Source organism: Bacillus sp. NPDC094064 (genome assembly GCF_050279585.1).
Classification (GTDB): Bacteria; Bacillota; Bacilli; order Bacillales; family Bacillaceae_G; genus Bacillus_A.
Genome location: NZ_JBNNUI010000003.1, coordinates 460303 through 515263, shown reverse-complemented (window position 1 = coordinate 515263; position 54961 = coordinate 460303). Strand labels below are relative to the sequence as shown.

At 35.5% G+C, this 54961-nt stretch carries 68 protein-coding genes, 2 pseudogenes and 2 riboswitches (2 of these 72 running past the window's edge); of the genes and pseudogenes, 47 read left to right on the top strand and 23 right to left on the bottom strand.

Features of this window, described 5'->3' with window-relative positions; all coding sequences use genetic code 11:
- On the top strand, positions 1-147 hold the 3' portion of the coding sequence (locus ACQKNI_RS10465; RefSeq protein ID WP_140417383.1) for a MarR family winged helix-turn-helix transcriptional regulator. It extends 273 nt beyond the left edge of the window; only the last 147 of its 420 coding nucleotides appear in the window; its start codon lies beyond the left edge, outside the window; its stop codon occupies positions 145-147.
- 102 nt (positions 148-249) lie between these two features.
- Positions 250-795 (top strand): hypothetical protein, encoded by a 546-nt coding sequence (locus ACQKNI_RS10460; RefSeq protein ID WP_088231069.1) that lies wholly within the window; start codon positions 250-252, stop codon positions 793-795.
- 24 nt (positions 796-819) lie between these two features.
- Here ACQKNI_RS10460 and ACQKNI_RS10455 read toward each other — a convergent pair whose 3' ends face one another.
- Genes ACQKNI_RS10455 through ACQKNI_RS10440 form a run of 4 tightly spaced genes read right to left on the bottom strand, consistent with a single transcriptional unit; the run spans position 820 to position 4217 of the window.
- Positions 820-1884: an ABC transporter permease subunit gene (locus ACQKNI_RS10455; protein WP_427282357.1), complete on the bottom strand. Its 1065-nt coding sequence runs from the start codon at positions 1882-1884 to the stop codon at positions 820-822.
- A gap of 12 nt (positions 1885-1896) precedes the next feature.
- A complete protein-coding gene (locus ACQKNI_RS10450; RefSeq protein ID WP_088231071.1) occupies positions 1897-2961 on the bottom strand; it encodes an ABC transporter permease in 1065 nt (354 codons plus the stop codon).
- On the bottom strand, positions 2951-3832 hold the full coding sequence (locus tag ACQKNI_RS10445) for an ABC transporter ATP-binding protein (RefSeq protein ID WP_088231072.1): 882 nt from the start codon (positions 3830-3832) through the stop codon (positions 2951-2953). The genes ACQKNI_RS10450 and ACQKNI_RS10445 overlap by 11 nt, the downstream gene beginning before the upstream one ends.
- Complete coding sequence (locus ACQKNI_RS10440) at positions 3798-4217, bottom strand: GntR family transcriptional regulator (RefSeq protein WP_088231073.1); 420 nt, start codon at positions 4215-4217, stop codon at positions 3798-3800. Before ACQKNI_RS10440 ends, ACQKNI_RS10445 begins: the two co-directional genes overlap by 35 nt.
- 165 nt (positions 4218-4382) lie before the next feature.
- Here ACQKNI_RS10440 and dacF point away from each other — a divergent pair, with 165 nt between their 5' ends.
- The 14 genes from dacF (at position 4383) to ACQKNI_RS10370 (ending at position 15004) form a co-directional block, all read left to right on the top strand.
- A complete protein-coding gene (dacF, locus tag ACQKNI_RS10435; RefSeq protein WP_088231074.1) occupies positions 4383-5573 on the top strand; it encodes a serine-type D-Ala-D-Ala carboxypeptidase DacF in 1191 nt (396 codons plus the stop codon).
- Positions 5574-5742: 169 nt separating this feature from the next.
- Positions 5743-6093, top strand: coding sequence for an anti-sigma F factor antagonist (gene spoIIAA / locus ACQKNI_RS10430; RefSeq protein WP_000059135.1), 351 nt, complete (start codon positions 5743-5745; stop codon positions 6091-6093).
- Positions 6094-6534 (top strand): anti-sigma F factor, encoded by a 441-nt coding sequence (gene spoIIAB, locus ACQKNI_RS10425; RefSeq protein ID WP_001243400.1) that lies wholly within the window; start codon positions 6094-6096, stop codon positions 6532-6534.
- A gap of 12 nt (positions 6535-6546) precedes the next feature.
- On the top strand, positions 6547-7305 hold the full coding sequence (gene sigF / locus ACQKNI_RS10420) for an RNA polymerase sporulation sigma factor SigF (protein ID WP_088231075.1): 759 nt from the start codon (positions 6547-6549) through the stop codon (positions 7303-7305).
- 136 nt (positions 7306-7441) lie between these two features.
- Positions 7442-8968, top strand: coding sequence for a sodium-dependent transporter (locus ACQKNI_RS10415; protein ID WP_088231076.1), 1527 nt, complete (start codon positions 7442-7444; stop codon positions 8966-8968).
- On the top strand, positions 8968-9066 hold the full coding sequence (locus tag ACQKNI_RS10410) for a methionine/alanine import family NSS transporter small subunit (protein WP_000016829.1): 99 nt from the start codon (positions 8968-8970) through the stop codon (positions 9064-9066). The genes ACQKNI_RS10415 and ACQKNI_RS10410 overlap by 1 nt, the downstream gene beginning before the upstream one ends.
- A gap of 116 nt (positions 9067-9182) precedes the next feature.
- Positions 9183-9803 carry a stage V sporulation protein AA gene (locus ACQKNI_RS10405; protein WP_088231077.1) on the top strand — a complete coding sequence of 207 codons (621 nt, stop codon included), beginning with the start codon at positions 9183-9185 and terminating at the stop codon, positions 9801-9803.
- Complete coding sequence (gene spoVAB / locus ACQKNI_RS10400; protein WP_070144741.1) at positions 9796-10212, top strand: stage V sporulation protein SpoVAB; 417 nt, start codon at positions 9796-9798, stop codon at positions 10210-10212. The genes ACQKNI_RS10405 and spoVAB overlap by 8 nt, the downstream gene beginning before the upstream one ends.
- Before the next feature lie 14 nt (positions 10213-10226).
- Entirely contained in the window at positions 10227-10685 is a 459-nt protein-coding gene (gene spoVAC / locus ACQKNI_RS10395) for a stage V sporulation protein AC (RefSeq protein ID WP_088231078.1), read from the top strand.
- Between the two features lie 13 nt (positions 10686-10698).
- The gene (gene spoVAD, locus ACQKNI_RS10390) at positions 10699-11715 is read left to right on the top strand and encodes a stage V sporulation protein AD (RefSeq protein WP_088231079.1); all 1017 of its coding nucleotides are present in this window, start codon (positions 10699-10701) and stop codon (positions 11713-11715) included.
- Positions 11716-11718: 3 nt separating this feature from the next.
- Positions 11719-12069 carry a stage V sporulation protein AE gene (spoVAE, locus tag ACQKNI_RS10385; protein WP_088231080.1) on the top strand — a complete coding sequence of 117 codons (351 nt, stop codon included), beginning with the start codon at positions 11719-11721 and terminating at the stop codon, positions 12067-12069.
- A gap of 5 nt (positions 12070-12074) precedes the next feature.
- Positions 12075-12644, top strand: coding sequence for a stage V sporulation protein AE (locus ACQKNI_RS10380; protein ID WP_088231081.1), 570 nt, complete (start codon positions 12075-12077; stop codon positions 12642-12644).
- Positions 12631-14103 (top strand): spore germination protein SpoVAF, encoded by a 1473-nt coding sequence (spoVAF, locus tag ACQKNI_RS10375; protein WP_088231082.1) that lies wholly within the window; start codon positions 12631-12633, stop codon positions 14101-14103. Before ACQKNI_RS10380 ends, spoVAF begins: the two co-directional genes overlap by 14 nt.
- A gap of 97 nt (positions 14104-14200) precedes the next feature.
- Positions 14201-15004 carry an HAD family hydrolase gene (locus ACQKNI_RS10370; RefSeq protein ID WP_140417324.1) on the top strand — a complete coding sequence of 268 codons (804 nt, stop codon included), beginning with the start codon at positions 14201-14203 and terminating at the stop codon, positions 15002-15004.
- A 30-nt stretch (positions 15005-15034) separates the two neighbouring features.
- On the opposite strand, the gene ACQKNI_RS10365 is transcribed toward ACQKNI_RS10370, so the two are convergent.
- Positions 15035-15901 carry a DUF1002 domain-containing protein gene (locus ACQKNI_RS10365; RefSeq protein WP_088230291.1) on the bottom strand — a complete coding sequence of 289 codons (867 nt, stop codon included), beginning with the start codon at positions 15899-15901 and terminating at the stop codon, positions 15035-15037.
- A 187-nt stretch (positions 15902-16088) separates the two neighbouring features.
- On the opposite strand from ACQKNI_RS10365, the gene ACQKNI_RS10360 reads away from it, so the two are divergent.
- Both ACQKNI_RS10360 and ribT read left to right on the top strand, forming a co-directional pair.
- A complete protein-coding gene (locus tag ACQKNI_RS10360; RefSeq protein WP_088230290.1) occupies positions 16089-16526 on the top strand; it encodes a peptidylprolyl isomerase in 438 nt (145 codons plus the stop codon).
- 397 nt (positions 16527-16923) lie between these two features.
- Complete coding sequence (gene ribT / locus ACQKNI_RS10355; RefSeq protein WP_016718416.1) at positions 16924-17292, top strand: GNAT family N-acetyltransferase RibT; 369 nt, start codon at positions 16924-16926, stop codon at positions 17290-17292.
- A gap of 20 nt (positions 17293-17312) precedes the next feature.
- Here ribT and ACQKNI_RS10350 read toward each other — a convergent pair whose 3' ends face one another.
- Both ACQKNI_RS10350 and ACQKNI_RS10345 read right to left on the bottom strand, forming a co-directional pair.
- On the bottom strand, positions 17313-17831 hold the full coding sequence (locus tag ACQKNI_RS10350; RefSeq protein WP_088230289.1) for a DUF309 domain-containing protein: 519 nt from the start codon (positions 17829-17831) through the stop codon (positions 17313-17315).
- A 96-nt stretch (positions 17832-17927) separates the two neighbouring features.
- Positions 17928-18023 carry a YjcZ family sporulation protein gene (locus tag ACQKNI_RS10345; RefSeq protein WP_000510194.1) on the bottom strand — a complete coding sequence of 32 codons (96 nt, stop codon included), beginning with the start codon at positions 18021-18023 and terminating at the stop codon, positions 17928-17930.
- 169 nt (positions 18024-18192) lie between these two features.
- On the opposite strand from ACQKNI_RS10345, the gene scpA reads away from it, so the two are divergent.
- The 6 genes from scpA (at position 18193) to ACQKNI_RS10315 (ending at position 23453) form a co-directional block, all read left to right on the top strand.
- Positions 18193-18936 carry a segregation/condensation protein A gene (gene scpA, locus ACQKNI_RS10340; RefSeq protein WP_088230288.1) on the top strand — a complete coding sequence of 248 codons (744 nt, stop codon included), beginning with the start codon at positions 18193-18195 and terminating at the stop codon, positions 18934-18936.
- A 157-nt stretch (positions 18937-19093) separates the two neighbouring features.
- Positions 19094-19666, top strand: a complete 573-nt coding sequence (scpB, locus tag ACQKNI_RS10335) for an SMC-Scp complex subunit ScpB (protein ID WP_088230287.1) — start codon at positions 19094-19096, stop codon at positions 19664-19666.
- A 77-nt stretch (positions 19667-19743) separates the two neighbouring features.
- Positions 19744-20646 carry a ComEC/Rec2 family competence protein gene (locus tag ACQKNI_RS10330; RefSeq protein ID WP_088230286.1) on the top strand — a complete coding sequence of 301 codons (903 nt, stop codon included), beginning with the start codon at positions 19744-19746 and terminating at the stop codon, positions 20644-20646.
- Positions 20647-20856: 210 nt separating this feature from the next.
- Complete coding sequence (gene nagA / locus ACQKNI_RS10325) at positions 20857-21999, top strand: N-acetylglucosamine-6-phosphate deacetylase (protein ID WP_088230302.1); 1143 nt, start codon at positions 20857-20859, stop codon at positions 21997-21999.
- Between the two features lie 4 nt (positions 22000-22003).
- Complete coding sequence (nagB, locus tag ACQKNI_RS10320; protein WP_088230285.1) at positions 22004-22792, top strand: glucosamine-6-phosphate deaminase; 789 nt, start codon at positions 22004-22006, stop codon at positions 22790-22792.
- Complete coding sequence (locus ACQKNI_RS10315; protein WP_088230284.1) at positions 22722-23453, top strand: GntR family transcriptional regulator; 732 nt, start codon at positions 22722-22724, stop codon at positions 23451-23453. Before nagB ends, ACQKNI_RS10315 begins: the two co-directional genes overlap by 71 nt.
- Positions 23454-23526: 73 nt before the next feature.
- Here the strand turns inward: ACQKNI_RS10315 and ACQKNI_RS10310 are convergent, their stop codons facing one another.
- Positions 23527-24333, bottom strand: coding sequence for an HAD family hydrolase (locus ACQKNI_RS10310; RefSeq protein WP_098253395.1), 807 nt, complete (start codon positions 24331-24333; stop codon positions 23527-23529).
- Positions 24334-24498: 165 nt separating this feature from the next.
- Between ACQKNI_RS10310 and glcT the strand changes: the two genes are divergently transcribed.
- The 4 genes from glcT (at position 24499) to ptsP (ending at position 29861) form a co-directional block, all read left to right on the top strand.
- Entirely contained in the window at positions 24499-25347 is an 849-nt protein-coding gene (gene glcT, locus ACQKNI_RS10305; protein WP_088230282.1) for a glucose PTS transporter transcription antiterminator GlcT, read from the top strand.
- 339 nt (positions 25348-25686) lie between these two features.
- Positions 25687-27750, top strand: a complete 2064-nt coding sequence (gene ptsG / locus ACQKNI_RS10300; protein ID WP_098253396.1) for a PTS glucose transporter subunit IIABC — start codon at positions 25687-25689, stop codon at positions 27748-27750.
- 135 nt (positions 27751-27885) lie between these two features.
- On the top strand, positions 27886-28149 hold the full coding sequence (gene ptsH / locus ACQKNI_RS10295) for a phosphocarrier protein HPr (protein WP_000411079.1): 264 nt from the start codon (positions 27886-27888) through the stop codon (positions 28147-28149).
- The gene (gene ptsP, locus ACQKNI_RS10290) at positions 28149-29861 is read left to right on the top strand and encodes a phosphoenolpyruvate--protein phosphotransferase (RefSeq protein WP_088230280.1); all 1713 of its coding nucleotides are present in this window, start codon (positions 28149-28151) and stop codon (positions 29859-29861) included. The genes ptsH and ptsP overlap by 1 nt, the downstream gene beginning before the upstream one ends.
- A gap of 96 nt (positions 29862-29957) precedes the next feature.
- Here ptsP and ACQKNI_RS10285 read toward each other — a convergent pair whose 3' ends face one another.
- The 3 genes from ACQKNI_RS10285 to ACQKNI_RS10275 all read right to left on the bottom strand — a co-directional run bounded on the left by ACQKNI_RS10285 (position 29958) and on the right by ACQKNI_RS10275 (position 31668).
- Positions 29958-30311 carry a DUF3915 domain-containing protein gene (locus ACQKNI_RS10285; protein ID WP_088230279.1) on the bottom strand — a complete coding sequence of 118 codons (354 nt, stop codon included), beginning with the start codon at positions 30309-30311 and terminating at the stop codon, positions 29958-29960.
- Between the two features lie 192 nt (positions 30312-30503).
- Positions 30504-30722: a hypothetical protein gene (locus tag ACQKNI_RS10280; protein WP_088230278.1), complete on the bottom strand. Its 219-nt coding sequence runs from the start codon at positions 30720-30722 to the stop codon at positions 30504-30506.
- Between the two features lie 328 nt (positions 30723-31050).
- Positions 31051-31668, bottom strand: a complete 618-nt coding sequence (locus ACQKNI_RS10275; RefSeq protein WP_071713123.1) for a nitroreductase family protein — start codon at positions 31666-31668, stop codon at positions 31051-31053.
- A gap of 302 nt (positions 31669-31970) precedes the next feature.
- Here ACQKNI_RS10275 and ACQKNI_RS10270 point away from each other — a divergent pair, with 302 nt between their 5' ends.
- The 4 genes from ACQKNI_RS10270 to ACQKNI_RS10255 all read left to right on the top strand — a co-directional run bounded on the left by ACQKNI_RS10270 (position 31971) and on the right by ACQKNI_RS10255 (position 35711).
- Positions 31971-33263, top strand: a complete 1293-nt coding sequence (locus ACQKNI_RS10270) for a GGDEF domain-containing protein (RefSeq protein WP_140417323.1) — start codon at positions 31971-31973, stop codon at positions 33261-33263.
- 90 nt (positions 33264-33353) lie between these two features.
- Positions 33354-34490, top strand: a complete 1137-nt coding sequence (locus ACQKNI_RS10265; RefSeq protein ID WP_098356849.1) for a serine hydrolase domain-containing protein — start codon at positions 33354-33356, stop codon at positions 34488-34490.
- A 4-nt stretch (positions 34491-34494) separates the two neighbouring features.
- Positions 34495-35373, top strand: a complete 879-nt coding sequence (locus tag ACQKNI_RS10260; protein ID WP_088230276.1) for an NAD(P)-dependent oxidoreductase — start codon at positions 34495-34497, stop codon at positions 35371-35373.
- A 5-nt stretch (positions 35374-35378) separates the two neighbouring features.
- Positions 35379-35711: a DUF3909 family protein gene (locus ACQKNI_RS10255; RefSeq protein ID WP_088230275.1), complete on the top strand. Its 333-nt coding sequence runs from the start codon at positions 35379-35381 to the stop codon at positions 35709-35711.
- Between the two features lie 51 nt (positions 35712-35762).
- Here the strand turns inward: ACQKNI_RS10255 and ACQKNI_RS10250 are convergent, their stop codons facing one another.
- The 6 genes from ACQKNI_RS10250 to ACQKNI_RS10225 all read right to left on the bottom strand — a co-directional run bounded on the left by ACQKNI_RS10250 (position 35763) and on the right by ACQKNI_RS10225 (position 40772).
- A complete protein-coding gene (locus ACQKNI_RS10250) occupies positions 35763-36038 on the bottom strand; it encodes a hypothetical protein (protein WP_088230274.1) in 276 nt (91 codons plus the stop codon).
- Between the two features lie 295 nt (positions 36039-36333).
- Positions 36334-36846: a 1,2-dihydroxy-3-keto-5-methylthiopentene dioxygenase gene (locus tag ACQKNI_RS10245; protein ID WP_088230273.1), complete on the bottom strand. Its 513-nt coding sequence runs from the start codon at positions 36844-36846 to the stop codon at positions 36334-36336.
- A complete protein-coding gene (locus ACQKNI_RS10240) occupies positions 36824-37462 on the bottom strand; it encodes a methylthioribulose 1-phosphate dehydratase (RefSeq protein WP_088230272.1) in 639 nt (212 codons plus the stop codon). The genes ACQKNI_RS10245 and ACQKNI_RS10240 overlap by 23 nt, the downstream gene beginning before the upstream one ends.
- Positions 37459-38118 (bottom strand): 2-hydroxy-3-keto-5-methylthiopentenyl-1-phosphate phosphatase, encoded by a 660-nt coding sequence (gene mtnX, locus ACQKNI_RS10235; RefSeq protein ID WP_427282356.1) that lies wholly within the window; start codon positions 38116-38118, stop codon positions 37459-37461. The genes ACQKNI_RS10240 and mtnX overlap by 4 nt, the downstream gene beginning before the upstream one ends.
- Positions 38115-39359 carry a 2,3-diketo-5-methylthiopentyl-1-phosphate enolase gene (gene mtnW, locus ACQKNI_RS10230; protein ID WP_427282355.1) on the bottom strand — a complete coding sequence of 415 codons (1245 nt, stop codon included), beginning with the start codon at positions 39357-39359 and terminating at the stop codon, positions 38115-38117. Before mtnW ends, mtnX begins: the two co-directional genes overlap by 4 nt.
- Before the next feature lie 64 nt (positions 39360-39423).
- Positions 39424-39529: riboswitch (SAM riboswitch) on the bottom strand.
- 52 nt (positions 39530-39581) lie between these two features.
- Positions 39582-40772, bottom strand: a complete 1191-nt coding sequence (locus tag ACQKNI_RS10225; protein WP_098356852.1) for a pyridoxal phosphate-dependent aminotransferase — start codon at positions 40770-40772, stop codon at positions 39582-39584.
- A gap of 14 nt (positions 40773-40786) precedes the next feature.
- On the opposite strand from ACQKNI_RS10225, the gene ACQKNI_RS10220 reads away from it, so the two are divergent.
- The 4 genes from ACQKNI_RS10220 to ACQKNI_RS10205 all read left to right on the top strand — a co-directional run bounded on the left by ACQKNI_RS10220 (position 40787) and on the right by ACQKNI_RS10205 (position 44422).
- A complete protein-coding gene (locus ACQKNI_RS10220) occupies positions 40787-41650 on the top strand; it encodes a carbon-nitrogen family hydrolase (RefSeq protein WP_141552081.1) in 864 nt (287 codons plus the stop codon).
- Between the two features lie 71 nt (positions 41651-41721).
- A riboswitch (SAM riboswitch) is annotated at positions 41722-41862 on the top strand.
- Positions 41863-41953: 91 nt separating this feature from the next.
- Positions 41954-43135, top strand: coding sequence for an S-methyl-5-thioribose kinase (mtnK, locus tag ACQKNI_RS10215; protein WP_098945916.1), 1182 nt, complete (start codon positions 41954-41956; stop codon positions 43133-43135).
- A complete protein-coding gene (gene mtnA, locus ACQKNI_RS10210; RefSeq protein ID WP_098945917.1) occupies positions 43132-44193 on the top strand; it encodes an S-methyl-5-thioribose-1-phosphate isomerase in 1062 nt (353 codons plus the stop codon). Before mtnK ends, mtnA begins: the two co-directional genes overlap by 4 nt.
- A 67-nt stretch (positions 44194-44260) precedes the next feature.
- Positions 44261-44422, top strand: a complete 162-nt coding sequence (locus ACQKNI_RS10205) for a YvrJ family protein (RefSeq protein WP_000393325.1) — start codon at positions 44261-44263, stop codon at positions 44420-44422.
- Positions 44423-44501: 79 nt separating this feature from the next.
- On the opposite strand, the gene ACQKNI_RS10200 is transcribed toward ACQKNI_RS10205, so the two are convergent.
- Positions 44502-45278, bottom strand: a complete 777-nt coding sequence (locus ACQKNI_RS10200; protein ID WP_088230266.1) for a 3-hydroxybutyrate dehydrogenase — start codon at positions 45276-45278, stop codon at positions 44502-44504.
- 195 nt (positions 45279-45473) lie between these two features.
- Here ACQKNI_RS10200 and ACQKNI_RS10195 point away from each other — a divergent pair, with 195 nt between their 5' ends.
- From ACQKNI_RS10195 to ACQKNI_RS10185, 3 genes and pseudogenes are all read left to right on the top strand, one after another.
- The gene (locus ACQKNI_RS10195) at positions 45474-45806 is read left to right on the top strand and encodes a PadR family transcriptional regulator (protein ID WP_088230265.1); all 333 of its coding nucleotides are present in this window, start codon (positions 45474-45476) and stop codon (positions 45804-45806) included.
- A 69-nt stretch (positions 45807-45875) separates the two neighbouring features.
- Positions 45876-46046: pseudogene (locus ACQKNI_RS10190) on the top strand (DUF1129 domain-containing protein); the annotation flags it as partial.
- Positions 46047-46059: 13 nt separating this feature from the next.
- Positions 46060-46821 carry a DUF1129 domain-containing protein gene (locus tag ACQKNI_RS10185; protein ID WP_098945918.1) on the top strand — a complete coding sequence of 254 codons (762 nt, stop codon included), beginning with the start codon at positions 46060-46062 and terminating at the stop codon, positions 46819-46821.
- 165 nt (positions 46822-46986) lie between these two features.
- Here the strand turns inward: ACQKNI_RS10185 and ACQKNI_RS10180 are convergent, their stop codons facing one another.
- Positions 46987-47604, bottom strand: coding sequence for an ImmA/IrrE family metallo-endopeptidase (locus ACQKNI_RS10180; protein WP_088230263.1), 618 nt, complete (start codon positions 47602-47604; stop codon positions 46987-46989).
- A 177-nt stretch (positions 47605-47781) separates the two neighbouring features.
- Here ACQKNI_RS10180 and ACQKNI_RS10175 point away from each other — a divergent pair, with 177 nt between their 5' ends.
- The 3 genes from ACQKNI_RS10175 to ACQKNI_RS10165 all read left to right on the top strand — a co-directional run bounded on the left by ACQKNI_RS10175 (position 47782) and on the right by ACQKNI_RS10165 (position 49950).
- The gene (locus ACQKNI_RS10175; RefSeq protein ID WP_000288330.1) at positions 47782-48075 is read left to right on the top strand and encodes a DUF3928 family protein; all 294 of its coding nucleotides are present in this window, start codon (positions 47782-47784) and stop codon (positions 48073-48075) included.
- Positions 48076-48185: 110 nt separating this feature from the next.
- Positions 48186-48635 carry an NUDIX hydrolase gene (locus tag ACQKNI_RS10170; RefSeq protein WP_071713138.1) on the top strand — a complete coding sequence of 150 codons (450 nt, stop codon included), beginning with the start codon at positions 48186-48188 and terminating at the stop codon, positions 48633-48635.
- 139 nt (positions 48636-48774) lie between these two features.
- A complete protein-coding gene (locus tag ACQKNI_RS10165) occupies positions 48775-49950 on the top strand; it encodes an acetyl-CoA C-acetyltransferase (protein WP_088230260.1) in 1176 nt (391 codons plus the stop codon).
- Positions 49951-49979: 29 nt separating this feature from the next.
- On the opposite strand, the gene ACQKNI_RS10160 is transcribed toward ACQKNI_RS10165, so the two are convergent.
- The gene (locus tag ACQKNI_RS10160) at positions 49980-50732 is read right to left on the bottom strand and encodes an AAA family ATPase (protein WP_000567975.1); all 753 of its coding nucleotides are present in this window, start codon (positions 50730-50732) and stop codon (positions 49980-49982) included.
- A gap of 10 nt (positions 50733-50742) precedes the next feature.
- Positions 50743-51012 (bottom strand): hypothetical protein, encoded by a 270-nt coding sequence (locus ACQKNI_RS10155; protein ID WP_088230259.1) that lies wholly within the window; start codon positions 51010-51012, stop codon positions 50743-50745.
- 148 nt (positions 51013-51160) lie between these two features.
- Here ACQKNI_RS10155 and ACQKNI_RS10150 point away from each other — a divergent pair, with 148 nt between their 5' ends.
- Positions 51161-51889 carry a DUF4184 family protein gene (locus ACQKNI_RS10150; RefSeq protein WP_098356854.1) on the top strand — a complete coding sequence of 243 codons (729 nt, stop codon included), beginning with the start codon at positions 51161-51163 and terminating at the stop codon, positions 51887-51889.
- 36 nt (positions 51890-51925) lie between these two features.
- Positions 51926-52690: a hypothetical protein gene (locus ACQKNI_RS10145; protein ID WP_088230257.1), complete on the top strand. Its 765-nt coding sequence runs from the start codon at positions 51926-51928 to the stop codon at positions 52688-52690.
- 45 nt (positions 52691-52735) lie between these two features.
- Here ACQKNI_RS10145 and ACQKNI_RS10140 read toward each other — a convergent pair whose 3' ends face one another.
- Positions 52736-53167: a DUF3997 domain-containing protein gene (locus tag ACQKNI_RS10140; protein WP_088230256.1), complete on the bottom strand. Its 432-nt coding sequence runs from the start codon at positions 53165-53167 to the stop codon at positions 52736-52738.
- A gap of 131 nt (positions 53168-53298) precedes the next feature.
- Here ACQKNI_RS10140 and ACQKNI_RS10135 point away from each other — a divergent pair, with 131 nt between their 5' ends.
- From ACQKNI_RS10135 to ACQKNI_RS10125, 3 genes and pseudogenes are all read left to right on the top strand, one after another.
- Entirely contained in the window at positions 53299-53754 is a 456-nt protein-coding gene (locus tag ACQKNI_RS10135) for an RDD family protein (RefSeq protein WP_088230255.1), read from the top strand.
- A gap of 208 nt (positions 53755-53962) precedes the next feature.
- On the top strand, positions 53963-54061 hold the full coding sequence (locus tag ACQKNI_RS10130) for a flagellar motor protein (RefSeq protein ID WP_088230254.1): 99 nt from the start codon (positions 53963-53965) through the stop codon (positions 54059-54061).
- A gap of 2 nt (positions 54062-54063) precedes the next feature.
- Positions 54064-54225: pseudogene (locus ACQKNI_RS10125) on the top strand (SDR family NAD(P)-dependent oxidoreductase); the annotation flags it as partial.
- A gap of 68 nt (positions 54226-54293) precedes the next feature.
- On the opposite strand, the gene ACQKNI_RS10120 reads toward ACQKNI_RS10125, so the two are convergent.
- Positions 54294-54961: the 3' portion of an ABC transporter ATP-binding protein gene (locus tag ACQKNI_RS10120; RefSeq protein WP_088230253.1), read on the bottom strand. Its footprint extends 433 nt past the window's final position; 668 of the gene's 1101 nt are visible here — the last part of the coding sequence; its start codon lies off the right edge, out of view — the gene reads right to left on this strand; it ends in the stop codon at positions 54294-54296.

Sequence of the window (54961 nt, the reverse complement as noted above, 5' to 3'; positions counted from 1 at the left end):
ATCGTGTACTTAGAAATTACAGAACACGGAAGAGAAGTAACTGAAAAACTAGAAGCTGTGCGTAAAGAATATTATAAAGAGAGATTTAAAGATTGGAGCGATCAAGAAGTAGAAATGGTGTTAGAGCTATTTGGTCGCGTATTATAATAAATGAGGATAGGAAGCGAAAGCTTTCCTATCCTTTTTCTTTTGAATAAAAACATTTTGAAACTCCAATACTTTAATTAAAAAGAATCGGAGTGAAAATTTATGAAACGTATGTTTACGATTCTCATTATGATTGGAAGCATTTTCTGCTTTAATCAATTCGTGGATGCTGCAACGCCTCTTCAAGTCGTTCAAAAAGAATTACAACATATTTCAAATAAACAACCTGTTTTATATTCGAAACTATGGATTCGCTCTATGCAGAATACGATTTTATTTCATCATAGCGACAACGTTCGGCATGAAGATACGATAAGCAATGTGACAAAGTCTTCTCTTGTAAAAGTAAAACAACTTCCGCTTCAGAAAGCATCACAGTATATCCCGAGGTTATCACAGTATATTTCTAAGTTTGAAGCTGAAAATGTGCAAGTGTATTATGTGGCAGCTCGTTATGAAGTGAAAAAAGAGAACCCGTACCAATTAAATGGAATGAATTATTTTATGCAAGTATTTATTCAACAAGGGGGAGAATGGAGAATTGCTGAAAGTATAGTTGCTCCGACAGATCAAATCGTAGCAAATGGAGACGGATTTGGAACGAAGCAAGAAAAAGAGTATGGGAAAAGAAGAGAGAATGTGAAATAACCTCCTCACGAAGAGGAGGTTATTTCATTTGAAATTCCAAGAGACTTTCCATTTTAATATTTTAGCTAGGAAGAAATACGTAATGAAACTAGTTATCAAAAATCCGATGTAAAAGCTGGACAATGACTGCGCTCGACTTAGCATTAAACCTCCAGCGATCCCACCAAAGAAAATCACACAAGCCATAACTAACTTTTGTAATCTTGGATATAATAGGTGGTTACCATTTCGTTCATTCACTGAACGAACATATAAATATATACCAAGCGGTAATAAAATGATGATATGTGCAATAGGTCCAATCAATGTTTTTGCTGGAGGGATTTTTGTAAAGTTCGGTTCGTTATGCCTCACTCCATTTCGATCGGTATAAGCGCTTTGTGGATCATAATTAAAGTGAATATAAAACTCTTCTGCTGGACCAGAAATACGTATGTTTTCCATAAGACGTTGTATATTGCCATTGTCTTTATGAAATTCAGTATTCGAGTGAACAGCAATGATTCCTGCAATAAGTGATGGGAGTAACATTGGGAATATTAATATAGCTGCCGTGAGAAATCCTTGCGATATAACATTCCCTGCAATTGTTCCTATACATAAGGCAAGTGTATAAATAGCGATTAATACAATTAACATGTATATAAAGTAACTATGAAATGGGGAAAATACTTGATATTTATTATGAAAAGTCAACTTTTTCATAATAGCAAATAGTCCCCAGTTTATACTAACAGCTACTACAATGTTACAAATACCAAATAACCATTTTGTTATATAAAGGTGTGAACGTTTAAAGGGCATAGACCATAACAAGTCACTAGAGTTATTTTGTCTTTCCAAGCCGATTAATGTGCAGGCCAGAACGATAAGTACACCACCTTGAAATATGACAGAGTCCATAAGTGATAAATCAAAGTTGTAATGATATATAGATTTCCATTTTTTATTCATATTTAGAAAGTGTTGTTGTTCAATAGAAGTCATATAGTATTTATACGACAAAGTATAGAAGCTGACGAGCCAAAATAACCATACAACATATTTACTTTGTTGATACGTTCTTAGCCATAGTGCTTTTTGAAACATAGGATCTCTCCTTTAAAAAACTTTATAATTTGTTAGGCGTGATAATACAACATAAGTAATGATTCCGGCGAGAAACAAACCGATATAGTAGTTTAATAGGAAACTAAATTGAGTTATTTTATAGCCACCTAGTAATGCAAAGTAGATGGTTGCCCCCCATATCCACATCCGTAAATGATTTTGGAAAATAAATATCTTTTGATTGTTTTCATTAGGTGATCGTGTATATAAGTATGTGCCAAGGAGTAAGTAAAATATTGTATACAAAATAGGGACTAACATTGATTTAGCTGAATAATACGTATAAGATGATGGATCTCTTAAAGTAGTTGGGGCATTTTCTTTTTTACGTAATTCAGGATCATACTCGTAATAAAGCGTGAAATTATATATTGGTGCGACCACATTTGTTTTTTGATTGATTTCATAAAGTTGTTCATATAGCTTATAATTTTTAGTATCGGTAGCCTCTAAATGATTTATCGTAAAAGTGTACACTAGTGGAATAAATGTAAGTCCCATTAGTAGCCAAGGAATACAAAAGGCAACTTGCGACACAATGCTGCCAGTAAAAGTACCGATACATAAAGCAGCTGTATAGACTGCGACATAAGAAACAATTGCATAGAGAAAGTATCGGTGAAATGGACTAAATGATTGATAATCAAAATGAATGGTTGTTCTATAAATAGAGTACATAAGAATCCAGTTTATAAGTAATGAACCTACAATACAAAATGAACCAAAAGCCCATTTAGTTAAGAAAATATCTTTTCTATTAAAAGGCATTGCCATAAGTGTGCTATTAGACTGGTTACTACGCTCCCATCCTATCAATAAGCAGGCTAAAGCAATGATAAGACCTGTTAACCAAAAACTATTACCTTCTCCTGAAGAAAAGGAATAAAAATAATAATACTGTTTCCCTTTCTCTTGTAATTCGTAATATTCAGCAAGTTCCATCTGAGCACTTCTATAGTAGCCAAAAGATAGCAAGTAAAGCGAACTAAAGAAAAACAGTAACACAGCATATTTCCCGCGTTTCCAATTCCACATCCATAACGCCTTATGAAACATACTCATCCTCCTCAAGTGTCGTAACGAAGACATCTTCAAGTGACATCGTCAATTCTTCAATGAGTATTGGTTGTTCTTTATAAAATTTCTCCAGTGTTGTAGCCACATTTCCCTCAATTAAGATCGTATATACTTTTCCTGTTTGATTTAATATTTTAATATTGTTTAAGTTTTCTAGTTTTTGAGGTAGTGAACGTTCATAAGCTACTTGGATTTTAGCAAATCGTGATTTTGCATCGTCTAGTGATGTAATAGAAGATATAGTATGGCCTTTTAATATAATGATTGTATCTGCAATTTGTTCCACTTCATCTAAATGGTGAGTGGAGATGAAAATGGTAATTTCTTTTTCTGCAACTTCTCCAACGAGAAACTGTAAAATCTGCCTTTTAACGATAGGATCAAGTCCATTTGTCGGTTCATCTAAAATAATATATTCTGCTTTTGCAGCAACAGCTAAAATGATCGCAAGTAGTGCTTTCATTCCTTTTGAGTAACTGCGAATGCGTTTGTTTGGTAAATTAAAGCGTTCTAACAGTTCGTAGAAATACTGTTCATCAAATGCCGTATAAACGGATTTATAAAACTTTACAATTTCTTTTACTGTATATCCATTCAATATGTTAGTAGAATCCGGAACATATACGATTTTTTGCTTCATTTCAGGATGCTGATGAATGTCTGTATCTTCATATGTAACAGTTCCTGCATCAGGGTCTAAAATGCCGACCATCGTTCGTAATAAAGTTGTTTTCCCCGCACCGTTTCTTCCGAGTAATCCGACGATACTACCTTTTTGTAATGTGAAAGAAATACCGTCTAAAATCGTTTGATTATCAATTGTTTTCTTCAGATTTGTTACTTTCAACATCTGTACTTCCTCCAATCTCTTTATAGTATGAATCTATCCAATCGTGAATTTTATCTTTCGTAATTCCGAGATAAGAGGCTTCTAGTAGTAATTGATGAAATTGCTTTTCAACCATAGCGATTTTCCTTTCGTCTAATGTTGGGGTAATCGATTGGGATACAAATGTTCCTTTTCCTCGTAATGTTTCAATAATCCCCTGTCGCTCTAATTCTTGATACGCTTTACTAACTGTATTTGGATTTATAACGAGTAAAGAAGCGAGCTCACGTACAGAAGGAAGCTTATCACTTGGAGCTAACATGTTTTTTAATACGAGTTCTTTTATATTTTGAACAATTTGTTCCCATATCGGAGTGTTGCTTCTTGGATCAAGTTGAATATGCAAGAGCAATGTCTCCTTCCTGATATGTATTAAGTGTACTACTGTGTGTAATACACTTAATACAATATAGGCAACAAATGTATTTGTCAATGAAAGGGATAGAAAAATATGGTATTAAAAATGTATAAATTGGAAAAAATAAGTTTGATATAGAATGGAGGGTTAGTCATGAAGCGAGTTTTTGGAATACTTGTTTGTTTCATGTTATTGCTTTCTGGTACCTCAGTGAGTTTCGCACAATCTGAGAAGACGAAGCGGGAAAAAACAGAAGAAACAACGCCGAAGTTAGCGGAACAAGCGTCGTCAGCAATCGTAATTGAACAAGATACAGGTAAAGTTTTGTTTGAAAAAAATCCGAATGAAAAGTTACCACCTGCTAGTATGACGAAGATTATGACAATGCTATTAATTATGGAACAAGTTGAAAAAGGAAAACTAAAACTGACCGATAAAGTTAGAGCGAGTGAGCATGCAGCTTCAATGGGTGGATCACAAATCTTTTTAGAGCCTGGGGAAGAGATGACTGTAAATGAAATGTTAAAGGGTATTGCAATCGCATCTGGAAATGATGCGTCTGTTGCAGTGGCGGAGCATATCGCTGGTTCAGAAGAAGGTTTTGTAAATATGATGAACAAAAAAGCGAAAGATTTAGGGCTGAAAAATACTCATTTTCAAAATCCGACAGGTCTCCCGGCGAAAGATCATTATTCCACAGCAAATGATATGGCGACAATGGCGAAAGAGTTGATGAAGTATCCACTTATTCGCAAATACACAGGTAAATACGAAGACTATTTACGTGAAAATACGGATAAGAAGTTTTGGCTCGTTAATACGAATAAGTTAGTACGTTTTTATCCTGGAGTAGATGGAGTGAAAACAGGTTTTACGACGGAAGCGAAATATTGTTTAACTGCATCAGCTGAAAAAAATGGAATGCGTGTTATTTCAGTTGTTATGGGAGCACCTACATCTAAAGAACGAAACAATCAAGTGACGAAGCTTCTTGATTATGCATTTGGTCAATATATGACAAAGAAAATGTATACGCGTGGTGAAAAAATTAAGACTGTACAAGTAGGAAAAGGGAAAAAAGAAAAAGTAGATTTAGTTGCGTCAGATAATGTGTCTCTTCTTATGAAGAAGGGCGAAAATATGGACAAAGTAAAACAAGAAGTAATCGCTGAAAAGAAAGTAAAGGCACCAATTAAAAAAGGGGATGCGCTTGGTACACTTGTTATTAAAAAAGATAAAGAAGTTTTATTAAAACAAACAATCGTAGCAAAAGAAGATGTTGCTGCAGCAAGCTGGTGGGAGTTATTTAAGAGAAGTTTTGGGATGTTTTCAACATCAAAATAGCGGCGGGAAATTTGCCGCTTTTCTGCTTGTTTGTACAGGAATAATTGCTGAAAGGTTTCACATTATGGCGAAATAGTACTTCTTTTGTCGGTAGGAAGGATTCTTATTCTCTGTCACGAAAATCTTATGTATGCTAATGAGTAAAGTTTGAGCATAAGGAGGAAATCGTGTGAGTCTTTCCATGCAATTAGAGGTAAAACGTGACGTCTTATGTGTGAGGTTAGAGGGTGAATTAGATCATCATACTGCTGAAGAGTTGCGAACGAAAGTAACAGATATGATTGAGACGCATGGTGTTCATCATATTGTTTTGAGCCTAGAGAATTTATCATTTATGGATAGTTCTGGTTTAGGTGTTATATTAGGCCGATATAAACATGTAAAGGGATTAGGTGGAGAAATGGTTGTTTGTGCAATTTCCCCGCCTGTTAAACGTTTATTTGAAATGTCAGGTCTATTCAAAATTGTTCGTTTAGAAGAAAGTGAAGCGCATGCGCTCGCGACGTTGGGGGTGGCATAAATGAGAAATGAAATGAACCTTCAATTTTCAGCGTTAAGTCAGAATGAATCATTCGCTCGTGTTACAGTAGCTGCTTTTATTGCACAACTTGACCCGACGATGGAAGAACTAACAGAAATTAAAACGGTGGTGTCAGAAGCAGTTACAAATGCAATTATTCATGGGTACGAAGGAAATGCAGAAGGTGTTGTTTATATTTCAGTGATTTTGGAAGAAGCAATGGTGAAACTCACGATTCGAGATGAAGGGATTGGTATCTTTAACTTAGATGAAGCGAGACAACCCCTTTTTACAACTAAACCTGAATTAGAGCGTTCCGGAATGGGATTTACTATCATGGAAAATTTTATGGATGAAGTAGAAGTTATTTCAAACGAATCTTTCGGGACAACAATCCATTTGACAAAATACTTATCAAATAGTAACGCTCTATGCAATTAAGGAGAATAGCCTATGGACACAGAGGTCAAAAATGAGAAGAAGAAACCTCAGTTAAAGGACCACGAGCTAAAAGCGTTAATTCAAAAAAGTCAAGATGGAGATCAACAAGCAAGAGATACAATCGTTCAAAGTAATATGCGTCTCGTATGGTCGGTTGTGCAGCGGTTTCTGAACCGAGGATACGAACCAGACGACTTATTTCAAATTGGATGTATTGGACTCTTAAAATCGGTAGATAAATTTGATTTATCTTTCGACGTGAAATTTTCAACATATGCAGTTCCCATGATTATTGGAGAAATTCAACGATTTTTACGTGACGATGGATCAGTGAAAGTGAGTAGATCTTTAAAAGAAACAGGAAACAAAATTCGAAAGATGAGAGACGAGCTTTCGAAAGAATTCGGAAGGGCTCCAACGATTAATGAAGTAGCGGAGGCTCTGGAACTAACGCCAGAAGAAGTCGTTTTGGCACAAGAAGCAAGTCGTGCTCCTTCATCAATACATGAAACCGTGTATGAAAACGATGGGGATCCAATTACTATTTTGGATCAAATCGCAGATCAATCTGAGACGAAATGGTTTGATAAAATTGCTTTAAAAGAAGCGATTAGAGAACTGGATGAACGCGAACGTTTAATTGTGTATTTGCGCTATTATAAAGACCAAACACAATCAGAAGTAGCGGAGCGCATAGGCATTTCTCAAGTGCAAGTTTCAAGACTTGAAAAGAAAATATTAAAACAGATGAAAGATCGAATAGATGAATAGCTATCTATTCGATTTTTTCATTGTAATGAAAATAGAAGATTACACCTATTGTCGAAAAGTTTACAGAATTTATTGATAATTTAGTTAATTTAAAATATAATCCAAGTATGAACTTGTCACAAAGGGGGAAGGAAACATGGAAACGAGGCAACAATGGGGAACGAGGGCCGGATTTATTTTCGCAGCGGTCGGCTCTGCAGTTGGTTTAGGAAACATATGGCGTTTTCCTTATACAGCGTATGAAAATGGAGGAGGCGCATTCTTTTTACCGTACTTATTCGCATTATTAACGACTGGTATTTCATTGTTAGCATTCGAATTTGCTCTTGGACATCGCCATCGTGGTTCAGCACCACTTACGTTCTTCCGTATTCATCCACGTGCTGAGTTTATTGGATGGTGGCAAATGTGTGTAACATTTATCGTTTCAACATATTATGCAGTAATTATTGCTTGGTCTATTTCGTATACGTACTTTGCAATTACTGGAGCATGGGGGAAAGACACGCAATCATTCTTATTTAAAGAATATTTACATGTTGCAGATAAGCCAGGGCAGTTTGGAGGGCTCGTGCCAGAAGTATTAATTCCACTAGCGCTCGTTTGGATTATTGTGCTGGGTGTTGCATTTAAAGGCGTTAAGAAAGGAATCGAAGTTGTTAACCGCATTTTTATTCCGTTATTAGTTGTTATGTTCCTAATTATCGTTGTTCGTGCAGTGACAATGGAAGGTGCGATGCAAGGATTAGATGCATTCTTTAAACCAGATTGGAGTCGTATTTTTGATGGGAAAGTATGGCTTGCTGCTTACGGTCAAATCTTCTTTAGTTTATCTTTAGCATTCGGAATTATGATTACGTATTCTAGTTATTTACCGAAAAACTCAGATACAACAAATAATGCTTTTATTACTGGATTTGCGAATTCAGGATTTGAATTATTAGCAGGGATTGGGGTCTTTGCAGCTCTTGGATTTATGGCAAATAACATGGGGGTACCGGTTGATAAAGTAGCTAGTGCTGGTGTAGGACTTGCGTTTGTAGTATTCCCGCAAATTATTAATGAACTGCCGATGTCACCGTTGTTTGGTGTATTATTCTTCTTATCGTTAACGGTCGCTGGAATTACATCACTTATTTCACTTGCGGAAGTATGTTTTGCGGCTGTATCTGAAAAATTTAGCTTAAGTCGTCAAAAAACGATTGGAATTATGGGAACGCTTCTTGTGTTAGTTTCTCTTGTTTTTGCAACACGTGGTGGGCTTATGTTCCTAGATGTTGTTGATTATTTCGCTAACAATTTTGGATTAATTTCAATAGCGCTTGTTGAAGTAGTGACAATAGGACTTATCTTGCGTCGTTTACCAGTTTATCAAAATCATGCAAACTTTGTATCTGATATAAAGTTAGGGACATTTTGGAGAGTGAGTTTACTTGTTATTACCCCTCTTATGTTAGGGTATATGTTAATTGATGGCACAATCCAAAATATTAAAAAGAACTACGGAGACTATCCAACTGAGTTTGTTGTAACATATGGTTGGTCAATTGCAGCGGCGTTCCTAATTGTTGCAATAATCATGAGTCTGAAAAAATGGAATGCGCAAATACATTCAGATTCTGCTAAGCTTGAAAAAGAATGGAAAGATCGAGGTGTTTCATAATGAGTGGATCAGCGATTATGATGATGGTTATTGGAATGGTGGTCATTTGGGGAGGGCTTGCATTAAGTATCGCAAATTTATTTAAGAAAAAGGCATAATTTAAAAACATCTGCACCGAAACGGTGCAGATGTTTTTTTTATGAAAAAATTGTATTAGAAAAAAATTCAATAACCATACTACAACTACGAGGAAGAGTGAAGAGGTGAATGTAAATTGGAACGAACTATATATATTAAAATGCGCAACCGCTTAAAAGTGTCTCCTTCGTATGAAGTGAAATTGAGAGATATTGCTCAGCTTGCTGGAGATGGTCTTATAGTTGAAGCGTTACAAAATGAGATTGTTTACAAAATAACAGCACATGATAAAACACATGTTGTAATTGATGTTATGAAGATAATTGAGATCATTGAGAAAAAAGCGGCTCACATACAAATTAATTTACTCGGTTCTGGACAAACTCTTGTTGAAATTATTTATGAAAAAAAGAAAGTTCATCCAGTGTTCTTTGGACTTGTATGGTTATTACTTTTTATTGGAGCAGCTCTTGCAATCATTTATTTCCATGAGGATGTAAGTATGCAACAAGTGCATCAACGGTTATATTACATGATTACTGGAGAGTTTAAGGAGCAACCACTATTATTTCAAGTTCCATATTCAGTAGGTCTTGGATTAGGTATGGTTTTATTTTTTAATCATGTATTTCAAAAGCGAATTAATGAAGAGCCGAGTCCGTTAGAAGTCGAGATGTTCCAATATCAACAGTCGCTTGATCAATATGTAATTGTGAATGAAAACAAGGATAACACGAAACAGCTTGCCGATGATTGAATGTGGGTTTGTTATATTAATTGGTTTAGCTGGCGGGATTGCAGTAGGTAGCGGATATGTTGCCTTTTTAGCTGTACTTGGTATAATCCCTCGTTTAGCTCAATTAACGAGAAGTGGAAAGCATATTCAATATTTTGAGTGGGCTGTCATTGCAGGTACTTTAACAGGGGCTTGGTGTAGTTTGAAAAACATTACATTTCAAACATCACAATATTGGCTTGTAATATTAGGGTTATTTTGTGGCACATTCATTGGAATGCTCGCTGCAGCATTAACAGAAGTATTAAATGTTTTACCTATTTTAGCGAAACGAGTCGGGGTAGAGGGGAAAATTGTTATTTTACTCGTTGCTCTTGTACTTGGAAAAGTAATAGGCTCATTGTTTCACTGGATTTATTTCGTAAAGTAGGAGGCAATATATTAATGACAAGGCGAAAATTGAAAGATGATTACATAAATAAAGTGAAAGAGTATCATCCAAAACCACCTTATTTGCTAAATTGTGTGAAGGCATTTCTTGTAGGTGGGCTCGTTTGTACAATTGGAGAAGTACTGACGAAATTTTATATACATTATTTTCACTTTAGTGAACAAGAGGCAGGAAATCCGACAGTTGCAACTCTTGTTTTATTATCGGCGATTTTAACAGGGTGTGGTGTATATGATAAAATCGGTCAATTCGCTGGAGCAGGATCGGCAGTACCAGTTACGGGATTCGCGAATTCTATGGCGAGTGCTGCGCTAGAACATAAAAGTGAAGGGATTGTTCTAGGGATTGCTACCAACATGTTTAAACTTGCAGGAAGTGTTATCGTGTTTGGTGTTGTTGGAGCATACATTATCGGATTAATAAGGTATACTTTTAAAATTTTTATGTCTTAAAGGAGGGGCGAGTATGAGGTTGACCGGAAAACAAACGTGGGTATTTCAAAATGATATTTACGTGAATGCAACGGGTACTGCTGTCGGTCCAAAAGAAGCTGAAGGCCCTCTTGGAAAGGATTTTGACATTTCATATGATGATTTACATTGTGGAGAGGAAAACTGGGAACTTGCTGAACGAAGATTGATGTCCGATTCAATTCAACAAGCGGTGCAAAAAGGGAATATAAAAACATCACAAATTGATTTCTTTTTAGCGGGCGATTTATTAAATCAAACAGTGACAGCAAATTATGTTGCTAGGGAGTTTGGTATTCCATTTTTAGGAATGTTTAGCGCTTGTGCGACGTCGATGGAAACTTTAGCGGTGGGATCAGCTTTTATAGATGGTGGATTTGCTAATCGTGTCTTAGCTACAGTAAGCAGTCATAATGCAACGGCGGAAAGGCAATTTCGTTATCCGACAGAGTACGGGGGACAAAAGCCTGGAACAGCGAATTCAACTGTTACAGGTGCGGGATCCATATTAATTAGCAAAGAAAAAAGTGCAATTAAAATTACAGCAGCTACGATTGGGAAAGTGCAGGATTTAGGAATTACGAATCCTTTAGATATGGGATCGGCGATGGCGCCAGCAGCTGCTCATACAATCCAACAGCATTTTGAAGATTTGAGGAGAAGTGCAGCTGACTATGATTTGATTGTTACGGGTGATTTATCAGGTGTTGGGACACCACTCGCGAAGCAACTATTATTGGAAGAAGGTTACGAACTTGGGCATACATACACTGATTGTGGATTAATGATTTATGATTCCGGTCAAGAAGAAGTATTTGCTGGTGGTAGTGGCTGCGCTTGTTCAGCTGTTGTCACATATGGTCATTTATTACGAGAGATGCAAAAAGGGAATTTACAACGAATTTTTGTCGTTGCTACCGGTGCGTTATTAAGCCCGATGATGATGCAGCAGAAAGAAACGATTCCGACGATTGCACATGGTGTCGTATTTGAGAGAGTGAAAGGAGAGTGAAATGTGGATTTTGTATATGCATTTCTTGTAGGTGGTGCTATTTGTGTGATTGGGCAAATATTGTTAGATTTCGCAAAGTTAACCCCAGCACATTTAATGGCAACTTTTGTAGTTATCGGAGCGATTTTAGATGGATTTGGATTGTACGATAAGCTTATAAAGTTTGCAGGTGCTGGGGCAACAGTTCCTATTACAAGCTTTGGTCATTCACTATTGCACGGAGCGATGCATGCGGCAGAGAAACATGGTTATTTAGGAATTGGTATTGGTATGTTTAGTTTAACGTCTGCGGGCATTTCCGCAGCGATATTATTTTCATTTTTTGTAGCACTTATATGTAAACCGAAAGGATAAATCAAATGAGACGAAGGGTTGTTTTGGTTACAGATGGAGATGAATATGCAAAGCGAACAATTGAGCTGTTAACAAAGGAATTTGGGGGAAGGTGTATTTCAGCATCGCAAAGCAATCCAACCAAATTGACAGGGAAGAAAGTTGTTGAGCTTATTATGCAAACGCCATATGACCCTGTATTTGTCATGTTTGATGACAGTGGATTTATTGGAGAAGGCTCTGGAGAAAAGGCTTTAAAATATGTAGCAACGCATAAACAAATTGATGTACTTGGTATTTTAGCGGTTGCATCTAATACACATCACTGGGAATGGGCGCGTGTAGATGTAAGTGTAGATCGGAATGGGAATTTGACAGAATACGGTGTCGACAAATTTGGACTTCCAGATGGTGAAGTTGGCAGGATTAGTGGAGATACGATTTATTGTTTAGATGATTTGAATGTGCCTGTCATTGTTGGTGTTGGTGATATTGGAAAGATGTGTGGCAATGATGAATGTGAGAGAGGGTCACCTATTACCAAAAAAGCAATTCAATTAATTTTGGAAAGGAGTGGGTTTTATGACGAAGCCTAAAAAAGTGAATATCCCTATTTCAACTTTTATAAGTGACAACGAAAATTATTTAAAGCAAACAGTTGGATTGGGTGTCACATACGATGTTGGTATTCGTAAATTTCAAATTTTAAACAAAGAAATTGGTGTGTTATTTGTAAATGGACTTTGTGATACGAATTATATTATCCCTATTTTAGAAGAAGCAGTAGATACAAATGAAATAAGGGATGTAGAAGAAGATACAGTAAAGCTTTTAGAGAATCGTTTAATTCATCAACAAGTAAGTAAAGTGAAAACGATGGATGAGGTAATGCTCCAAGTATTATCAGGACTTATCGTTATATTTGTGGAAGGTGAAACGGAAGCGTTCGCAATTGATGTTCGTAGTTATCCAGGACGAACGCCGACAGAACCAGATACTGAAAAAGTAGTACGTGGTGCGAGAGATGGATTTGTTGAAAATATCGTTGTAAATACAGCATTAATTCGTAGAAGAATTCGCGACCCACGTCTTCGAAATGAAATGATTCGAGTAGGGGATAGATCGCAAACGGATATTTGTATTACATACGTTCAAGATGTTGCAAATCCGGATTTAGTGAAGATTATAAAACAAGAATTAAGTAGCATTGAAGTAGATGGGATTACGATGGCGGATAAAACGGTAGAAGAATTTGTAGTCAAACAAGGTTATAATCCCTTCCCGCTTATTCGGTACACAGAAAGGCCAGATGTAGCAGCAAATCATTTGTTAGAAGGACATGTGTTAGTACTTGTTGATACATCACCAAGTGCTATGATTACTCCAACAACATATTTCCACCATTTACAGCATGCAGAAGAGTTTAGACAAAATCCAGCTGTAGGTACATTTTTACGTTGGGTACGTTTTCTAGGTGTTATATTTTCTCTATTCTTACTGCCATTTTGGCTAGCTTTTGTATTTGATCCAACTCTTTTACCGGAAAACCTGGCTTTCATTGGGCCAAATAAGATGACACATTTACCGGTTTTATTACAAGTTTTGATGGCGGAAATCGGACTCGAATTTTTAAGGATGGCTGCCATTCATACACCGACATCATTGTCGTCAGCAGCAGGATTAATTTCTGCCATATTAATTGGTCAAATTGCAATTGATGTAGGTTTGTTTGTACCAGAAGTTATTTTGTATGTAGCGGTTTCTATGATTGGATCATTTGCAACGCCGAGTTATGAACTAGGGCTTGGGAATAAGGTTGGGAAATTGTTTGTCATTATTTTGACAGGTATTTTTCATGAAATGGGATTTGTAATAGGAATGACGATATTGATTCTATTTTTAACGTCTATAAAAAGCTTACAAACACCGTATTTATGGCCGTTTTTACCGTTTGATTGGGGCGCGTTAACGAAAATTTTACTCCGTCCAACTATGTCTAGTTTAAAAGTGCGTCCTAGTATTGTGCGACCTCAAAATGTAAGAAGACAAAAATAAACGGGATTATACTCCCGTTTATTTTTTTATTGAAAATTTATTATTTTTTTAACAAAAACCAAACATTTTTTGTGTACACTTAGAGTAGATATTGTGTATGGAAGGGGAAGAGGACATGATTAAATTATTTGTAAGTGATTTAGACGATACGCTCGTTTACAATGTGAATCATATGCAAAAAGAAGATGAACGGGCACTTTGCTGGTTAGCTGAAAAAGGGACAAATATTTGTTTTGCCTCTGGACGTTTTACGCACCGAATTGATGAAGTCGTAAAAAGGTTTGCATTTCCATACTACACAACGGGTTTAAATGGAGCAACAATGTTACTACCGGATGGAAACGTATTTTATGAATCGAGTTTTGAAGAACAGGTTGCCCAGGAAATATATCGATATATACATAAAAAAGGACTAGCAGATATTGTTTGTGCAAATGAGCAGCGATATACAAAAAAGAAGAATGAGCATCATCATACTTTTGAAGAGTATATGGGGGTGCATATTGCTGAGATAGAAAAGTTAGAAGAGGAATTTGGGAAAACGGTACATCCTGCGAAATTATTTGTATTTGGGGAAGAAGAAAAAATTGTAGCTTTAGATCGAGAGTTACGGGATACGTTTCATGGTGAAGCGGAAGTCTTTATATCAGGTAAACGCTATGTTGATATTATGCCAAGGGGCGTGAGTAAGGGAACTGCTCTAAAGCAACTAATGGAATATTTACAAATTGAAGCAAGAGAAGTGGCATGTATTGGAGATTCTTTTAATGACATTTCTATGTTTGAAGTAACCCCACATTCATTTACTCTTCATCATGCTCATCCTTATGTGAAGGAGAAAGCGAATCATGTTGTTCGTTCTGTTGAAGAAGCTGTTATGAAATTACCATTACTTGTATAAAAAGAAGCTCGTCAGTGACGAGCTTCTTTTTTACTGGAATAAAGATTTAACAAAATCAATGATACTAGAGAAGAAATCTTTAACTTTATCTAAGAAACCTTGACCTTCTTCAGATCCTAAAAAGGCAGAAACATGTTCTTTTGCTTTATCTAATTGACTACCAACTTGATTCCAATCGATATTAAGATTTTTCATTTTATCAAATAAAGCCACTAAGTTATCTAGCTGTTCATCTGTTAATGTAATACCGAGTTGATCAGCAATTTTTTTAATTAATGAACGTAAATCTTCTGTTGTTTGTGGCTGTTCTTTTGCAATTTCTTCTTTAATTTTTGCAACAAGTTGAACTGCTTTTTCTTCACCGATTTTATCGCCGAGCTGAGCTGTTTGCACCATTTCCTCATTGGCTACTTTTTTTACTTCTTCAGGAATTTCTTTGTTCGATGTTGTTTCATAGGCCTTCATTAACCCTGTTAAAGCAGCAGTTCCTGAAACCTTAAATGGCGCAGTAATTTGAATCTCTGCATCTTTCACACCTGCTGTAATAAGTGCATTTGTGTACATTGCATCTGTTATGGAATTAATGTTTTTTGAACGTACAATAAGACCAGATCCTGGCTTTGTGTATGTAATCATAGAAGAGGAAATTGCTCGCGTACCAATTTGTGCTTTTGGAACAATTCCGTCTAGAAATTTATGTTCTTCCGCATTAGACACAGTAATAATTGTAGCATCTTTTGGTGCTTTCATTTCTTTTAACAGATCTTGTTTTTGTTGTTCAGATAAGTTTTCTCCTAGTGTAACAATTGATTCTCCCTCAATAATGTCTGCAAATGAAGCTGTTGGCATCATAAATATCGTAACAGCTAATAGCAGAGCTAGTAATTTCGTTTTCACGAAAAATCGCTCCCTTTCTCTTTCTGAAATTTTCGGGCAACACAGTTATTATAGTATATATTTCTTATTTGTCACCTAGCTTTTGCCACATTTCAAAAAAGAACGGTGTAGATTGTCGGATTCTTTTTGTTTCTAGTCATGAATGTGGTAATATAGTGCTGAGATAGTTGAAAGGAGACATATACGTATGAAAACTTTAGGATACATATTAATGGAAAATGGTGAAAAAATCGATTTAGAATTCTTCCCGGAGGAAGCGCCAAAAACTGTAGAAAACTTTAAAAAATTAGCAGAGCAAGGATTTTATGACGGTGTAACATTCCACCGCGTTATTCCTGGTTTCGTGAGCCAGGGTGGAGACCCAACAGGTACAGGTGCAGGTGGCCCAGGCTACTCTATTCCATGTGAAACTGATGCGAACCCTCATAGACACCTTGTAGGATCACTTTCTATGGCTCATGCTGGCCGTAATACAGGTGGTAGCCAATTCTTTATCGTTCATGAGCCACAACCGCATTTAGATGGTGTACATACTGTATTCGGTAAAGCAACAAGCGGTATTGAAACAGTATTAAACATGCGTCAAGGTGATGTAATGAAAGAAGTTAAAGTTTGGGAAGAATAAGTTATGAGAAAAGAGAGCTTTTGCTCTCTTTTTTATTTTTAAATATATTGCTTATGAGAACAAACTCTTAACAAATTACATAGAATACATTAGATTGTATGTTCCAACAAATATTTTTGTTATATGAATTTTGCTAGAATTACGTTGCTCTAAGGTGAACAATAATGAAGCGATAATGAGTAGTGGATGTTGCTTTTAACTATCATAGAGCATTGTCTCTTTTTTATTTATATTAGAAAGAAATAGTGCTGAAACATATATTTGACTTTCTTCTTTTCACTTTGTATGATTATCAAGTTGTTTTAGGCTCTTCTCACTCTGTTGAAAATATTGTAAAATGAAGAGAGTGATCGAGGGGATTAATAGTTTGTAACTTTTGTAAGAAGGGATAAGGGTTATGTTAATTCGTTTTAAAAAAAGTTATGAAAAAATTGCAATGGGGCTTCTTTCATTTATGCCAACTGAAAAAGATGTGAAAACATTACAATTGACTATGAAAGACTATGAAGCAAAGGATGATTGGCAATTGTATTTGTGGAAACAAAATGAAGATTTTGTTGGGATAATGGGGATTGTAAAAAAAGAGAATCAAGTACTAGAAATTCAGCATTTGAGTGTGAACCCGTCTCACCGTCATATGGGTATTGGGACGAAGATGGTTCAAGAGTTAAAGAGTAAATTTCTTGAGTTTACAATTTGCGGAAATGAGCAAACAGCAAGTTTTTGCGAAAAGTGTAAAGGGCTTGAACAAAATATACATTCGTGAAAGCAGAGATAAGTATTTTATTATCTCTGCTTTCTTTTTTGTAATTGTTCGTTTCGTTCAGTAATGACTTCTGTTCGGTCACGTAATGTATGCTTATGAATGATATATTCACTAGGAGTAGCGTTCACATCTTTCCAAGGAAGGTTTTGTTTCTGACATAATTGCATGCATATCTTTTCCAATGATGTGTCCGATAATGGTAAGAATAGCGGTGCAAAGCTTTCTTTATTTTGTATAGATTGCATTCTGTCGTTGAGTAAGGAAAGAAGTTGTGTCTGATTGATTCCTAAACGTTGTAAAGGTTCACTGTTTTTTTCTAAAATTTTGATTGCACTTTTCATCATCTTTGTGGAACCATTCCAGTTAGAGCGTCTTTGATGATATAAGGAGACTGCAATTTGAATGAGACCAACTAAGTAATGATCGCGATTTCCTCTAGGTTTTATTTTCCAATATTCTTCCAATATTTCATGACATTCAAAATAATCATAATCTCCATGGAAATGAATTAAAAATTGTATGTATTCGGTAGGATACATTTTTTTCGCCCCTGTCTAACGGTTATAAATACAAGTGTATCATAGAAATACTCACAATAAACGGCTAGGGGATTTCCCTAGCCGTTATTGTTCATATTAGCAGAAGCAAGCTGCTCCTACAATAATTAGTAAAATAAACAATACAACAAGTAATGCGAACCCACCGCTAAAACCGCAATCAACGTGACCCATAGTTTTTTGACCTCCTACATTGTTCTTACTACACTGTTATCATATGAAGCGATGGGCATGATGACATAGGCATAGGTCTATTTTTAATTAAATTTCTTAAAAAGGTTGGATAGAACATGAGTATGCTCTATACTTATGTTGTTATAGAAAAAATGTGGTGGGATGCTTTGTGCAGTATAATTTTAAAGTGGAGGCTTTTGAAGGGCCTTTAGATTTATTGTTACATTTAATACATCGCTATGAAATTGATATATATAATATTCCTGTAGCGGAAATTACAGAGCAATATTTATCATATGTTCATACGATGAAGGAACTACAATTAGATGTTGCAAGTGAGTATTTAGTAATGGCTGCAACGTTATTACAAATTAAAAGTAAAATGTTGTTGCCAAAACATGAAGAAGATGTACTTGATAACGGTGATGACTTTATAGATGATCCTCGTCAAGAATTGATGGAGAGGTTAATTGAATATAAGAAATATAAGCAAGTTGCTACTGAATTAAAAGAAAGAGAACAAGAAAGAGCACAGCTATATACACGTCCGCCAATTGATTTTACATCGTTGCAACAAGAAGAGGAGACAAGCTTGCCTCTTGATGTTACGTTATATGATATGCTAGCGGCATTTCAAAAACTAATGCGCCGTAAAAAAGCAAAAAAACCTGTAACAACACGTATTACTCGTCAAGAAATACCAATTGAAAAGCGAATGACTGATATTTTAAAGCAGTTAGAAATACAAGGTGGTCGTCAAAGTTTTTATGATTTGTTTGCTGATGATGAACGTGAAATAATGGTTGTAACATTTTTAGCGGTTCTTGAGCTTATGAAAAATCAACAAATTATCATTGAGCAAGAACATAATTTTGATGAAATTTTCGTATCAAGCTCTAATAAATCCGTATAGAGTTGGTATAGGGACATGGGGTAGAAATATGTTATCTCATGTTACGTTTTAATGTATCGTTTGGAACAAGAGAAGAAATATTGAACCGAACGCATTGACTGTGATTCGGTTTTTTGATGTGTATTTTTATGGAAACCAGGAGAAAGGAGCTTGTGAAATGGATAGAAAAGAACAAAAATCAATTATTGAAGGGCTTTTATTTGTTTCAGGTGATGAAGGAATTTATCCAGAACAAATAGCGAAAGTTCTCGAGATTGAAATGAAAGACGTAATTGAAACTTTAGAAGAAATGCAAAAGGACTGTGAAGAGTCACATCGTGGTTTACAAATTGTACAGTATGCAAAAGTATATCGTTTTGCAACAAAGAAAGAACATGCTTCGTACTATCAAAAATTAATAGATATTCCAACAGCTGCTTCACTCTCTCAAGCTGCACTTGAAACGTTAGCGATTGTTGCATATCGCCAACCGATTACAAGGACTGAAATGGAAGAGATTAGAGGGGTAAAAACTGATAAGGCGTTACAAACGTTAGTCTCACACTTACTTATAAAAGAAACAGGAAGAGCGGAAGGTCCTGGGCGCCCTATTTTATATGGAACGACGAAAGAATTTTTGGACACATTTGGATTGAAAACATTAGATGATTTACCGTCGCTTTCTGAAGAAAACGAACAAATGAATGAAGCAGATTTATTCTTCGGTTCTTTACAAGAAATATCAAAATAAAAGCTTAGCATTTTGCTAAGCTTTTTTTGTATATCAATTATATACCGTGCCATACTAAGTGAAAAAGGAGACGGGTTATGAGAGGTATGCGAAGTATTTTAATATTAGTTTCAGTCTTGTTATGCTTTTCTTTAAATAGTGCATCGGCTAAAAGATATATGATGTCTATTCAAGCGACGTCTCCTTTACATATGCATCGGCAGCATCTTAGTAAAATGAAAGTGAGTTTTTTAAAAGTTGGGCAAGGGGATGCAACCCTTATCATTTTGCCGAATGGACAAACGATGTTAATAGATGGTGGACCTTATGAAGCCGGAGAGGTCATTATTCAAAAATTAATTGAGAAAGGGATTAACCATTTAGATGTTATTGTCAGTACGCACCCTGATATGGACCATATAGGAGGGTTGATTCCGATTGTAGAACAAATGCCGGTCTCACTCATATTAGATAGTGGAAAAACATATAGCTCTTTTACATATCATACGTACCGGAATCATATTAAAAAAAGAGGAATACCATTTGTATCAGTAAAAGAAGGGCAATACATACCACTAGATCCACATGTTTCTATACAAGTATTAAACAATGGGACATCAAAAGATGAAAATAATGAGTCTTCAATCGTGTTAAAGGTTCGATATGGAAAAGCAGATTTCTTATTAATGGGTGATGCAGATGTGCGGACGGAACATGAAATATTAAAGCAATTTGATGTACATGCGGATGTGTTAAAAGTGGGACATCATGGCTCATATACTTCAACAAGTGAAACGTTTATAAAAAAAGTAGAGCCACAGTTCGCTATTCTTTCATATGGGAGCAAAAATCCGTATGGACATCCGCACCAAAGTGTAGTAAAACGATTAAGACAGCGTGGTATAATGCTATATGGAACAAATAAACGTACAGTAGAAATGGAAACTGACGGGGAACATATTACAATAGGGTCTAGTGGATTCATGCCTTTACTTAAGTAATTAATAGTAACGGTGCATATTGTCCTTTTTTGGAAAAAATGAATAACATATATTATAATTGTGAGAGACGAAAGAAGTTTCCTTTTTTGGTAAACAAAGAGGAAATTTCATTAGAATGTATAGACAACTACTCGTGCATATATTAAGATGGAATTAGGCGAATAAGGTAATAATAACAAGTAGGTATTTCATGGGAAAGGATCGATGAAAATGAAAACGCAAGTTGTCATCAATGCCAAAATTTATACAGGTCAAGAAGTAGTGGAAAACGGATTTATTCGTTACGCAGAAACAATTAAAGAAATTGGTTTGATGGCTCAATATGTACCACAAGAAAATGAAACTATTTTTGATGCTACAGGGAAGATTGTCATTCCAGGTATGATTGATGTTCATATTCATGGTGGATACGATATTGATGCGATGGATGCAAATAGCGATGGGTTAGTAACTCTAGGTAAAGAAATGTTAAAAGAAGGAGTTACAACTTACTTCCCAACAACAATGACACAAGCTCCAGAAGCGATTGAAGCGGCGCTAAGTGCTGCGAAGGAAGCGAAAGAAAAAGGAGCACATTTCGAATATATTCACTTAGAAGGACCGTATGTTTCAAAAAAACGTGCAGGTGCACAGCCACTTGAACATATTGTTCCTGCGAATATTGAACAATTTAAACAATGGCAGGAAGCAAGCGGGAATCTAATTAAATTAGTAACATATGCACCAGAAGAAGAGGGTGCATTAGAATTTGAACAGTATCTTGCTGAAACTGGTGTTGTTGGCACAATGGGGCATACAGATGCAATTGATGCACAACTAAAAAATAGAAAAATTACACATGCAACACATTTGTACAATCAAATGCGTGGATTGCATCACCGTGAACCAGGAGTTGTTGGTCATGTGTTATTGAATCCAGATGTAATGGTTGAAGTAATTACAGATGGTATTCATATTCACCCTGATATGGTGAAATTAGCATATAAATTAAAAGGACCGAAAAAAGTAAGTGTCATTACTGATGCAATGCGTGCAAAAGGTCTTGAAGATGGATTATATGAGCTTGGCGGACAGCCAGTACATGTAAAAGATGGTAGTGCTCGATTAGAGGATGGAACGTTAGCTGGTAGTATTCTAAAAATGGATCAAGCTTTCCGAAATGTAATTGAGTTTACAGGATGTTCAATCGAGGATGCAGTACTCATGACATCAGTTAACCAGGCAGAAGAGTTTGGATTAAATAATAAAGGTGCATTAGCGGTAGGAAAAGATGCAGACTTTGTTGTCATGACTGAAAATTTACATGTATATGATACGGTTCGTTTAGGAATTCATATGAAAGAGGGGAAGTAATTAAATGAATATTCTTGTTGTGAAAACTCCAGAAGAACTAGCAGAAGCAGGTTATAAATTAATTGAAGAAGTTGTAAAAACAAAAGAAAATCCAACATTAGGAATGGCTACAGGAAGCTCTCCATTAGGTATTTATGCAGAAATGCGAAAAAATAAACTTGATACAAGCCATACAACCACTGTAAACTTAGATGAGTACGTAAATTTACCACACGAAGATAAAAACAGCTATCACTATTTCATGCAAGAACAGTTGTTTAATCATCTTCCATTTAAACAAACTTATGTACCAAACGGGATGGCAAGTGATTTAGAGGAAGAGTGCAAACGTTACGAGAGCATTCTAGCTGCTAACCCAGTTGACCTACAGATTCTTGGAATCGGTGAAAACGGTCACATCGGATTTAACGAGCCAGGAACATCGTTTAATTCTCCAACGAATATTGTTGAATTAACAGAATCTACACGCCAAGCAAACCTTCGTTTCTTTGAAAAAGAAGAAGATGTGCCAACTCATGCGATTACGATGGGAATCGGAAGTATTATGAAAGCGAAACAAATTCTACTTGTTGCTATGGGTTCTAAAAAGGCAGAAGCTGTTAAAGAGTTATTACAAGGCGAATATAATGAAGCGTGTCCTGCTACAGTTTTACAACGTCATCCGAATGTAACCGTAATTGCTGATCAAGAAGCTCTATCTTTATGCAGTGAGGCGATTGCTGATGAACATCGACAAGTATTCACCATTTCCGATCTATTATCAGATTCAAGAGTGGGTGAAACAGCTAATTGAGAGCGGCGAATGGAAGCCGGGAGATAAAATCCCATCTGAGAATGAACTTTGCGATAAGTTCGAAGTAAGTCGTATGACAATCAGACAGGCGATTAATAATTTAGTGGAACAAGGCTATTTATATCGGAAACGTGGAATTGGAACATTTGTCCAACTTCCGAAAGTGGAGCAAAAATTGCAAGGAATGACGGGATTCACAGAAGATATGATTTCTCGCGGAATGAACCCAAGTAGTCAATTACTTAGTTTCCGCCTAGTTCCAGCCACTGCAAAAATAGCAGACCGGTTAAGAATACAGGAGGGAGAGTCGGTTTATGAAGTAAGGCGTATTCGCTTAGCTGATGATGAACCGATTGCTTTTGAGACGACATATTTGTCGCCAACTCTTGTAAAGGATATTAACGAAGAAATATTGCAACAATCTTTATATGAACATTTAGAGAAAAAACTGGGCTTTAAGCTTGTTAGCGCTACTCAATCAATTGAAGCTTCGATTGCAACGGATAGTGAAGCTGAACATCTGCATATTCCTAAAAAGGCGCCTGTACTTGTAATGCGTCAATGGTCATATTCAGAAGGTGAGATGCCGTTAGAGTATGTGAAATGTATTTATCGTGGGGATCGTTATAAATTTATTACGAACATCGCACGTAACAAATAATATATTTCAGTTTGTGAAGTACAGTAAATTTAAAATTGTTCAATATGTAAAGAAATAAAAATACGACTCATCCTTATAAGGAATGAGTCGTATTTTTATTATGAGCAATCACTTGGTTAACGGCATCTTTAACCGTATCTACTACATAGTGAGCGTGTTTTTTTACTGCGTCATCTGCTTGGGACATAGCAAAACTGTGAGGAGTTAAAGAAAACATTGGAATATCATTGTAAGAATCCCCTATGCAAGCAACTTCCTCTGGTTGTAATTGAAATTCTTTTAATAAAACAGAAATAGCAGAGCCTTTACTAATATTTGGTGGCATTACATCTAAACATTGTTCTGCGGAAATGAACGTACTAACTTTTCCGTGGAATGTTTCATCAATCTTTTTCTGAAGGAGTTGTAAGCTTTCTTTTGTTCCGCCAACAGAAATTTTATTTGGAAAAATTGTATCATCTATTTTCTGTAATAAATTAGGTTCTTCAACAGAAGTCATAGTTACTTGTTGTTCAAGTTCATGAATAAACGGTGTTTTCTCTTCAATGTAATAATTATGCTCATCACTTACATAACGGAAATAAGGATCTTCATTTGTCATTGCTAACAAATCGGGTAGAATACTCGAATCGAATGTTGCAGATAATAGTTGCTTATTTTCGTGCGTATATACGAAAACACCATTTACACTAATGCGGTGGAAATTTGTATTTACAGCTTGCATTAAATTTGCAATTTCATTATCAAGTCGGCCAGAAGCGAAACAAAGAATCACATTTTGCTCAGCCAGACTACGAAGTGCGACGATATCCTGTTCGTCAATTAGACCTCCGTGTTGCATCATTGTACCATCGATATCACTCACAAACATTTTTATCATATTGCGGTCTCCTTTCTATGTACAGTTGCCCTTACATTATACGCATCATATACAAACATGTCTAAAAAATGAATTTTTACTAAATGGTAGATGTTTTACATTGACGACAAATAAGGATGTTCTGTAACATAAAAGTAGGCTATTTAAGTACGAGGGTGGTGTTATATGAGTAATTATCTAGAAATTAAAAAAGTTTTAAATAATAATGTCATCATTGCTAGCCATCCGGAACACGAGGAAGTAGTAGTGATTGGTAAAGGAATTGGCTTTGGAAAAAAAGCGAGAGATGTATTGGAGCAAGAACAAATTGAAAAAATGTTTGTTTTAAAAAATGAACGTGATCGTGAGCAATACAAATTGTTAGTACCGCATGTGAGTGAAAAATTAATTGAACTAATGAACGACATTATGTTTTACATTCAAGAAAAGGCAAAATCACCATTAAATGAACATATTCACATCGCTTTAACAGATCATATTTCTTTTGCGATTAAGCGGTTAAAACAAGGGCTAACAATTGATAATCCTTTTTTAGTTGAAACGAAAATGCTATATCCAGAGGAATATGAAATTGCTGAAGGTGTTGTAGAACTTTTAAATTCGCGTTTGCAAATTACATTGCCAGAAGGAGAAATAGGTTTTATTGCACTCCATATTTACAGCTCACTTACAAATTCAGATTTATCTTCAGTTAATCAAAACTCCCGTCTCATTGCACAGCTTGTATCTTTAATTGAGACAAACTTACAAATTACATTAGATCAAGAAAGTATTCATTATTTACGCCTTATTCGTCATTTGCAATATGCTATTGAACGAGTGAAAGAAGGAGAAAAAGTAGAGGAGTCACAAAGCTTTGCGGATTTATTAAAGACAGAATATCCAGTCTGTTATAATTTAGCTTGGAAGCTAGTTAAGGTCATGCAAAAAGAATTGCAACTTCCTGTATATGAGGCGGAGAGTATATACTTAACGATGCACTTGCAACGACTAGTGAAAGCGGAGCATGTGTAAAAAGACATATATTATTGTCTAAAATGAAAACGTTAGAAAAAATCATTGAATCGCTTACAATAGTTATGTATAATAACTATTGCAAAGTTATACAATTTTCGACAAACACATTAGGGTGATTAACGAAAACGTTTGCCTTAATTATAGTGAACTTATACGTAAACTTATTTTTGACACGTGTTACTGATTCGATCAGGCATGAGTGGAGAAAAGCAAGGAATGTAAGCTACAGAAAGGGATATACTACCCTTTGTATAGCTATCGTTCTATCTTTTTTTCCTCATGCCTTTTTGGCGTTTGTCGAAAAGTATCAATATAGATAAGAGAGGAAGGGTTTCCATGTTTAAGAAGATCTTTGGTGTTCTTCAAAAAGTCGGAAAAGCGCTAATGCTTCCAGTAGCGATTTTACCGGCAGCAGGTATTTTACTTGGATTTGGTAATGCGTTTCAAAATCCACAGTTAACAAATGTTATTCCTGCTTTAAAAGCAGATTGGTTCGTAATGGTTGCTAAAATTATGGAACAATCTGGTGATATTATTTTCGCTAACCTTGCATTATTATTCGCAGTTGGGGTAGCAATCGGTTTAGCTGGTGGAGACGGAGTAGCTGGTTTAGCAGCGTTCGTCGGTTACTTAATTATGAACAAAACGATGAGTGTGTTCTTAGAAGTAGATAAGCTAGTGAAAGTAACAAGTTCTGGAGCAGATCCAGTGAAAATTGGATTTGCAGATCCTGCATATGCCAATGTATTAGGAATTCCAACACTACAAACGGGAGTATTTGGTGGTATTATCATCGGTATAGTAGCGGCGTACTGCTATAATAAATATTTCAATATTGAATTACCATCATACTTAGGTTTCTTTGCAGGTAAGCGTTTCGTACCGATCGCAACTGCAACATTCTCATTAGTAGTCGGTATTATCATGTGTTTCGTTTGGCCATACATTCAAGGTGGCTTAAATACGTTCTCACATCAAATGATTGATGCAAATAGAACGTTAGCAGCATTTATTTTCGGTTTAATTGAACGTTCATTAATTCCATTCGGACTACACCACATTTTCTATTCACCATTCTGGTTCGAATTCGGTCAGTATACAAATGCAGCTGGCGAATTAATCCGTGGTGACCAAAAAATCTTTATGGCTCAATTAAAAGACGGTGTAGAATTAACAGCAGGTACATTTACAACTGGTAAGTATCCGTTCATGATGTTCGGTCTTCCAGCGGCAGCATTAGCGATGTACCATGAAGCACGTCCAGAAAATAAAAAATTAGCAGCTGGTATTTTAGGATCTGCTGCATTAACATCTTTCTTAACAGGTATTACAGAACCACTTGAATTTTCATTCTTATTCGTAGCGCCAGTATTATTCGGAATTCACGCTGTATTTGCTGGTCTATCATTTATGACAATGCAAATTTTAGGTGTTAAAATTGGTATGACATTCTCTGGTGGTTTAATTGACTTTATGTTATTCGGTGTATTACCAGGCCGTACAGCATGGTGGTGGGTAATTATTGTTGGTCTTGTACTAGCAGTGATTTACTACTTCGGATTCCGCTTTGCAATCCGTAAATGGGATTTAAAAACACCTGGTCGTGAAGTAGCAAATGCGAATGACGGCGGGGGAAAAGCAGAAGCAGGTGAACTTCCTCGTGAAGTATTAGTAGCACTTGGTGGTAAAGAAAACATTGCATCATTAGATGCTTGTATTACTCGTTTACGTGTTCAAGTTAACGAACAAAAAAATGTAAACAAAGATCGTTTAAAAGAACTTGGTGCAGCTGGTGTACTTGAAGTTGGAAATAACATTCAAGCAATCTTCGGACCGAAATCTGACACATTAAAATCACAAATTCATGATATTATGTCAGGCCGTACGCCTCACGTAGAAAAAGAAGCGCCTGTAAAGGTAGAAGAAACTCCTCAAAAAGTTGATGAAAATGAAACAATCGTTTCACCAATTGAAGGAAAAATCTTACCAATTACAGAAGTACCTGACCAAGTATTCTCAGGAAAAATGATGGGAGACGGATTTGCAATTGAGCCAACTGAAGGAACAGTAGTTTCTCCAGTTAACGGTGAGATTGTCAATGTATTCCCTACAAAGCATGCGATTGGCATTCAATCTGAAGGCGGAAAAGAAATTTTAATCCACTTCGGTATTGATACTGTAAAATTAAATGGTGAAGGATTTGATGCACTTGTAGCACAAGGCGACAAGGTGAAACAAGGACAACCATTATTAAAAGTAGATCTTGCATTTGTAAAAGAAAATGCACCATCTATCATTACACCAATTGTATTTACAAACTTACAACAAGGACAACAAGTCGAATTGAAAAAAGATGGAAATGTTAAGAAGGGCGAAAACGCTATTATTGACATTCAGTAGGAATTTGACGCAAAATGTTTATAATTATAATAGGCGATGTGGTTGACCGAACATCGCCTATTATATACAATAGATGGTGTAGTACTAACGTCTATACAACTAAAAAATACTGTAATTTAAAGGAGATAAATTATCATGGAAAAAATCTTTAAAGTAACTAGCGACTCAGGAATTCATGCTCGTCCAGCAACTCTACTTGTAAACACTGCAAGCAAATTTGGTTCTGACATTAACTTAGAGTATAACGGAAAAAACGTTAACTTAAAATCAATCATGGGCGTTATGTCTTTAGGTATTCAACAAGGCGCAGAAATTAAAATCACTGCAAATGGTGATGATGCAGCTCAAGCACTAGCAGCTATCGAAGAAACTATGAAAAACGAAGGATTAGGAGAATAATGACTCTTAACATTCAAGGGATCGCTGCATCAAGTGGGATTGCGATTGCAAAGGCTTTCAGACTTGAGAATCCTGAATTTAACATTGAAAAAAAATCAATTACAAACGAAGCGGCAGAAATTGCACGCTTAGACGCTGCGCTTGAGAAAGCAAAAACTGAATTAGAAGCTATTAAAGACCACGCTTTTGCTGAGCTAGGTGCTGATAAAGCTGCGATCTTTGAAGCACATTTATTAGTGTTAAATGATCCAGAACTAGTAAACCCAGTGAAAGATAAAGTAAATAGTGAAAAAGTAAATGCTGAATTTGCAATGGATGAAGTTGCATCAATGTTTATTTCTATGTTTGAAAACATGGATAATGAATATATGAAAGAACGTGCTGCGGATATTCGTGACGTAACGAAACGCGTTCTTGCACATTTACTAGGAATTAACTTCTCAAATCCTGGTACAATTTCTGAAGAAGTAATCATCATTGCTGAAGATTTAACACCATCTGATACAGCTCAGTTAAACCGTAAGTATGCAAAAGGTTTCACTACTGATATCGGCGGACGTACATCTCACTCTGCAATTATGGCTCGTTCTATGGAAATTCCAGCTGTTGTTGGTACGAAAGTTGTTATGGAAAAAATCCAAAACGGTGATATCGTTATCATTGATGGTTTAGATGGAGAAGTAATTGTAAACCCATCTGAAGAAACTCTTCGTTCTTTTGAAGAAAAGAAAGCGAAATTTGAAGAGCAAAAAGCTGAATGGGCAAAATTAAAAGACCAAGCTACTGTAACAAGTGACGGACATCACGTTGAGCTTGTTGCTAACATCGGAACACCAAATGATGTACAAGGTATTATCGATAATGGCGGAGAAGGCGTTGGTTTATACCGTACAGAATTCTTATACATGGGCCGTGACAATCTTCCAACAGAAGAAGAGCAGTTCGAAGCGTATAAAGCAGTTCTTGAAGGTGTAAAAGAAGGTCAACCAGTCGTTGTTCGTACACTTGACATCGGTGGAGATAAAGAGCTTCCATACTTACATTTACCAAAAGAAATGAACCCATTCTTAGGATACCGTGCAATTCGCCTATGTCTTGATGAGCAAGATGTGTTCCGTACACAACTTCGTGCATTACTTCGTGCCAGCGTATACGGTAACTTAAAAATTATGTTCCCAATGATTGCAACTCTTGATGAGTTCCGTCAAGCAAAAGCAATCTTATTAGAAGAGAAAGCAAAACTTGTAGAAGCGGGTACTACTGTTTCTGATTCTATAGAAGTTGGTATGATGGTTGAAATCCCAGCTTCAGCAGTATTAGCAGATCAATTCGCAAAAGAAGTTGATTTCTTCTCTATCGGAACGAATGACTTAATCCAATACACAATGGCTGCAGACCGTATGAACGAACAAGTATCTTACTTATACCAACCATATAACCCATCTATTTTACGTCTTGTAAAAATGGTTATCGATGCTGCTCATAATGAGGGCAAATGGGCTGGTATGTGTGGAGAGATGGCGGGAGATTCACTTGCTATCCCATTATTATTAGGATTAGGTTTAGATGAGTTCAGTATGAGTGCAACATCTATCCTTCCTGCAAGAACACAACTAAGCAAGTTGTCAAAAGCAGAAATGGAAACATTAGCAGAAAAAGCATTAACAATGTCAACTGCTGAAGAAGTTGTTGAACTAGTTAAAAGTATATAATCATAAAAAAACCTGAGTCGATTTGAAATCGGTCTCAGGTTTTTTCTATGAGAAAAGTAAATCTTATTTTCTTACTATAGAGGATAAGGAACAGAATTAGATAGCGATAGCAACGATATCAGTTGGGCATACACGTAAAATACCAGTAAAAGTATTTTGGTTTTGATTGTTCTTATCGTCTTTATTGTTATCTTTGTTATTGTTATTACGAGCTAAAGCAGAGAAAAGAGCAACACCGTTAGCGAAACCTTCAAAAATAACATTATTGAAAGTACCGTTACCTCTAATGCTTAAAAGAGAAAGCTCTGTTCCAACTGAAATGCTAGCAAGTACGTTACATACAGCTGGTTGTTGTGGTTTAACCTCTTTTTCTTTCTCACGATGGTCGCGCTCTCTTTCATGATGATGACATTCTCTAAAGTTATCACAGCATCCAAATGATCCAAACATAATCCTCATCACCCCCTTCACACTTATAATCTATGTAAGTTCGGTAGTTAGTGACTGGACAGCGAGTGGAATTTTTTCTGGGGTATTTTCTCATTTTAAAAGACTAGCTGGGTATTTAGTACGGAATGATGTTTAAAATAGGGGAAATATCACAAAAAAGTGTAAAGACCACCGAAATGAATGAATTAGTCTTTACACTTTTTTGCTTTTATATAAAACGATGATATATACAGGAAGAGCTAACAGTAGTGGTGCAATGGATCGTACAGTATGTTTTTCTGCTTCGAATTGGAATGCTTGTTCTTTTGGGAATTGTAACACTGATATGTTTGCAGCATCGCCAATGAAATAAAGAAGTAGTACAGTCACTATGTAACTTAAAAGTGCGATAAAGCTTCCGTATGAACTCAATGAAAATCCCTCTCTTGTTATCTATTTGTTATCATTGTATCACAATTGTAACAAAAATACACGGTTATATTTCGGAGGTTTAACAAATTTCGACATGAAACGTCATTTTTGTTTATAAGAATAGTATGAAACTTATCGTTTCTCTATGTATAGATGTCGAATAATACATTGTAATATTACGGATGTGTAACAGAAAATAAAAAACGAAGGTAATGAAATTACCTTCGTTTTTTATGCCGCTATTTGCGGGCAATAAGACTCCCACCTCAAAATTCGGCGAATGCGAGGAAGGATGGGAGATAACGGCCCGTAAACCCCCACTGATTTATTATTTCGCCCATTCACTCACTTGTTCTACGCTCATTCGTGGTGCAGGATGGCCTTTTAAAGTGGATTCACCAATTGTAATAAGCATAATTGGTACGTATCGAGATGAAACATTGAATTCTTCTGTAAGTGCTTGAGGATTGAAACCACCAATAGCACAAGTATCCCAGCCAGTTGCTTTAGCTGCAAGCATAAGTTGCATTGCTGCTAAAGATGCGTTTGAAAAGGCAGCATCTCTTGGGAATTGTTCACGAGCATATGCAGATTCAATATTATTAGCTAAACGTTCTTTTGCTTCTTCTTTCATAAATCCTTGTTCTACAATTGGACCATATACTGGTTCAACATTTTTATAAGCTTCTAAATCACCTAAAATGGCAACTACTGCAGAAGCATCAAGAATTTGTTGTTGGTTATAAGCAACTGGGTGCAATCGTTTTTGTACATCTTCGCCTTGGAAAACGAGGAATTTCCAGTGTTGTAAATTCCAAGCAGAAGGTGCTTGGGCAGCTGCTTTTAAAATTTCGTGTAACTCTGAAGATGAAATTTCTTTTTCAGGGTTGAATGCACGTGTAGATGTGCGTTCATATAGAACGTTAAAAAAGTTGTCGTTTGTCATTATATATCCTCCGAATTATATATCAAATATATTCTACTTACATTTTGTAAGTTATCGAACTTAAGAATATAATATCTGTATTTTAATTGTCAAGTTTTAAAGAGTAAGCTAGGGCATTCATACAAACGATACAATTCCAATAATCATACACTAAAAAAGGAATTTGTAGAGCCAAAAAAGAAAAGAGAACATTCTCAATTAGCTTGTTAACGTGTATCCCTCATTAATTAATATTTTGGTATTATAAAATGTTTGTGAGGAATGCAGTAGAACAAGATATATGAAGTGAGTGAAGACTAGTGATGAACATACTACATTTTTTATTAGAGAATACGGTTTTCCAAAATGTATTACAAGATCTTCAGTTAAATGTCCTTTATATAGAAAATGGGTGCACACATCAACAAACGATAGAAAATATCCATCCAAAATGTATGTTTATAGCAAATAGTTTTGAAGAAGGAGAACAATTGTTTCATAAGACTAAGCCGCATATTGTAATTATGTATGTAACAGATTTTTCTCAAATAAAATATATAAAGAATATGTATAATCCACATAGTACATTCATTGTCATTTGGGATCAACAGATAACAAGTGAGTTTGCAGAGGTTCTTACGTTAGGAATACGTAACATTGTGATAGCTCCCGTAACTCCACAAGGGGTGCTAGAGGAAGTAAATAAGAGTTTGTATCAACTTTCTTTAGTACGGCAAGTAAGTTTGCAACAAGAACTACTTCAAACGATGTTTGATTTTCAAAATGACCTATTATTTATAGTAGAAGATGATGAGATTGTTGATTGTAATACGAATTTTTTAGCGTTTTTCGGATATGAAAATTTGTTTGCTTATCGTGAGCAACATTTAGTATTTGCTGAACATTTTATTAGAGAAAATGGATACTATTCGACGACTCATGATATAACATGGTTAGATGATACATTATCATATGATAGAAGAATTAAGATGTCCAATTATGAAGGAAGTGTATCAACTTTTTTATTGCGTGCGACACCATTGCCAGAAGATTTATCGAGATTTATTGTAAAGTGTACAGAGATTACAGAATTAGATGAAATCTATCAAGAGCAAGAGAGGCTTGCTATGATAGATTCATTGACAGAGATTTATAATCGTTTGAAGTTCCAACAAATACTAGAGGTAGAGTGGGACAATGTAATACGAAACGATGAAAAAATAGCACTTATTTTATTTGATATAGATAATTTTAAAAAAGTAAATGACACGTATGGCCATGATTTTGGTGACTTAGCGCTAGTGCAACTCGCCGAGCTTATGAAATCTAAAGTGGAACAGCAACATGTATTTGCAAGGTGGGGTGGCGAAGAATTTATTATATTAGTGACAAATACAGTAGAGAAAGAAGCATTTCAAGTTGCGGAGTCACTACGATTTTTTATTGAAACAAAGCAATTCTCTGGAATTTCGAAATTAACAGCGAGTTTTGGAGTTGCGTTATATGAAAAAGGGATTACAAAAGAAGAGTTAATGCAAAGAGCAGATATTGCATTATATGAAGCGAAAAAAAATGGGAAAAATCAAGTATGCGTGTATAGAAAAGAAAAAATGTAATTTTTCGCAACAAATTGTTGCGATTTTTTTTTATTCTTTGATAATAGAATATGGGGGGCACTTTGAACGAAGGAATTATGGAGGAACAATATGATAAAAAAAATAATAATAATGGCTGCACTGTTTGCTGTAGTATGCGGTGGAGTATACTATTTTCTCTATAATCCTAATATAAAGGAAAGAACTGTATTAACAACTAAGGCGAATCCTACTATTGAATCAGAAGTACAAGAGAATATAGAAGAAAAAGAAGAGCAACAAATTGATTATGCTAGTATATCTCAAAAATTAGATCAATATTTAATAGGAAAGCAATTTAATGGAACAGTTTTAGTAACTGATAAAGAGCATGTTATATTGAATAAAGGATATGGATATGCTGATGTTCAAAATAAAATAGAGAATACGCCTCAAACAAAATATCGTATCGGTTCTATTACGAAAACAGTTGTTGCTACATCTATTTTACAGTTGCAGGAACAAGGGAAGTTAAATATTCAAGATAATGTAAACAAATATATTCCTTCTTTTCCAGCAGATAAAAATATCACTTTATATCATTTGTTAACGCACACATCAGGTTTACCAGAAAAAGGGGAAGGAAAAGTGAATGTTGCTTCTCGTATAAACTTAGTAAATTGGATTGGAAGTCAAAAATTAGAGTTTCAACCAGGGGCAGGTTGGAGATATACAGATTATAATTATATGGTGCTTGCCTATATTATAGAAAGCGTATCAAAAAAAACTTTAGGGGATTACGTAAAAGAAAATATATTTACGAAAGCAGAAATGCACGAATCTGGTATGGGAAATATGACCCCAGGAGATCAGCATTTTACTAAAGGTTACGTAAAGAAAGATAATGTACTTGAATCTGCACAAAAATTATCAATGGATTGGTTATATGGTTGCGGTGAGATGTATACGACAGTTGGAGATATGAAGAAGTTAGATGAAGCAATTATAAATGGGAAACTTCTTTCTGAACAAAGTATACAAGCGATGTTTTCACCTCCAGCAGAACGGAAATATGCATTTAGCTTTTATATATATCCGGATTATTTTCATAATCATGGTGTACTATCTGGCTGGAATACTTTCAATAATTTTAATAAAGACAAAGGGATTTTTGTTATTTTATTTTCAAATGTGAAAAATAGTATGGATGATGATTTTAATAAAGAGTTCCGAAAGATGGTAAGTGATTTATTAGAACAAAGGGGATAAGAATATGGAAAACAAAATTTTATCAATTGGTTTCATCGGTATTGGTGTAATGGGAAAAAGTATGGTTCATCATTTAATGCAAGAGGGTCATAAAGTATATGTATATAATAGGACGAAAGCGAAGGCAGATTCTTTAGTGCAAGATGGTGCTAATTGGTGTGATACACCGAAAGAATTAGTGAAGCAAGTTGATGTTGTAATGACTATGGTTGGATATCCGCATGATGTAGAAGAAGTATACTTTGGAATAGATGGAATTTTAGAGAATGCAAATGAAGGCACAATAGCAATTGATTTTACAACATCTACTCCAACATTGGCAAAACGTATTAATGAAGTTGGTAAAAGAAAGAATGTATATACACTGGATGCACCTGTATCTGGGGGAGATGTTGGTGCGAAAGAAGCTAGACTCGCAATTATGGTCGGTGGAGAGAAAGAAATATATGATAGATGTTTACCGTTATTTGAAAAACTAGGAACAAATATTCAGTTGCAAGGGCCAGCTGGTAGTGGACAACATACAAAAATGTGTAATCAAATTGCGATTGCTTCCAATATGATAGGAGTATGTGAAGCTGTTGCTTATGCGAAAAAGGCTGGACTGAATCCAGATAAAGTATTAGAGAGTATTTCAACGGGGGCAGCAGGTAGTTGGTCATTAAGTAATTTAGCTCCTCGCATGTTAAAGGGAGATTTTGAACCAGGATTTTATGTGAAACATTTTATGAAAGATATGAAGATTGCTTTAGATGAGGCTGAAAAATTACAATTACCGGTACCAGGTTTAAGATTGGCGAAGGAATTGTATGATGAGTTAATGGAAGATGGAGAAGAGGATAGTGGAACACAAGTGTTATACAAAAAATACATAAGGGGGTAAATGAGATGGATCTTCAAAAGTTTGATGAGATTATTGATGCCGTACAGCGAACAACTTGTGTACAGATTAATGATAAGCAAAAAGAAGCCTTTAAACAAAAATATGATTTTGAACCAAGTTTCGAATATGGAAGAGATGAGAAGGGGCATTATGTGATTCGAACTTCGAAAAAGATGTTAGAGGAAATGGAGTTTTATTTGGCACTGAAATATGATCGGGATGGAATTGCCCTTTATATGCATGCTGAGATTGAAGGGACATGTCATGTATCCGTTAGCTATAGTGAAGATGTACTTCATTTGCAAGAATTATTTCAATTTCTAGAAGAAAATAAATAAAAGTCCTCATTTGAGGACTTTTATTTATTTAGATATATTTAATTTTTATACTTATAAGTTAGAAGCCCGGCGGCATCGCTCAATCGGGAATGGAATAACTTGTGCGAGGTGATTAGGACCAAATTGTTTTTTGCGAGCATGGCGTAATATATAAAATGCACACAGAATTGAAACAGGAATAGCGCCGAATAAACCAAATAATAAAGCGCTTACACAAGATGCAACAAAGCCTAAGACGCCAACTTCTAATTCTTCCATAATAGCTCCTAAAATAACAGGAATAGCTCCGCATGAAACCCCTAGTATAAGTGCGATAAGTAAACTCATCATTATCCCCCTCTGTTTGCGATATTATTTTCGTTATTAGTAATTGTAGTATATCATACGTAAAACAGAATTTTCAGAAAAAGTTCAAAAAAAGTTCAATAAATGTTCGAAAAGTGTTAAAAAAACGAAGAGGGTAATTCCACCTTGAAAAGGAAGAGAAGAAGTTTTTGAGTAAATAAAAAATCAGACTTATTTCAGAAAATGAAATAAGTCTGTTCCATAGGAGGATGTATATATGTAGAGTGAATAAAAGGTTGGAAAAGGGGGTCCAAGTCCTTTTATTCAACTAACTACCTTAATAGATTGGAACCCAGCCTTCAGTTGTAACAAAAATACGAATAGCTACAACTTGACGATCATCTTGCAAGGTAAAATAATGTCTTGCATTTTCAGGAACAGAGATTAAATCGCCTGGCTCAAGTTCAACGTCAAAGAATGTTCCATTTTTGCCTTCAATAGCAAAGATGCCATGACCACTAACGATAAAGCGAACTTCATCATCAGTATGATGGTGTTCTTTTTGGAAATTAATTAATAATTCGTCAAGGTTAGGTGTGCTACTTGAAAGTGAAATGACATCATGTGCTTTATAACCTCGGCGCACTGAAACATCAGCAATTTCTTTTGAAAACACTGCTAATATTTCAGCTTTGTTTTCATCTGTTAACGAATAATTTTCATTTAAATGAGTAGGAAGTTTAGAAATATTCCATTTCTCATATAAAACGCCTTCCTCTTGTAGAAATTTAGATACTTCCACCTCATTTTCAATGCGAGTATTTACTTCATGAATACGAATTTGCGCCATTAGAAACGCCTCCTTGAATTGATAATAGTTTTATATGAAATTGGAATAAAAACTCATAAGCTTCTAATCTTTTCTTTGCATCAAAGCTATCTCGGCCCCATACGGTAATACCATGATTACGGATTAATACTGCTCCCGAATCTCCTTGTATATGCTTTCGGAAATTTTCTCCGAGCGTTGGGATATGGGCATGGTTTTCGATAATAGGAATGTGAATTGTTGCACCTTCTTCCCAAATATCAAGGGCTTTAATAATTTCTTGATTTTGAAGTGTGACTGCATCACCATATAAATTTGTGATGACATTGTTATCAGTTGTATGAACATGAAGTACGCACCCGGCATTCGTATTGTTATAAATATGGGTATGCAATATTGTTTCTGCTGAAGGGCGTAATTCGGTATCTAATACGGGAACCCCTAGATGATCTACTAACAGAAAATCATCTGGAGTAGTTTTTGTTTTATCTTTACCGCTTGCGGTAATAAGAAAAGTAAGTGGCTCATGACTAACTTTTATAGAAATATTCCCACTTGTTGCTGGAAACCAATTTCGTGTTGTTAACTCTTTTTTAATCTCGCTTAAGTCATACCATTGACGAAAAAGTTGTTTCATAATTTCACCTCCAACAAATGTTTTAATTCAGCTAGAATATCGTGAAATGTTCCAAAGGGTGTATAAGCAATATGATTTTCTTCACACTTTGTAATAAGGAAGTCGCGAGCGAACACTTTATCGGCTTGTTTCGCTGCTTGTAAATCAGTAATAGAATCTCCAATCACAATGTGAAAATCATTTGTATCGCTTAATTTACGGATTAGTGACGATTTACATAATCCGCAATGGTTTTGACAATGATTATCACAAGGATGAGGCCACTTAACGGTAATGTATTCACTTGAAAAGTCTGTTTCATTACAGTAAATTTGCTCTTTTGGAATAATTCCTTGTAAGAGTGGATAGACGAAGAAATCCATTCCGCCTGATATTACGTAAAAAGAAATATTATTTTCATTTACAAATTGTATAAATTCATGAAAACCACTACGGATTTCAGCAGTCTCTATTAAAAATTGAATAATATCATCGTGCAGATTAGTAGGTATTAATTGAAATAATTGAGAAACACCTTCTTGAATAGATAGCTCTTGTGATAAAATTCTATTCTTTACTTCTTCGGCTTCTGGTGGTGCGAATTTTTCCATAATGGACATGATATTATCGTTATTTGTAATCGTACCATCGAAATCACAAAACACTTGAATACTCATAATTTCACCTCATGTGAGGGATTTCCCCATATTTGTAGTGCACTACGCAAATTTATGTCATCTACTTCATGGAGTGGTTTACTTTGCAAAGTTGCTTCAATTGCAGTACGGAATGCTTTACCACCGCCCTGTGCCCCGTTCGGATGTCCATGAATACCGCCACCTGCATTAATAACAACATCTTTACCGAAATCTCGCAAGATAAAGGGAACGAAACCAGGGTGAATACCAGCAGACGGAACGGAAAAACTCTTCTTGAAAAATGCATCGTCTTCAGTTAAATGTTTTGAGATAGTAAGAGCTTCCTCTTTTTCTAGTGCAACACTACCGTATGGAGATGGGAATAATGAAAAGTCAGCCCCAGCATAACGTAGTAGCTTTCCGAGTAATAATGGAGATGAAACTCCATATAACTTGGATGCTGAATAAGCACCACTTACAGCAGGGTGTGCCATAATAGGAACTGGGATTTCATCATCTTCTGCTAGTGATTGTAGTACATCTAGTCCGTAAGCAAACGCGTTAAATAATAGAATATTAGCCCCAGCTTGCACGGCACGTCTCGCATTTTCTTTTAAATCGAAAGTTCGCCCTGTTAAATTTACGGCATATAATGTTTTGTGTCCGTATGTTTCGTATACGGATTGTAAAACTTCTTTTCCAGATACAATGCGCTTCGTAAGTGGCGTTAAAGCATTCTCAAATAAAATCTCATCATCTTTTACAATATCTACACCACCAATCGCTTGATCGCGTAGCTGAGTTTTTAAATACCCAATATTTCGTCCAATCATTCCTTTAAAAATGCTCATTAAAAGGGGACGATCATATACTTGTAAAAGGTTTCGAATGCCATCTACACCAAACTGTGGACCAGGAAAATGTTTTTTTAACTCTTCTGAAAAAGTCAAATCAATTAATTTCACTTCACCATCAAGTGATAGCTTTCCGAATGTAGTTGTTAAAATCGCTGGTAAGTCTGGACTGAAATTTAATAACGGGTATTCGATTTTAATAACCCCGCGTTTTACTGTTTTACCTAGATACGAATTGATATGTTCTTGCGCATCTAATTCCTCAATGTGAATAACATTGCCTTTATGTTGTTTTAATTGTTCTTGCAATAAGTGTGGCAAATGAGTCCAAGAGCCAATTGTTAAACCGAGTGCAATTTGCTCAGCTTTTTTTTCTAAGTTATGTGAATCGTCATGGATTAAATACGTCGCTATAATTCCGCTCATTGTTAAAACCTCCTAGTTAAATAAAAAAACCTCTCAGCTAAGGAGAGGTTTTTTTACAACCAGCTCCTTATCTGTCAGCGTAATGCTGCGAGAATTAGCACCGTGTCTACGATTGTAGATCGGTTGCCGGGTTTCGTCGGGCTCGTCCCTCCACCTGCTCTTGATAAGAAGTATTTAGAAATGTTTAAATTTTTAAGATAACTGAATTTTGTCAGATATTTTTCATGTTGTCAACGACTTTTTGAAAAAATTCAATTTATCAATTCGATTAATGGCTTCTTGTAATCGTTCTTCTGTATGCAAGAGACCAACACGGACGTAACCTTCGCCGTGCTCACCAAATCCGATACCAGGTGCAACTGCAACGTGTGCTTTTTCTAGTAAAATATCAGCAAATTGCTCGGATGTATACCCTTCTGGTACAGGAAGCCATGCAAAGAATGATCCTGTTGGAATGTCTACATTCCAACCAATTGAGTGACAAGCTGAAATAAGAGCATTTCTCCGAGATTCATAACTATTAACAAGCTCTACGACACAAGACTGCGAGCTTAATAGTGCTTCACGAGCAGCATCTTGAACTGCACCAAAAATACTAACATACATATGATCTTGTAATAAGTTAATTGTTTCGATAACACTTTCATTTCCTACTGCAAAAGCAATACGCCATCCAGCCATATTGAAAGTTTTCGATAAAGTGTAAATTTCAATTCCTGTATCTTTGGCACCGTCTGCTTGTAAGAAACTAACGGGTTTTTGACCATCAAACCCAATAGCACCGTAAGCAAAATCATGAACAACTAATATATTATGCTTATTAGCAAAATGAATGGTTTCATCAAAAAAATCTTTTGATGCAGTAGCACCAGTAGGATTGTTTGGATAGTTTAAAAACATTAGCTTGGCTTGCTTGGCAATAGAGTCATCAATTTTCGTATAATCTGGTAAAAATTTATTTTCTGCAATAAGCGGCATTGTTTCAAATTGCGCTTTTGCTAAAGCAACTCCTGATAAATAATCTGGATAGCCTGGATCTGGAACGAGAATAGTATCACCAGGGTTTGTAAAACACATTGGTAATTCTACTAATCCAGCCTTTCCACCAAACAAAATAGCAACTTCAGTTTTTGGATTTACTACTACATCATATTCACGTTGATAGAATGTTGCCACGGCTTCTTTTAAGCTTTCGTGTCCGCGAAATGGCGGATATTTATGATGGATGGTCTTTTCTGCAGCATCTTGTAAAGCTTTTACGATATGCTGCGGTGTTGGTTGATCTGGATTACCTTGACCTAGATTAATAACATCGTGACCAGCTGCAACGACTTTGTTAACTTTTGCAACAAGTGAAGCAAAAAATTGTGTTGGCAATGATGTTACTATCTCAGAAGGTTGAAATAATTTCATACTTTCCACCTCTTTTGAAAGTTGTTACAATTCTAGTGACAAATGATATAATCTTTCCAGTATTTTGTAAAGAAAAAAATAAGAATGGGGCTGACAAAATGAAAGTCGCATGTATTCAAATGGATATTGTCTTTGGAGATGTAGAAAAAAATATTGAGAACGCTAAAACTAAAATTAGTGAAGCGATGAAGGAAAGACCAGATGTTATCGTCTTACCAGAACTATGGACAACAGGATATGATTTAACGAGACTTTCTGAAATCGCAGATAGTGATGGATTGAAAACGAAAGAAAAGTTGAAAGAATGGTCGAAGCAATATGGTGTACATATTGTCGGTGGCTCTATAGCGAAGCAAACAGAGCAAGGTGTTACAAATACAATGTATGTGGTAACTAATAAAGGAGAACTAGTCAATGAATATAGTAAAGTGCATTTATTTCAGCTTATGGATGAACATAAATATTTAATCGCTGGAAATAGTACAGGTGAATTTAAGATAGATGATGTAGAGTGCGCTGGTATAATTTGTTATGACATTCGTTTTCCGGAGTGGATGCGCGTTCACACTGCTAAAGGTGCAAAAGTTTTATTTGTTGTAGCAGAATGGCCATTAGTCCGTTTAGCGCATTGGCGTTTGCTTCTGCAAGCAAGAGCGGTTGAAAATCAGTGTTATGTTGTGGCATGTAATAGGGCAGGAAAGGATCCGAATAATGAGTTTGCCGGTCATTCTTTAATTGTCGATCCTTGGGGAGAAGTTGTTGTAGAAGCAAATGAAGAGGAATCCATTTTATTTGGAAAGCTTACATTCGAGAAAATTAAAGAAGTACGCAAAGGAATTCCAGTTTTTGCAGATCGTCGTCCAGAATTATACAAATAAAATGTTGACAAGTGATTTTTATTCTTGGTATAGTCTTCAACATAAAGTTAAAAATTCGAAAAATTATACAACTCTTATCAAGAGCAGGTGGAGGGATTTGGCCCGATGAAGCCCAGCAACCGACCGTAAAACCATTGTGAAATGGGGCGTTTATTACGCCAAAAGGCACGGTGCTAATTCCAGCAGAAAGTAAACTTTCTGGCAGATAAGAGGGGAGAAGATAAACTTCAAACCTCTTTCTTAGTGGAAAGAGGTTTTTCTTATGCTAGAAAAACCTCTGAATTAAAAAAGGGGGAAAAGACGATGGGATATTATTCATTAACAGAAGTAACAGCTGTACAATATGCGAAAGAACACGGCTATTTTGAAAAAAAAGCAAATGTAGTTTGTCATGAAATTGGAGATGGAAACTTAAATTACGTGTTCAAATTAGAGGATGGGGAGAAGTCGATTATAATAAAGCAAGCTCTTCCATATGCGAAAGTAGTTGGTGAGAGCTGGCCATTGTCTATAAAAAGAGCAACAATTGAAAGTAAGGCATTACAAATTTTTGCGAAGTATGTACCGGATTATGTTCCGGTAGTGTACAGTCATGATGAAGATTTAGCAGTTACAGTAATAGAAGACTTATCAAGGCTAACAATTACAAGAAGGGGATTGATAGATGGAGAAGGGTATCCACTTTTATCCCAACATATTGGCCGTTTTCTAGCACATGTTTTGTTTTATACTTCAGATTTCGGGTTAGAGTCAGAAGAGAAAAGAGTACTAGAAGGTGCATTTGTAAATCCAGACCTGTGTAAAATAACAGAAGATTTAGTGTTTACAGATCCGTTTGGACATTACGATACGAATAATTATGAGCCAGATTTACAGCTAGTGGTTGATGAACTTTGGAGTGATAAAACTTTAAAGCTAAAAGTAGCACAATATAAATATAAATTTTTAACGAGAAAAGAAGCGCTTATTCATGGTGATTTACATACGGGTAGCATTTTTTCATCACCTTCTGAGACGAAAGTGATTGATCCAGAATTTGCAACGTACGGCCCATTTGGGTTTGATCTTGGGCAATTTATTGCAAATTTATTATTAAATGCTTTATCGAGGGAAGAAGAAAAGAGAAGCATACTATTTTTCCATATAGAAAAGACATGGAGTTATTTTGTAGAAGCTTTTACGAAGTTATGGATTGGAGAAGGAGTAGAAGCATATACGAAAGAGAAACAATGGTTACCGATTATTTTGCAAAATATTTTTACTGATGCTGTCGGATTTGCAGGATGTGAGCTTATCCGAAGAACAATTGGCTTAGCTCATGTAGCTGATTTAGATGAAATAGCAAATAAAGAAAAGAGAATTCAAGCTAAGAAACAAGCGCTATGCTTAGGTAAAGAACTAATTAAATATGAATCTAAGAGCGCTGATATTCAACTGTTCCGAACATTATTTCAGCAGACAGTTTCTGGAGGGGTAAAAGCATGAGTACGATTGTTACTATTCCGAGATCTGTCAGTTGGAAAGGTGATGCAATTGCGGTATTAAATCAAACAAAGTTGCCACATAGTACGGAATACAAAACGTTAACGACTATTGAAGAGGTATGGAAAAGTATAGTACTGCTAGAAGTACGTGGAGCACCTGCAATTGGAATTGTAGCAGCATTTGGTTTGGCGCTTGCGGCAAAACAATATAATACTTTACATATTGAAGAATTTCAAAAGAAGTTTAATAGAGATTGTAACTATCTAGGAACTTCACGACCGACGGCAGTGAATTTGTTTTGGGCAATCGATCGCATGAGAGAATCTATTCGAGAGATTACTACAATAAAAGAAGCACAAAAAATATTAGAAGAAGAAGCACTTCACATTCAGCAGGAAGATGAAGAGGTGTGCCGGAGTATTGGGGAATATGCGTTAACATGTTTTACAGACGGTGATAACATTTTAACAATTTGTAACGCTGGAAGTATTGCAACTGCAAGATATGGTACTGCATTAGCACCGTTTTATATTGGGAAAGAGAAGGGCGTTCGTTTACACGCGTATGCATGTGAAACGAGACCCGTTTTACAAGGTGGGCGTTTAACGACTTGGGAGTTGAAGCAAGCAAATATTGATGTAACACTTATTACAGATAATACGGCAGCTCATGCGATTCGTACGAAAGAAATTGATGCGATTATCGTAGGCGCAGATCGAATTGTCGCAAATGGAGATACCGCAAATAAAATTGGAACAATGAATTTAGCTATATTAGCAAATTATTTCGATATCCCATTTTATGTTGCAGCTCCGTTATCTACTTTTGATATTACGAAAGAAACTGGAGCTGAAATTGTTATTGAAGAGAGAGATGAAACAGAAGTTACGAAAATTTTTGGGAAACAAGTAGCACCAATTGGAACGGATGTTTATAATCCAGCATTTGACGTAACACCGAATGAATTAATTACAGGTATTATTACTGAGAAAGGGATTTTACGAGGAGATTATAAAAAAGAAATTCTGACATTATTTGAAAGACAAGCTGAAATTTAATAGCTTGTTTTTTTATGCCTAAATTGTCCATTTTTTCTTATTTATATAGTGAAAGGAGGAGAGAAAGATGGAAGAGTGGATCAAGATGATAGGTAATGTAGGGTTTCCGATTGTTGTAACATTATATTTACTCCATCGGATTGAAAGTAAATTAGATGGGATAACTGTTGCAATAGAGAAACTACCGCAACAATTACTAAAGTACGATGATCCTCGTGATAAAAAATAAAGTTTGCTCTTCGTGAGCAAACTTTATTTTTTATCACGCATTACCTGCCCGTAAAAGCCCCACTGATTAAAGTTTCACTTTATTGAGCAGTATAGCCACCATCGATAACAACGGCTTGTCCGGTTATACCTTTTGCTTTTTCACTCGCTAAAAACATAGCATAATCAGCAATTTCTTGTACTTGTAATAAGCGCTTTTGTGGTACAAGTGGATAAATAACATCTTCTAAAACATTTTCAAGTGGTACATTTCGTGTAGTCGCTAAGTCTTGCAGTTGATTACGTACAAGAGGGGTATCGACATAACCAGGACAAAGGGCATTTACAGTAATACCATGGATAGCACCTTCTAAAGCTGCCACTTTTGTTAATCCAATTACGCCATGTTTGGCACTATTATAGGCGGATTTTCCTGCAAATCCAACGAGACCATTAATGGAAGCAACATTAATAATTCGGCCATACTTTTGTTTTTTCATAATCGGAAAGGCATGTTTAATGGCAATAAACGGAGCAATTTGCATAATCTTAATGAGTAGCTCGAACTTTTCAGTGGGAAAATCTTCAATCGGTGAGACGTGTTGCATTCCTGCATTGTTAATTAATACATCCAATGAACCGAAATGACTAACTGTTTGAGAAATTGCAGCTGCAATTTCTTCTTCAGATGTAACATCACATTTTAAACCAATCGCTTGAAATCCCTCCTTTTGTAATTGTTCAGCAGCTTCTTTCGCACGATCTTCAAGCCGATCACTAATAACAACTTTAGCCCCTTCTTTTGCAAAAGCATTCCCCATTTCATAACCAATACCACTCGCGGCACCTGTTAAAAAGACAACTCGATTTGTAACCATGACGAAAAACATCCCTTCATAATAAAGTTTTCATATTGCTCTATTTAGAGAGGGTATAATAAAATTCCTGCAAACATTTGGAAAAACATTGTTCGCTATCTTGTTTTGCAAAATAGTCTCTGTTATACTATTTTGTAAAGCAAGATACTTACGCTTATCTATCTTGTAAAACAAGATAGTGGGAGGATTTGAATTATGTCGACAAGTCAAATGCTGAAAGGGATTTTAGAAGGATGCTTACTTGCTATTATCTCTGAAGGTGAAATATATGGTTATGAAATGAGTGAAAAGCTAGCGAAGTATGGCTTTACAATGGCGAGTGAGGGAAGTATTTATCCGTTATTAATACGAATGCAAAAGGAAGGATTAATAACAAGTGTAATGAAGGAATCTCCATCTGGCCCAAAGCGAAAATATTATACATTAACAGAAAAAGGCGAGGAAGCACTTAATGAATTTATGGATCGCTGGGAAACGATGCAAAGTAGTGTAGAACGTCTACTTGAAGGAAAGGGGAGAAGGAAATAATGCTATCAAATGAAGCGCGTAAGTTTTTATTAGATATGAGATTATTTTTGACGGCAAAGAGTGTGAAAGAAAGCGATATATTTAATCATTCCACTTTCTATAATGTTAATATTTAAAACATTTACCTCGGAAGATCTCGTGCCAATGCTATTTCAAATTATATGTTTATACGGAAGTTTATTTATTTTAATTTTCGTTGAAATTATGATGAAGACGAATAGAAGAGAAACAGTTAAATAAGGGAGGGGTTATAATGAAGGTTTCTAAAGAAGGCGAAAAGTTTTTAATCGATACGAAAGTGTATTTAATAACAAAAGGGATTAAAGAAGAAGATGTTGATGCCTTTTTAGAAGATGCAGAACTTCATTTAATAGAAGGTGAGCAAGAGGGAAAGACGGTAAAGGATATATTTGGGGATTCGCCAAAAGAGTATGCGGAAGAGTTGGCGAAAGAGATGGAGAAGGATAAAAGCGGTAGTATAAAAAGTATTTTGGGAATGATTATTGGTGTTGGTGGATATTGGTTACTTACAAACATTTTATTTGGAAGTCCAAATCAGCAATTTACGTTAACAAATGTACAGTTAATTGGTTATCCAATCGTTTTATTCATTACGATAATTGGAGCGATTGTTGCGTTTAGAATGTCTTCTTTTAAAAGTAAATTGGTAGGGTTTGGAATTGTTTATATAATAGTGATGATACCTATTTTATTATTGGTGTTATTGATGTTTATGAATAAATGGTACGGAACACCTGTATTGCAATTAACTACTATACAAAGTTATATGTTAGCTGGAATTGTCTTATTAGTACTGTTGATTGGTGAAGCATATATACTTGGATGGATTGGAATATTAGCTGTTATCATACCGCTATTAATTATGTTTGCATTTAAAGAATTAGGAAAGCAAAACCCATATTTAATAATACTAGAGCCTTTACTTCTGTACGGAAGTTTATATGTATTAATGCGATGGTCTTTAAAAAATGAAGAGCGAAAAACTGTAAACTAGGAGTTCTATAGAAAAAAGGCTGCTCTAGATATACAATAAATTATTTCCAAAGAAATACTATATTTTGATTTTTAGAGAGATTATGTTTCGGTGTATATTGTATTCTTTGCAGCCAGTATTTAGTTTGTTAATTAGTATATATTGTTTTGAGCAGTAACAAGGGCGTTACTGTTTTTTTCTTTGTAATAAAGAGCTTTGTAAAGAGAGTGCTTTTTGTTCGTTTGTTAATAGGGACTGAATATGGACATTTTCAGGGCGGGGGACTATCGGATACATAAGATTGAATGGAGAAGGATGGTGCTCCGAGCCAGTTGGAGAATGAGGATCTGCGTGAGTAAGTTTTCCGTGAACACGTCTTGTAAATAAAATATGCCCGATTTCGTGAGCGAGTGTATATATATTTTTCATGGGAGCAGCCGAATTTGTTAAAACGATGTAACCAGTAAGTTGCTGTTGTTTTGCTAAAGAGTAAGCACAGGCAATTACTGCGGTTTCTTTGAAATAATCACTGCCAATATAACAAATATAAAGATCGCATTCAGGAGCTTCATTTACACATGTTTGGAAAAAGGATGCTAATTTTTCCTGACTTTGAATGGAATTTTTATAACTGATTTCACGGTCAGAAAAACGGAAAAGCTCATTTAATACAATTACATCTTGAATTTGAAATGTAATGGGATGCCAAATTGATTCTGCAACAGCTAAATCTTTTGCAATGCGGTCATTAGAAATATCGGCGCCTGGAGTAATGCAAATACATATATTGACGTATAGATCCATAAGGAACACCTCAAATGAAAAAATTCTTCCTATAATATATGTGTAAAAAAGATGCTATGTATGGATAAATGCCTTCTTTGTTACATGAATATATAGATGACAAGTCAAAAAAAATTCATAGTTCTATAACATGGTGTGGCCGCCTTTTTGATATAGTAAAGGAAAGGGGGAGAATATATGTATACATTAAAAATCGTTTCAGACAGAGAAGCACTTTATCAATTTGCAAGTTATGTAAGAGTTGTACAAGGGGTTGAAGATGTATATGTAGAGGTGGGAGAACCTTTATATGAACATCCTTTAATGAAGTTTTATGTACATATTAAGCTTAAAGAAACATATGAGCAGCATAAAGCATTACAGGAAATAGCAAGATTAGTAGAATTGGGTCGTTTTACATATGTCCATTATCGTAATGATGAAATTGAGGAAGCTTTTGAAGCTGTAAAATATGAAAGTTTTAAAAAATAAAAGATGAAAAAAGGAGGCGAAAGCTTCCTTTTTTTTCTTTAAAATTACATCAACAAAAGGAGAAAAATTTTGTTATGATAAGGGAGGATGAGGAAAGGAGAGTTTACATATTGGGGTATATTGAAGATTTACGCAAAGTCGTCGGTACAAGGCCACTTATTCTAGTAGGGTCAGCAATTATTATATTAAATGATAATCAAGAAGTATTGCTTCAATATCGTTCGGATACATATGATTGGGGTGTGCCTGGCGGAGCAATGGAGCTTGGGGAAACGACAGAAGAAACTGCTCGTAGAGAATTATTCGAGGAGACGGGACTAACTGCAAAAATAATGCAATTTCTTGGTGTCTTATCAGGAAAGGAAGTATATTTCCGTTATCCGAATGGAGATGAAATTTTTAATGTCATTCATCTGTATCAGGGGCATCATGTGAGTGGTGAATTAAAGCTCGATCATGAAGGATTACAACTTCAATATTTTCCAGTAGATAAGTTACCAAAATTGAATGAAACGACAGAGAAAATTTTACAAAAGTTTTTATATGCGTTAACAGAATAGAAGGTTAATTCCTTCTATTTTTATTATATTAAATATTTTGATTTTTTAGTATGTTTATAGTATGATAGTTGTAGACATACATCTTATGGAATTTCACCTAAAAACTGACTAGGGTACATAAGAGAGGGGCAAGTACAAAATGCATAATGTTGTTATTACAGCTGCAGTTCGTTCGCCAATTGGAACTTTTGGGGGAGCGCTAAAAAATGTAACGCCAGTAGAATTAGCTGTTCCTGTACTTCAGGAAGCTGTAAAACGAGGCGGGGTAGAACCACATGAAGTTGATGAAGTAATTTTAGGTCATTGTATTCAAAGAACTGATGAAGCAAATACGGCGAGAACGGCTGCATTAGCGGCAGGATTTCCTGACACAGTTACGGGTTATACAATCCAACGCCAATGTTCTTCAGGTATGCAAGCAATTATGTCAGCTGCAATGCAAATTCAATTAGGTGTAAGTGATATTGTTGTTGCAGGTGGAGTAGAAGCGATGAGTTCGAGCCCTTATGCATTGAAACAGCACCGCTGGGGACAACGTCTACAACATGGAGAAATCCGTGATACAGTGTGGGAAATATTAGAGGATCCACTGCATCATATTATGATGGGTGAAACAGCGGAAAATTTAGTTGAACAATATGAAATTACAAGAGAGGAACAAGATGAGGTTGCGCTTCGTAGTCACACACTAGCACTACAAGCAATCGAGTCTGGATACTTTGACGATCAAATTGTTCCTATTACAATAAAAGAGCGTAGAAAAGAAGTTGTATTCTCGAAGGATGAACATCCACGTGCAGATATTACAGCGGAAAAATTAGCAGGATTAAAACCAGCATTCCGTAAAGATGGATCTGTAACTGCAGGGAATGCATCTGGTTTGAATGACGGAAGCGCGGTTCTAGTATTAATGAGTGAAGAAAAAGCGAAAGAAAAAGGCTTACAACCGCTAGCTAGAATTGTTGGATATTCAGTAGCTGGGGTAGACCCGAAAATTATGGGTATTGGACCAGCACCAGCAATCCGAAAAGGCTTAGAAAAAGTAGATTGGTCATTAGAAGATGCAGATTTACTTGAAATTAATGAAGCTTTCGCAGCACAATATTTGGCTGTAGAAAAAGAATTAGGTTTAAATCGTGAGAAAGTGAATGTAAACGGTAGTGGTGTAGGACTTGGACATCCAATCGGTTGTACAGGAGCTCGTATTACGGTAAGTTTAATTCACGAATTAAAGCGACGCGGCTTAGAAAAAGGAATTGCTTCTCTATGCGTCGGCGGCGGTATTGGAGTAGCATTATTTATAGAAGCATTATAAAAAAGAAGCAGCAATTGCTGCTTCTTTTTTTACGACTCAAATAGATGATGGAATAACCGATCACGATTTTCAAAGAAAAGTTTCGTCGTTTGATAATGCTCGGTTTCTTCTAATGTGGATTCGTGAATCCCCTCTTGTGTTAAAGAGTATATAGTAGATTCAGGGTAAGCCATTAAAATAGGAGAATGCGTCGCAATAACAAATTGTGAACCTTGTTCCGCTAGCTCATGCATTCGAATGAGCATGGAAAGTTGTCTCATTGGTGATAGAGCGGCTTCAGGCTCATCTAAAATGTATAAACCTTGTCCTGAAAAACGATTCATAAATAATGAGAAGAACGATTCACCGTGTGATTGTTTGTGTAATGAGATACCACCATAGGAATCAATAACCGGATTTCCACGTGCTTCCAAATCAGCGTCTATTTCATCAATATAAGAAGCGACGTTATAAAATGATTCAGCGCGAAGAAAGAAACCGTCGTTTGGTGTATTGAAACTTTTGGAAATTCGAAGGTATTCATGTAAAGATGAGTGTGAATCGTTTGTGCTAAAGCGGAAGTTTTTTGTTCCACCTTCTGCATTAAAACCTAAAGCGATTGCAATTGCTTCGAGTAATGTTGATTTACCCGTTCCGTTTTCTCCAATAATGAATGTTACATTTGGATGGAAAGCTAGTGATTGTAATGTTCGGATAGCGGGTAAGCAGTAAGGATATGCGGAAAAACTAGGGATATTTTCTTTTTTTAATGTGACATTTTTTAAAAAGGGTACGTCAATCAATATATAAACCTCAATTCATAACGGATTTTGATTGTAACAAAGCAGCAAATACAAAGGTGAGACAACTTGCTATTAGTATTGTATATTGAAGTGCGCCAAAACCGAGACTTTCCAAGGCGAAAGAAATCCTCTTCCGTATAAAAATGAAAAGAACGCTCATAAAGCCAACGAGAGCGGGCGTATATTTTATAACCTTTAAATGCTTCCATAGAAAAAATCCAATGTATGTACTTAAAAACAAGATAAACAGAACAAGAAAAAAGACAAGTGTTAATAACACGGGACCTTCTCCTTACTTTCTGAATATTTTATGTGGATTATAACATGTAAACTATCATATTCCAATGTGAAAATAAATATTGCATGAAGATCAATTCTCTCGTTATGATAGATGGTATTCTATTGAAAATATGAAAAGGAGTAAACATATGCCGTTTACATTCGCACATCCAGCAGCGGTGCTTCCTTTTACGAAAAAGCATTCTACATATATTTCAGTAACGGCTCTTACATTAGGTAGTATGGCGCCTGACTTTGAATATTTTTTACACTTTAGACCGTATGGTGTTATTGGGCATACATGGATGGGGTTTTTATATTTAAATTTACCGCTCGTCTTTTTGTTAGCATACATATATCATCACATTTTAAAAAAGCCTTTTATAACACATTTACCTAAGCCACTTGCTGGCTACTATATATGTGCAGTAGATGATAGATGGGGGCTTCATACGTGGAAAGACCTTTTTGTATTTTGCTATTCTGCATTATTTGGTATGTTTACGCATGTCGTTTGGGATGCGTTTACCCATAAAACAGGCTATTTTGTTATGAAAATACCATTGTTGCAACGAGAATGGCATAGCATCCCAGTTTATAAATATATGCAGCATGGGAGTACATGTATTGGTTTTCTATTACTATTATACGTATTATGGAAGTATAGAAATGAAATGGGTAAAGATCTTATTGTGGCTTCGGAAAAAAGAAAGTATTGGATTTCAGTAATTGTTGCGGCAGCTATTATATTTATCGTGCACGCGTTCGTAGATCCCTATTTTCATATTTTCCAAATTGGAGGTATAATAGTATCTGGACTGACAAGTTCATTTTGTGGACTTCTCATTGTTTCTATAGTTTACAAAGCAAGGGACTAATTTATATTCATGAATGATAGCGTTAGGAGAAATTAAATGATGAAAGCATGGAAAAGTATTTTTGTTTTATGTAGTTTTCTTCTTATGTTAAGTGGTTGCTTCCATCAAGAAGAAAAGAAAGCTGAACCGAAGAAGAAAGAATCTATTCCTGAAACGAAAGAATATGGTGGACGTGAGCTAAACAAAGTAGGACAAAAGGTGAAAGAAACAGGTTGGGGTACTTTCAAATTAGAGCAGATGCATTCTGTTAATCAAACATTTGAAGTAGCGCCAATGAAAATTCATGTGCAAGATGTGAAAGTAATCTCTTTATCACAGATGAGTGAAGATGCAAAAAATACATTGAAAGCATATACGGCATTAACTCCTGAAGAAGTAAAGCGTAGATTAGGCGATAAAGTAAGTCAAGAAGATGCTGAATTATATGCATCGCTAAGTGGAACAGAGATTAGTGATACGATTCGTTACGTTGAGATTACATATAAAGTGGAGAATAGCGGAAATAAAAATATGCAATTTTTCTCTATGAATGATGTTACGATTAATGATAAACAACATTTTAAAGTAGCGACACAAAACTTTTTATATGATGAAGATACGCTCGTTGGTACAAAAAATGTATCTAGAGAAGACTATAAGCCTGGTGAAACAAGAGATGGAATTATCGGTTTAATACTTGATGATGGAAAAGAAAAGGTAAAGGATATTAAGTTTACAACCGATGATTTAATTGCAGGAGATACAGAGACACAGGATGTTGTTAAAGAAGCACAAACTTTTAATATCTCACTTTCTGAGTAAGGTGTTTAAAAAAAAGGTAAGTAAAAACAGTCAGCGTTCAAAACATTATGCTGACTGTTTTTTTATTTCTTTTATGTATGAATCTACATTTTGAAAAGGTACCTTAATTTTAAATGCATCTTTTTGTTCGTTAAATTGCTTTTCATTATAGGGACCAAAACGCTTATTGTGCTTGACGTCAATAATCCAATAATGCTCACTTTTTTTATTTGCAATTGCCCCATCAGGATTATTTGGATCGGACTTTTCCTCAGTCTGTTTTGCAATAATGTATTTATCATCCCAACCAATGTCTGTAATTTTGGCAGGGATGTATTGTGTGGCATATACAGCATCTTGCGAGGGGAAAAGTTCAAATGCATTTCCAGAAGTACGTATGAGTTCGTATTCATCATTAATCGTATAAGTTAAGTGGCTTGTATTCCCAGCGCAACCAGCTAATAGGAAGGCGAGGAATAGGATTATCCATTTTTTCAATATGGGAACCTCCTTTACAATGCTGTTGTAACACATTGTACAAGAAAAGTAAGAGAAACGCTAGTTTACAATGCTTTTTAGAAGTGGTACGATGAAACGGGTAAAAAAGGATATGAAGGAGTCGACATAAAATGAAGTTAAAGGTGCATCGTCCAGCGCTTGTAATGAATCGCATAGGTGCTTCCCTAATTGATATGTTTTTAATCTCGCTTATGTATGGTGCAGTAGTAGCTGTGATAACTGGAAACTATAGTGCTATTTTTAATCGTTTTAATATAAGTTTTGGAGACTATAGATATGATCTCACAGTAGTGTTCATATTAATGGCCCTTTATTTTATATTGTTACCTTTTATTTGGAACGGTGTAACACTTGGTAAAAAAATAACGAGAACAAAATTAATTTCATTGACGAGTGAAAAACTAACGTTACAAACATTAATAATACGGTTTTTTGCATTGTTATTACCGAACATATTGCTACTTGGAATTCCATTATTATGTAACATATACATGATGTTGTTCCGCAAAGATAATTGTGGTTTTCACGATTTAATTGCAAAGACAAAAGTGATCAGTCTTGTATAATACACAGTGACCTTTTTATTCTTAAATAAAAAGGTCTTTTTTTATCCCGTTATTTGTGGGCGGTAAGACTTTCACCTTGAAATTCAATGAATGCGAGGAAGTTAGGAGGAAGGTAAAGGTTCATTTTCTTAATTTAAATAGATTGAAAATTAAGAAAATGTTATAATAATTAAAAATAATATCTTTATATAATAAGGGGGAAATTGAAATGACAGGAGGTAGCATAATCTTTTGGGGGATTTTAATTTTCATTGGTCTAGTTTTCGATCAGCTTAATAGTAAGAAAAAAGAGGGAGTAAAAAAGTAATCGATTCCAATGTGCTTTATATTAACGACGTTTGGATAGAGATAAAACAATTAACGTCATCTTTTATGAAACAGCAAGAAGAAGTAGTGTTAAGTGATTTACCGATTTTCGGTATTATTAGCACGAAAGGACAATCATTTCATACAGTTGAAGCCCTAGTATAATAATGAAAACCGTCCTCGGTATAAATGAGGACGGTTTTTTTGTATGTTATATAGAAGAAAACTATTTTTCAACGAATACGTTGTTCGGTTTGACTATCAAAGAAATGCGCTTTATTCATATCAAATGCGAGTTTAATTTGATCACCAGGTGAAAATGTATGTCTTGCATCAACACGTGCTGCAAAATCTTGAGTTCCCAGTTTCATATATAAAAGAGATTCAGCGCCTAATAACTCAGCGACTTCAATTTTTGTTGTGAAGGTAGTAGATTGTGAAGCTTCTAAAAATAATAGTTCATCATGAATGTCTTCAGGACGAATACCTAAAACAATCTCCTTATTTACATAGCCTTGTTCACGTAACAGCTTCATTTTTCCTTCAGATACTTTGACTTGTATTGCGTTGTCTATAACGAAATCGGTTTCAGTTAATTTACCACGGAAGAAATTCATTGCTGGAGATCCGATAAATCCACCAACGAAAACATTTTCAGGTGTTTCATATACTTCTTTTGGAGTTCCAATTTGTTGAATCTTTCCGTCTTTCATAACAACAAGACGGGAAGCCATTGTCATTGCTTCTGTTTGATCATGTGTGACATAAATTGTTGTTGTTCCAAGACGGTGGTGTAACTTAGAAATTTCTGAGCGCATTGCAACACGAAGTTTTGCGTCTAAGTTTGATAAAGGTTCATCCATTAAGAAAACTTTCGCATCTCGAACGATCGCTCTACCTA

Excerpts from the sequence above, each read along its gene's own strand:
- ACQKNI_RS10245 (WP_088230273.1), bottom strand. The coding sequence starts at position 36,846 with ATGGCGCAAATTCGTATTCATGAAGTAAATACTCGCATTGAAAATGAG.
- ACQKNI_RS10200 (WP_088230266.1), bottom strand. The coding sequence starts at position 45,278 with ATGGTTACAAATCGAGTTGTCTTTTTAACAGGTGCCGCGAGTGGTATT.
- ptsG (WP_098253396.1), top strand. The coding sequence starts at position 25,687 with ATGTTTAAGAAGATCTTTGGTGTTCTTCAAAAAGTCGGAAAAGCGCTA.
- ACQKNI_RS10195 (WP_088230265.1), top strand. The coding sequence starts at position 45,474 with ATGTCGACAAGTCAAATGCTGAAAGGGATTTTAGAAGGATGCTTACTT.
- ACQKNI_RS10455 (WP_427282357.1), bottom strand. The coding sequence starts at position 1,884 with ATGTTTCAAAAAGCACTATGGCTAAGAACGTATCAACAAAGTAAATAT.
- ptsH (WP_000411079.1), top strand. The coding sequence starts at position 27,886 with ATGGAAAAAATCTTTAAAGTAACTAGCGACTCAGGAATTCATGCTCGT.
- dacF (WP_088231074.1), top strand. The coding sequence starts at position 4,383 with ATGAAGCGAGTTTTTGGAATACTTGTTTGTTTCATGTTATTGCTTTCT.
- ACQKNI_RS10310 (WP_098253395.1), bottom strand. The coding sequence starts at position 24,333 with ATGATAAAAATGTTTGTGAGTGATATCGATGGTACAATGATGCAACAC.
- sigF (WP_088231075.1), top strand. The coding sequence starts at position 6,547 with ATGGACACAGAGGTCAAAAATGAGAAGAAGAAACCTCAGTTAAAGGAC.
- mtnA (WP_098945917.1), top strand. The coding sequence starts at position 43,132 with ATGAGTACGATTGTTACTATTCCGAGATCTGTCAGTTGGAAAGGTGAT.
- ACQKNI_RS10260 (WP_088230276.1), top strand. The coding sequence starts at position 34,495 with ATGGAAAACAAAATTTTATCAATTGGTTTCATCGGTATTGGTGTAATG.
- ribT (WP_016718416.1), top strand. The coding sequence starts at position 16,924 with ATGTTAATTCGTTTTAAAAAAAGTTATGAAAAAATTGCAATGGGGCTT.
- spoVAC (WP_088231078.1), top strand. The coding sequence starts at position 10,227 with ATGACAAGGCGAAAATTGAAAGATGATTACATAAATAAAGTGAAAGAG.
- ACQKNI_RS10180 (WP_088230263.1), bottom strand. The coding sequence starts at position 47,604 with ATGGATCTATACGTCAATATATGTATTTGCATTACTCCAGGCGCCGAT.
- ACQKNI_RS10145 (WP_088230257.1), top strand. The coding sequence starts at position 51,926 with ATGATGAAAGCATGGAAAAGTATTTTTGTTTTATGTAGTTTTCTTCTT.
- ACQKNI_RS10175 (WP_000288330.1), top strand. The coding sequence starts at position 47,782 with ATGTATACATTAAAAATCGTTTCAGACAGAGAAGCACTTTATCAATTT.
- ACQKNI_RS10240 (WP_088230272.1), bottom strand. The coding sequence starts at position 37,462 with ATGAAACAACTTTTTCGTCAATGGTATGACTTAAGCGAGATTAAAAAA.
- ptsP (WP_088230280.1), top strand. The coding sequence starts at position 28,149 with ATGACTCTTAACATTCAAGGGATCGCTGCATCAAGTGGGATTGCGATT.
- ACQKNI_RS10360 (WP_088230290.1), top strand. The coding sequence starts at position 16,089 with ATGAAAACTTTAGGATACATATTAATGGAAAATGGTGAAAAAATCGAT.
- ACQKNI_RS10255 (WP_088230275.1), top strand. The coding sequence starts at position 35,379 with ATGGATCTTCAAAAGTTTGATGAGATTATTGATGCCGTACAGCGAACA.
- ACQKNI_RS10285 (WP_088230279.1), bottom strand. The coding sequence starts at position 30,311 with ATGTTTGGATCATTTGGATGCTGTGATAACTTTAGAGAATGTCATCAT.
- ACQKNI_RS10380 (WP_088231081.1), top strand. The coding sequence starts at position 12,075 with ATGAGACGAAGGGTTGTTTTGGTTACAGATGGAGATGAATATGCAAAG.
- spoVAB (WP_070144741.1), top strand. The coding sequence starts at position 9,796 with ATGATTGAATGTGGGTTTGTTATATTAATTGGTTTAGCTGGCGGGATT.
- ACQKNI_RS10315 (WP_088230284.1), top strand. The coding sequence starts at position 22,722 with ATGAACATCGACAAGTATTCACCATTTCCGATCTATTATCAGATTCAA.
- nagA (WP_088230302.1), top strand. The coding sequence starts at position 20,857 with ATGAAAACGCAAGTTGTCATCAATGCCAAAATTTATACAGGTCAAGAA.
- ACQKNI_RS10165 (WP_088230260.1), top strand. The coding sequence starts at position 48,775 with ATGCATAATGTTGTTATTACAGCTGCAGTTCGTTCGCCAATTGGAACT.
- mtnK (WP_098945916.1), top strand. The coding sequence starts at position 41,954 with ATGGGATATTATTCATTAACAGAAGTAACAGCTGTACAATATGCGAAA.
- spoVAF (WP_088231082.1), top strand. The coding sequence starts at position 12,631 with ATGACGAAGCCTAAAAAAGTGAATATCCCTATTTCAACTTTTATAAGT.
- ACQKNI_RS10410 (WP_000016829.1), top strand. The coding sequence starts at position 8,968 with ATGAGTGGATCAGCGATTATGATGATGGTTATTGGAATGGTGGTCATT.
- ACQKNI_RS10150 (WP_098356854.1), top strand. The coding sequence starts at position 51,161 with ATGCCGTTTACATTCGCACATCCAGCAGCGGTGCTTCCTTTTACGAAA.
- scpB (WP_088230287.1), top strand. The coding sequence starts at position 19,094 with ATGGATAGAAAAGAACAAAAATCAATTATTGAAGGGCTTTTATTTGTT.
- ACQKNI_RS10370 (WP_140417324.1), top strand. The coding sequence starts at position 14,201 with ATGGAAGGGGAAGAGGACATGATTAAATTATTTGTAAGTGATTTAGAC.
- ACQKNI_RS10330 (WP_088230286.1), top strand. The coding sequence starts at position 19,744 with ATGAGAGGTATGCGAAGTATTTTAATATTAGTTTCAGTCTTGTTATGC.
- spoIIAB (WP_001243400.1), top strand. The coding sequence starts at position 6,094 with ATGAGAAATGAAATGAACCTTCAATTTTCAGCGTTAAGTCAGAATGAA.
- ACQKNI_RS10460 (WP_088231069.1), top strand. The coding sequence starts at position 250 with ATGAAACGTATGTTTACGATTCTCATTATGATTGGAAGCATTTTCTGC.
- nagB (WP_088230285.1), top strand. The coding sequence starts at position 22,004 with ATGAATATTCTTGTTGTGAAAACTCCAGAAGAACTAGCAGAAGCAGGT.
- ACQKNI_RS10450 (WP_088231071.1), bottom strand. The coding sequence starts at position 2,961 with ATGTTTCATAAGGCGTTATGGATGTGGAATTGGAAACGCGGGAAATAT.
- ACQKNI_RS10415 (WP_088231076.1), top strand. The coding sequence starts at position 7,442 with ATGGAAACGAGGCAACAATGGGGAACGAGGGCCGGATTTATTTTCGCA.
- ACQKNI_RS10350 (WP_088230289.1), bottom strand. The coding sequence starts at position 17,831 with ATGTATCCTACCGAATACATACAATTTTTAATTCATTTCCATGGAGAT.
- mtnW (WP_427282355.1), bottom strand. The coding sequence starts at position 39,359 with ATGAGCGGAATTATAGCGACGTATTTAATCCATGACGATTCACATAAC.
- ACQKNI_RS10275 (WP_071713123.1), bottom strand. The coding sequence starts at position 31,668 with ATGACAAACGACAACTTTTTTAACGTTCTATATGAACGCACATCTACA.
- ACQKNI_RS10445 (WP_088231072.1), bottom strand. The coding sequence starts at position 3,832 with ATGTTGAAAGTAACAAATCTGAAGAAAACAATTGATAATCAAACGATT.
- ACQKNI_RS10130 (WP_088230254.1), top strand. The coding sequence starts at position 53,963 with ATGACAGGAGGTAGCATAATCTTTTGGGGGATTTTAATTTTCATTGGT.
- spoVAD (WP_088231079.1), top strand. The coding sequence starts at position 10,699 with ATGAGGTTGACCGGAAAACAAACGTGGGTATTTCAAAATGATATTTAC.
- ACQKNI_RS10205 (WP_000393325.1), top strand. The coding sequence starts at position 44,261 with ATGGAAGAGTGGATCAAGATGATAGGTAATGTAGGGTTTCCGATTGTT.
- ACQKNI_RS10265 (WP_098356849.1), top strand. The coding sequence starts at position 33,354 with ATGATAAAAAAAATAATAATAATGGCTGCACTGTTTGCTGTAGTATGC.
- ACQKNI_RS10270 (WP_140417323.1), top strand. The coding sequence starts at position 31,971 with ATGAACATACTACATTTTTTATTAGAGAATACGGTTTTCCAAAATGTA.
- ACQKNI_RS10185 (WP_098945918.1), top strand. The coding sequence starts at position 46,060 with ATGAAGGTTTCTAAAGAAGGCGAAAAGTTTTTAATCGATACGAAAGTG.
- ACQKNI_RS10135 (WP_088230255.1), top strand. The coding sequence starts at position 53,299 with ATGAAGTTAAAGGTGCATCGTCCAGCGCTTGTAATGAATCGCATAGGT.
- ACQKNI_RS10250 (WP_088230274.1), bottom strand. The coding sequence starts at position 36,038 with ATGAGTTTACTTATCGCACTTATACTAGGGGTTTCATGCGGAGCTATT.
- mtnX (WP_427282356.1), bottom strand. The coding sequence starts at position 38,118 with ATGAGTATTCAAGTGTTTTGTGATTTCGATGGTACGATTACAAATAAC.
- glcT (WP_088230282.1), top strand. The coding sequence starts at position 24,499 with ATGAGTAATTATCTAGAAATTAAAAAAGTTTTAAATAATAATGTCATC.
- ACQKNI_RS10225 (WP_098356852.1), bottom strand. The coding sequence starts at position 40,772 with ATGAAATTATTTCAACCTTCTGAGATAGTAACATCATTGCCAACACAA.
- ACQKNI_RS10345 (WP_000510194.1), bottom strand. The coding sequence starts at position 18,023 with ATGGGTCACGTTGATTGCGGTTTTAGCGGTGGGTTCGCATTACTTGTT.